We start from the raw sequence: 57,671 nt of genomic DNA on the forward strand, positions 1-57,671 counted from the left end.
CACCTCCCTTACAAGGAGGGGGTCGGCGGTTCGATCCCGTCATCACCCACCACTTCGGGTCGTTAGCTCAGTTGGTAGAGCAGTTGACTTTTAATCAATTGGTCGCAGGTTCGAATCCTGCACGACCCACCAATGTAAAAAAGCGCCCTAAAGGCGCTTTTTTGCTATCTGCCCAAGTTAAAAATTCGGACCTGCAGCAGGTTCGGGTCGAACGTAGTGAGACAAGGTCGCCGCTTGCGGCGACGGCCCGAAGGCGAGTAAAGCGAGTCATCCTGCACCACCCTCCAATGTAAAAACGGCGCTGGCGGCGCTTTTTTGCTATCTGCTATTCACCATTCTCCTGCCCTGTTCCAGCCGTCAGTTGAAATCCAGTGATTACCAACCCGCGCGATTCCAGTTATGTGACCAGTAAATCGATGAATTTTTCCCGCCGAACAATTTACCTTAAAGCAGCATACAAACAATTAAATCCACGTTAAGTTAGCTAAAAAAACCACCCTGACCACAATGTGAAAACGAATAAAATTACAGTATTTTCAATAAGTAAACACGGTAATGTATATCCATAATTTATCCTTAATATCCCGATATGATGCCCGCCGAACGGCCATTCGATGAACACAATTCAAGAAATAGATGATGTCGGCCGATAACCATGTTTTATGGCAAAAAGGAGTGTGCAATGACCACAATTTCGACACCAACAGCGTCAATTCAAACGGGTAGCGCGGGTAGTTCATCGTCTACCGGCAACGATACCGCTTCGCAAATCAGCCGCATTACTCAGAAGATCACCAAGCTGACGCAGCAGCTGAAAGAAATCGCTAACGGGAGCGGTTCTACGGAAGACAAGAAGAAACAGCAAGAGATGATTCAGACTGAAATCCAGCAACTGCAAGCGCAGCTGGCGCAACTGCAGCGCAAACAGGCTGAAGAAGCAGAGCAGAAACAAGCCCAGCAGCACCCGCAAACGAAAGCGGAAGGTGTTAACAAACCTTCCGACGATCATCAGATTGATATTTACGTCTGAGTAAATAACGGATCGTCCTCACGGGCCTGGTTTAAACACCGGGCCTGTTCTCTGACAACTTCCCACAATGCCTGCGCCGCCCCTGAGAGCGACCTGTTTTTTCGCCGCACCAGCATAATTTTGCGCTGCATATCCGGCACCAGCCGTTTTACCGCCAGCTCGCTTCCCTGCGGCAGCGGCAAGGCGAGTGCGGGCAGAATACTAATGCCTATTCCCGCTTCGACCATCGGAAACAGGGTTGCCGGGTGGCCAATCTCCTGCACGATTGTTGCGCGTACGGCGAAATGGCGCAGCGCCGCATCGATAAGCGGTCGGCTACCAGACGCGTAATCCTGCACCACTAATTGCGCCTCATCCAGCGCCGACCACGGCACCTCAGCAAGCTGTGCCCACGGATGATCGTTACGACACAGCAAAAAGAATGGCTCCTCAAGGATCTCTTCGCTTTCAAAATCGTTCACCGGGCCAGGATCGATAACAATGCCAAAATCCACCTCGCCCTGGCGAATGCTCTCCAGCACCCATTGCTGCGGCCTGTCGTGCAACACAAAATCAATTTCCGGATAACGCTGGTTGCTGCTGGCGATGCATTGCGGGATCAGGTGCGCCGAAATGGTCTGGCTCGCCGCCACGCGCACCGTGCCAGTCAGTTGCTGCCCGACACGCCCGGCTTCACGCAGCGTGCTGCTAAGCTCATCTAACAGTCGTTCGAGGCGTCCGGCCAGTTGATGCCCGGCTTCGGTCAGCACCACTTCGCGGGTGGTGCGGTCGAGTAAGCGCACGCCGGTTTGCAGTTCCAGCTCTTTCACGCTGTGGCTTACCGCCGACTGGCTGAGGCCGATTATCTCCCCAGCCCGGCTAAAACTCTTGGCTTGCGCCACCGTGACGAAGACACGTAACTGACGTAAGGAATAATTCATCTTATAAATTCATGAATGGATGCAATAAATCAATTTTATTTCTCAAAGTAGAAAAAGCACAATAGCGACACCGACTTTCAGGAGTGCACATGAAACTTTTTCGTATCCTTGATCCTTTTACGCTCACGCTGGTATGTACCGTTTTGCTGGCCTCTTTCTTCCCGGCGCGCGGCGGTTTTGTGCCATTTTTCGAGGGGCTGACCACCGCCGCCATTGCGCTGCTGTTTTTTATGCATGGGGCGAAGTTGTCGCGCGAGGCGATCATCGCTGGCGGTAGCCACTGGCGTTTACATCTTTGGGTAATGTGCAGCACGTTTGTGCTTTTCCCGGCGCTCGGGGTGCTGTTTGTCTGGTGGTCGCCGGTGAATGTCAGCCAGGAGCTGTATACCGGTTTTCTGTATTTGTGCATTCTGCCTGCGACCGTTCAATCGGCAATTGCCTTTACCTCGCTGGCGGGCGGTAATGTCGCGGCGGCGGTTTGCTCAGCATCGGCTTCCAGCTTACTCGGCATCTTCCTGTCGCCGCTGCTGGTCGGCCTGCTGATGGATCTGCACGGCGCAGAAGGCAGTCTTGAGCAAGTGGGCAAGATCATGCTGCAACTGCTGCTGCCGTTTGTGCTGGGGCATCTTTCCCGCCCGTGGACCGGCGCTTTTGTGGCAAAGCATAAGAAATGGATTTCAAAAACCGACCAGACGTCGATTCTGCTGGTGGTTTACTCCGCCTTTAGCGAAGCGGTGGTGAACGGCATCTGGCATAAAGTGGGCATCGGTTCGCTGCTGTTTATCGTGGTGGCAAGCCTGGTGTTGCTGGCGATTGTCATCGTAGTGAACGTAGTGGTGGCACGGAAATGTGGCTTTAACAAAGCCGATGAAATCACTATTGTTTTCTGCGGTTCGAAAAAGAGCCTCGCCAACGGTATTCCTATGGCCAACATCCTGTTCCCGACGTCGGTGATTGGCATGATGGTGCTGCCGCTGATGATCTTCCATCAGATCCAGTTGATGGTCTGCGCCGTGCTGGCGCGCCGTTATAAACGTCAAACAGAGCAACAGCAGGCGCAGGAAGCGGCGAAAGCTTAATTGCGTTTCAGGGGCTGTACCAGGTGGCTCAGCCCTTCCGTTTTGATCAGTAACGTTATTTGCATCAACTCGCCCAGCCGCCCGGCGGGAAACGAATCCTTCCGGGCAAACCACAGCAGATACTCTTCGGGCAGATCGATAAGCCGCCGCCCCTGATATTTACCAAACGGCATGAGCGTATTTGCAATCTCGACCAGCTGTTCCTTTTCCATTTACGCTCCCAGCAGGCGCATCATCTCAGCTTCGTCGATAACCTCTATACCCAGTTCCTGCGCTTTCGCAAGCTTAGAGCCTGCGGCTTCCCCGGCAATCACCAGATCCGTTTTCTTCGACACGCTGCCCGCCACTTTTGCCCCTAAGGCTGTTAAACGTGCTTTGGCGTCATCGCGCGAAAGCTGGCTCAGGCTACCGGTCAGCACGATGGTTTTCCCGGCAAACGGGCTGTCGATCTCTTCAGCCTTGACGACAACCGGCGCAGGCCAGTGAATGCCAACATCCTCAACTAACTGGCGGATAACCTCGCGGTTGCTCTCTTCATTGAAGAAGTTGTCCACGTGCTTCGCGACCACAACCCCGACATCAGGTACTTTTTGCAGCTCATCAACGCTTGCTGCCATCAGCGCCTCCAGCGTACCAAAGTAAGCCGCCAGACCAGCGGCTGTGGCTTCGCCAACCTCGCGGATACCGAGCGCATAGAGGAAACGGGCAAAGGTCGTCTCTTTGGCTTTCTCCAGCGCATTGACCACGTTTTGCGCCGATTTAGGCCCCATACGATCCAGCCCCGTCAGCTTACCGGCCGTCAGGCGGAACAGGTCTGCCGGCGTGTGGACGTACTCTTTTTCAACCAGTTGGTCGATTATCTTGTCGCCCATACCATCCACATCCATCGCGCGACGGGAGACAAAATGCTTCAGTGACTCTTTACGCTGAGCACCGCAAATTAAGCCACCGGTACAGCGAGCCACCGCTTCGCCTTCAACACGCTCAACATCGGAACCACACACCGGGCAGTGCGTCGGGAAAACCACTTCACGCGTCTCTTCCGGGCGTTCGGAAAGCACCACATTGACCACCTGCGGGATAACATCACCGGCGCGGCGAATCACTACTTTGTCGCCAATCCGCAAGCCAAGGCGGTCAATTTCATCGGCGTTGTGCAGCGTTGCATTGCTGACCAGCACCCCGGCAACGTGTACCGGCTCAAGCCTGGCGACAGGCGTAATTGCGCCGGTTCGCCCGACCTGGAATTCCACATCGCGAACAAAGGTCATCTGCTCCTGCGCCGGGAATTTAAAAGCGACTGCCCAGCGCGGCGCGCGGGCGACAAAGCCCAACTGTTCCTGTAAATCGAGCGAGTCGACCTTAATCACCACGCCGTCAATATCAAAACCGAGCGTTGGGCGATCGGCTTCAACCTGGTGATAGAAAGCCAGCACCTCTTCCGGCGTGTTGCAAAGGCGTATGCGGTCACTTACCGGCAGCCCCCAGGCTTTGAACTGCTGCAAACGCCCCAGATGGCTGCGCGGCAGTTCGCCGCCTTCGAGAATACCGATGCCATAGCAGAAGAAGGTCAGCGGGCGTTTGGCGGTGATACGCGGATCGAGCTGGCGCAATGAGCCTGCGGCTGCATTGCGCGGGTTGGCAAAGACTTTCGCACCGGTACGACGCGCATCTTCGTTGATTTTTTCAAAACCCGATTGCGGCAAAAACACTTCACCACGCACTTCAAGACGGGCGGGGATATTGTCGCCGTGCAGCTTGAGCGGGATGGCGCGGATAGTGCGCACGTTAGTGGTGATATCCTCTCCGGTGGTGCCATCGCCGCGCGTTGCCGCACGCATCAGCACACCGTTTTCGTAGAGAATACTGACCGCCAGGCCATCCAGCTTTAGCTCGCAGCAGTAGGTAAGCGCGTCGGTGCTTTTCAGCCTGTCCTGCACACGTTTGTTAAAAGCGAGGAAACTCTCTTCGTCAAACACGTTGTCCAGCGACAACATCGGCACTTCATGGCGTATCTGGCTAAAAGCCGTAAGCGGCGCTGCGCCAACACGCTGCGTTGGCGAATCCGGCGTGACTAAATCAGGGCGCTGCGCTTCGAGCTCACGCAGTTCACGCATCAGACGATCGTACTCGGCGTCCGGGATCTCCGGCGCGTCCATAACGTGGTACAGATATTCATGATGGCGAAGGCTGGTTCGCAGTTCTGTCAGTTGTTGTTCAATTGAGTCCATATTGCACCATCAATGATAAAAAACCCCCGACTGGCGGGGGTTCTGGAAGGAAATAATGTTCGTGGTCCCGTTACGCGTTGGCGTCTTTGACCTCGCGAATACGATCCTGGTATTCACGTAATTTCTGCGGCGTCATCATCCGACGCTGATCGTCCAGCACCACACCACCAACTTCATCGGCGATATGCTGTGCGGATTGCAGCATCAGTTTAAAGTTTTGCAACTCGTCGCCATAGGAAGGCACCTGCATAAAGATGGTGACGCCTGGCGTTGCCATCTCACTCATCGTATCGACATCAAACGTGCCGGGGTTCACCATATTCGCCAGGCTGAAGAGCGCCGGGCCACTGCCGTCCGGGCTAAGATGACGATGGAAGATGCTCATATCGCCGAATTTGAACCCGGCCTGCAAAATGCTGTTCAGCAGCACTTCGCCATTCAACGTGCTGCCATGGTGTGCAGCAACGTTCATAATAATCACGGTTTCTTTGCGCTGCGGTTTTTCCACCGGCGCTTCGACAACCGGCTCAGGTTCCGGCTGAGGCGCGGGCTGCGCAATTTCAGGTTGCGATTGATACTGCGGCGCAGGCTGCTGAGGTGCCATTGGTTGCGGCTGTGACTGTGGGGCAACAGGCTGTTGCGGTGCGTGACGCACCGGCTGCGTTTCAAAGGCAGGTGCCTGCGCAGGGCGCTCCGGCTGCTGCTGGGAATAAGGCTGCTGCGCGTGGTGCGGTGGCTCTGCGGGTTGAACCGGCGGTGCCGACGGGCGTGGCTGTGCCGACGCATAAGGCGGCTGATATTGGTGCTGACGCGGCGCGTCCTGCTCGTTACTGGCTCCCGGCGCGTGGTTCACTTTATGAACCCGCACTTCACCTACGCCTTCGTCTTCTTCGACATCCTCGTCATCCAAATCGTCGTCGTCACGTCTCGACTTCATGCGTTTTAATGGGCGATCCCGGAACATGGACGAACGTTCTTTGCGACTGGTCCAAAACCCATGAACCAGCAAAGCAATTATGGCGATCGCGCCAACAATGATTAATATCAGACGCAAATCCTGCATCATTATATTCTCTGTTGTTCTAACACCTTGCCACCACGGCAAACATTTACTCACTAAGAGTATTTGCCCATTACGTCAAGTGCAAGTGCGCGCGTGTCTTTCACAGCATAAAGATGAATGAAATTGTGCTTTTTGCTGTTTTTTCGAACATTTCCGAACGGGTTTCCCCAGTATGATGAATATTATAAGCTGCAGTTTTCGGTCGTCATGAAAGGAGTATGGCCAGATTATGGTTTCATCATCCCCGTCTGTTGCTCGCAGCGGCATGTTTTACTTTTCCCAGGGCTGGAAACTGGTCACTCTGCCAGGCATTCGCCGCTTTGTGATCTTGCCATTAATGGTGAATATTTTGCTGATGGGCGGTGCGTTCTGGTGGCTGTTTACCCGGCTCGATAGTTGGATCCCTTCGCTAATGAGCCATGTGCCGGAGTGGCTACAATGGCTTAGCTATTTACTGTGGCCAATTGCCGTTATCTCAATTTTGTTGGTGTTCGGCTACTTCTTCTCAACCCTTGCGAACTGGATTGCCGCTCCGTTTAATGGCTTGCTGGCAGAACAACTGGAAGCACGCCTTACCGGTGCGACACCGCCCGATGTCGGCGTTTTTGGGCTGCTAAAAGATGTACCGCGTATCATGAAGCGCGAATGGCAAAAACTAGCCTGGTATCTGCCCCGCGCCCTGCTGCTGCTGGTACTTTATTTTATTCCCGGTATTGGGCAAACCATTGCCCCGGTGTTGTGGTTTCTGTTCAGTGCGTGGATGCTCGCTATCCAGTATTGCGACTACCCGTTTGATAACCATAAGGTGCCGTTTAAAGCGATGCGCGTTTCCTTGCGTGAACGCAAGGTTATAAATATGCAATTCGGTGCGCTAACCAGCCTGTTTACGATGATTCCGGTGTTGAACCTGGTCGTGATGCCAGTAGCGGTGTGTGGCGCAACGGCGATGTGGGTCGATTGCTACCGGGAAAAACACGCAATTTGGCGATAAGGATTTATTCCGTTTCTTATTCCATACTGATTAGCATTATTTCACCTCAGCATATAGATATGCGATTTCCTTACTTCCCCATCAACAGTAAGTGCGTATGCTGAGGTGGTTCCCAAATTTCATACAGTTAAGGACGGGCTATGAGTAAGATTTTTGAAGACAACTCGTTGACGATTGGTCATACGCCGCTGGTTCGACTGAACCGCATCGGTAACGGCCGCATTCTGGCGAAGGTCGAATCACGTAACCCAAGCTTCAGCGTAAAATGCCGTATCGGTGCCAATATGATTTGGGATGCCGAAAAACGCGGGGTGCTGAAACCGGGCGTAGAACTGGTTGAACCGACCAGTGGTAACACCGGGATCGCACTGGCCTATGTAGCGGCTGCACGCGGCTACAAACTGACGCTGACCATGCCGGAAACCATGAGTATCGAACGCCGTAAACTGCTGAAGGCATTAGGCGCGAACCTGGTACTGACGGAAGGCGCCAAAGGCATGAAGGGCGCAATCCAGAAAGCGGAAGAAATTGTCGCCAGCGATCCGGCGAAATTCCTGCTGTTGCAGCAGTTCAGTAACCCGGCTAACCCGGAAATTCATGAAAAAACCACCGGCCCGGAAATCTGGGAAGACACCGATGGCCAGGTTGATGTATTTATCTCCGGCGTGGGCACTGGCGGTACGCTGACTGGCGTAACGCGTTATATCAAAAATACCAAAGGCAAAACTGACCTGATCACCGTCGCGGTCGAGCCAACTGACTCTCCTGTTATTTCCCAGGCGCTGGCAGGCGAAGAGCTGAAGCCAGGACCGCACAAAATTCAGGGCATCGGCGCGGGTTTTATTCCCGGCAACCTGGATTTGAAACTGATCGACAAAGTTGTCAAAATCACCAACGAAGAAGCCATCAGCACCGCGCGTCGTCTGATGGAAGAGGAAGGTATTCTGGCGGGTATCTCTTCAGGCGCTGCCGTTGCGGCGGCGCTGAAATTGCAAGAAGACGAGACCTTTACCAATAAGAATATCGTGGTGATTCTGCCATCTTCTGGTGAGCGTTATTTGAGCACAGCATTGTTTGCCGATCTGTTTACTGAAAAAGAACTGCAACAGTGATGCCAGATTGTTAAATCAGCTCAAAAAAGCACCCATCGCGGTGCTTTTTTGTGGCATATATCAAATTTTTGTCCTACCTGGCATTGCCTGAAACCTCCCGGTCTGGTATTTAACCATCACATTTATTTTGATGCGCGAAATTAATCGAAGGCAAGATTTCACCAAGCTGAATCGATTTTATGATTTGGTTCAATTCTGCCTTTCGCTGCATAATGTTTAATGACGAGCGAAACGTCAGCAGCCAGAAGCGCCAGCGTTTGGTTGCGCCAGGCAGGCTTCTGTAGTTTGTCCCGTTGCGCCGGCGCTAACAATACAGGCTAAAGTCATGCCGCCAGGCTAGACTTTAGTTCCACAACACTAAACCTATAAGTTGGGGAAATACAATGTTCCAGCAAGAAGTTACCATTACCGCTCCGAACGGTCTGCATACCCGCCCTGCTGCTCAGTTTGTTAAAGAAGCAAAAGGCTTCTCTTCTGAAATCACTGTGACTTCTAACGGCAAAAGCGCTAGCGCGAAAAGCCTGTTCAAACTGCAAACTCTGGGCCTGACTCAAGGTACTGTTGTGACGTTGACCGCTGAAGGCGAAGACGAGCAAAAAGCGGTTGAGCATCTGGTTAAACTGATGGCAGAACTTGAGTAAGTTTTACTTACGAGTTCTTTTCAAGATCAGTCACAAGTAAAGGTAGGGTTATGATTTCAGGCATTTTAGCATCCCCGGGTATCGCTTTCGGCAAAGCACTGCTGCTGAAAGAAGACGAGATCGTCATCGACCGGAAGAAAATTTCTGCCGACAAGGTTGACCAGGAAGTTGAGCGTTTCCTGAGCGGTCGTGCCAAAGCATCGGCACAGCTGGAAGCAATCAAAACGAAAGCGGGTGAAACTTTCGGTGAAGAAAAAGAAGCCATCTTCGAAGGGCATATTATGCTGCTGGAAGATGAGGAGCTGGAGCAGGAAATCATAGCCCTGATTAAAGATAAGAACATGACTGCCGATGCGGCAGCGCATGAAGTTATCGAAGGTCAGGCTACAGCCCTGGAAGAGCTGGATGATGAATACCTGAAAGAACGTGCTGCTGACGTACGTGACATCGGTAAGCGTCTGCTGCGCAACATCCTGGGTATGCCGATTATCGATCTGAGCGCGATTCAGGAAGAAGTAATTCTGGTTGCGGCCGATCTGACACCGTCAGAAACTGCTCAGCTGAACCTGAAAAAAGTGCTTGGTTTTATCACTGATATCGGTGGTCGTACTTCTCACACGTCTATTATGGCACGCTCCCTTGAGTTGCCAGCGATTGTGGGCACAGGTAGCGTCACCACTCAGGTTAAAAATGGCGATTATCTGATCCTCGATGCGGTTAACAATAAAGTTTACGTTAACCCAAGCGACGAAGAGATTGAGACACTGCGTGCGGCGCAGGCTCAGGTTGCCGAAGAAAAAGCCGAACTGGCGAAACTGAAAGATCTGCCGGCGATCACCCTTGATGGTCACCAGGTGGAAGTGTGCGCCAACATCGGTACCGTTCGCGATATCGCGGGCGCTGAGCGCAATGGCGCTGAAGGTGTTGGTCTGTACCGTACCGAATTCCTGTTCATGGATCGCGACGCCCTGCCGACTGAAGAAGAGCAGTTCGACGCCTACAAAGCGGTGGCTGAAGCCTGCGGTTCTCAGGCAGTTATCGTTCGTACCATGGACATTGGCGGCGACAAAGAGCTGCCGTACATGAATTTTCCGAAAGAAGAGAACCCGTTCCTGGGCTGGCGCGCCGTACGTATTGCGATGGATCGTAAAGAGATCCTGCGCGATCAGGTACGCGCTATTCTGCGCGCTTCCGCTTTCGGTAAACTGCGAATTATGTTCCCGATGATCATCTCTGTTGAAGAAGTGCGCGCACTGAAGAAAGAGATTGAGATCTACAAACAAGAATTGCGTAACGAAGGCAAGGCGTTTGACGAGAGCATTGAAATTGGCGTGATGGTAGAAACCCCTGCTGCCGCGACAATTGCCCGCCATCTGGCGAAAGAAGTTGATTTCTTTAGTATCGGTACCAATGATTTGACGCAGTACACCCTGGCGGTTGACCGTGGTAATGATATGATTTCACATCTTTACCAGCCGATGTCACCGTCTGTACTCACCCTGATCAAGCAAGTTATTGATGCTTCTCATGCGGAAGGCAAATGGACTGGCATGTGTGGTGAGCTTGCTGGCGACGAACGTGCTACACTTCTGTTGCTGGGGATGGGTCTGGATGAATTCAGTATGAGCGCCATTTCTATCCCGCGCATTAAGAAGATTATTCGTAACACAAACTTCGAAGATGCGAAGGTGTTAGCAGAGCAGGCTCTTGCTCAACCGACAACGGACGAGTTAATGACGCTGGTTAACAAGTTCATTGAAGAAAAAACAATCTGCTAATCCGCGAGATGCGCCCAAATTACTGCTTAGGAGAAGATCATGGGTTTTTTCGATAAACTGAAATCTTTGGTTTCTGATGATAAAAAAGACACCGGAACCATTGAGATTATTGCCCCGCTTTCTGGCGATATCGTCAACATTGAAGATGTACCGGATGTTGTGTTCGCTGAGAAAATCGTTGGCGATGGCATTGCTATCAAACCGACCGGTAACAAAATGGTAGCCCCGGTTGATGGTACTATCGGCAAAATCTTTGAAACCAACCATGCCTTCTCTATCGAATCCGATAGTGGCATTGAACTGTTTGTTCACTTCGGTATCGACACCGTTGAACTGAAAGGTGAAGGTTTCAAACGCATCGCAGAAGAAGGCCAACGCGTAAAAGTTGGCGACCCGGTAATCGAATTTGATCTGCCGCTGCTGGAAGAGAAAGCCAAGTCAACCCTGACGCCGGTGGTAATCTCCAACATGGACGAAATCAAAGAGCTTATCAAACTTTCTGGTAGCGTAACCGTGGGTGAAACCCCGGTGATCCGTATCAAAAAGTAATGCGTAATGCATAAAAGAATGGCGCCGAAAGGCGCCATTTTTGCTTTACGGCGGCGGTAAAATCAGCTCGTCATAGCCTTTTTCCAGCGTATATCCCATCACTTCTACGACCCGATCTCCTGCAGCCTGTATAGCCACATCGAGCGCTTTACCCTGAACAATACCGCTCACCAGTTCAGAACAAAACAGGTCGCCAGTACCTTTGAGATCCGTCGCCACACGCGGATAACCGCTGATATGAACCGCATCGGCGGTAACCAGTACCACGTGAATGTGCTCACCTTGCTGCTCAACCGGCGCACTGGTGATCGCCACCCAATGCAGCGACGCCGATAGCAGGCCCTTTGCCGCCTCAATCGCACTTTGCAAATCCCGGCATGGCTGACCGCTCAGCACTTCCAGCTCGAACACATTTGGCGTAATGCCCTGCGCCAGTGGCAGCAGATGTTCACAATATGCCTGCGGGATTTCTGGTTTTACGTAAATGCCGCTATCGGTATCGCCGATCACCGGATCGACCAGAATCAACAGGTGTGGATGTTTTTCCCGCAGCGCCGTGAGCCACTTCGCCAGCAGCTTAATCTGACTGGCGCTACCCATATATCCCGTCGTGACCGCTTTAACGCTACGCAGAACATCACGCTCTTCCAGCGCCTGCAAATAGCCGCTAAACCACTCGTCGGGAATGACGCCGCCGTAAAAGGTGTCATAGTGCGGCGTGTTACTGAACAGCACCGTCGGCACGGCCAGTACGTTCAAATGGTGCTGGCGAATATTCGGCACCGCTATACTGTTGCCCACGCTACCGTAGACAACCTGTGATTGTACGGCAACGATATCGGCCTGCTGCGCCCGAGTCTTATCCCTGAACAGGATCATCTCCATTCGGTCTCCTTAACGGGTTAAATCCCCGCGCCCTGCGAATAACTCTCTTCACCAAATACGCCAGTAGAAAGATAGCGATCGCCGCGATCGCAAATAATGGCGACGATCACCGCGCCCGGGTTCGCTTTCGCCACCCGCATTGCCCCGGCTACTGCGCCGCCGGAACTGACACCGCAGAAAATGCCTTCCTGTACCGCCAGCGCGCGCATGATATTTTCCGCTTCGCGCTGATGGATATCCAGTACCTCATCAACCAGAGACGCGTTAAAAATCCCCGGCATATACTCGGCAGGCCAGCGGCGAATGCCGGGAATACTGCTGCCCTCTTCCGGCTGCAAACCGACAATCGTCACTTTTTTATCCTGCTCGCGCAGAAAACGCGATACGCCTGTGATGGTGCCAGTCGTGCCCATACTGGAGACAAAATGCGTGATTCGCCCGCTGGTCTGCCGCCAGATTTCCGGGCCGGTGGTGGTGTAATGTGCGTAGGGGTTATCCGGGTTGTTAAACTGATCGAGCAGTTTGCCTTCACCGCGCGCTGACATCGCCAGTGCCAGATCGCGCGCCCCTTCCATTCCCTGCTCTTTGCTGACCAGAATCAACTCCGCGCCGTAGGCACGCATCGCGGCGCGCCGCTCCTGGCTCATGTTGTCCGGCATCAGCAATTTCATGCGGTAGCCTTTCAGCGCGGCGATCATCGCCAGCGCGATACCTGTATTACCGCTGGTCGCTTCAATCAGTACGTCGCCGGGTTTAATCTCCCCACGCTGTTCCGCCTGCACAATCATCGACAGTGCCGCTCTGTCTTTTACCGATCCCGCCGGATTGTTGCCTTCCAGTTTGACCCAGATTTCACTCCCGTTGTCCGGGCTCAGGCGTTGCAATTTGACCAGCGGCGTATTGCCAATGGTTTGTTCTAATGTGTTCACAATCGCTGTCCAATAAAAAACCCGGTCGCAGGATGCATACCGGGCTTGTAGGCCGGGCAAAGCTGTACGCTATCCGGCAGAAACCACGTCTGTTTAAGCTATCAGGCAGAATCCGCCAGAGCAAGTTCTGCGCGGGCCTCAATGCGTTCATTACCGTTATATAAACGGGCATGTTGCAGGCCGACAAACAGACGCTCACCGCGCTGGGGGGGATGTTCATCACGCATCACCACGGTCAACGGCTCCGGGTTCCAGCCCAGCGGTTGCACAACCAGTTGGGTGTAATGACCCTTCGGACTGGCTTCCAGCACCTGTACCGGCAGCGGAGAATCGAGGCTGGTGCGACGGCTGACATCCACTTCCCACGGGCGCAGGAACAGATCGACATCCCCCTGGTAAGCCGGCGTATAACCAAGCGGCCAGCGGTGCGCACCAACATGGAATTGCCCACCGCTCACGGTGCCTTTCAGGCGGTTAACCTCACCCATAAACTCCAGCACAAAGCGGGTGGCGGGCTCTCGCCAGACCTGATCCGGCGCATCCGCCTGTTCAATGTTGCCCTGGCTCATCACAACGACGCGATCGGCAACTTCCGTCGCCTCTTCCTGATCGTGCGTCACGAATACGCTGGTGAATTTCAGCTCTTCATGCAACTGGCGCAACCAGCGACGCAGCTCTTTACGCACCTGCGCATCAAGCGCGCCGAAAGGTTCATCCAGCAACAGGATTTGCGGCTCCACCGCCAGCGCACGCGCCAGCGCCACACGCTGTTTCTGCCCACCGGAAAGCTGCGCCGGGAAACGGTCTGCCAGATGTGCCAGTTGCACCATCTCCAGCAGTTGCATCACTTTCGCTTTGATCGCCGCCGCATTTGGCCGTTCGCGGCGCGGCAGCACCGTCAGGCCGAAAGCGATATTGTCGAACACCGTCATATGACGAAACAGCGCATAATGCTGGAACACAAAACCGACGCGGCGCTCGCGCGCATGCAAACGGCTGACGTCAGTACCATGAAAACGAATGCGCCCGCTGGTCTGATGCTCAAGACCAGCAATAATACGCAGCAACGTGGTTTTACCGGAACCGGACGGGCCCAGCAACGCCACCATCTGGCCGGATGGGATATCAAGAGAGATATCATTCAGCACCTGGGTGCGACCAAAAGACTTCTTAATATTGGCAATCTCAATGCTCATGATTTCCCTCCTGTTGCTGGCGTTTTTCCTGATTATTCAAACGCCACTGCAACGCACTCTTTAAAAACAACGTCAAAATAGCCATCAACGTCAGCAGAGCCGCAGCGGTAAACGAACCGACGATGTTGTAATCCTGCTGCAGTAATTCAATTTGCAGCGGCAGCGACAGGGTTTCACCGCGGATAGAACCGGAAACCACTGACACCGCGCCAAATTCGCCAATCGCCCGCGCGTTAGTGAGCACTACGCCGTACAACAGCGCCCAGCGGATATTCGGTAGCGTCACGCGCTTGAACATCTGCCAGCCGGACGCGCCAAGCAGAATCGCCGCTTCATCTTCCTGGCTGCCCTGGCTTAACATCACCGGCACCAGTTCACGCACGACAAACGGGCAAGTCACAAACACGGTAACCAGCACCATGCCCGGCCAGGCGAACATAATTTGCAGATTATGCGCATCCAGCCAGCCGCCAAGTGGGCCGTTTGAGCCATAAAACAGCAGATAGATCAGACCTGCGACCACCGGCGACACAGCAAAGGGAATATCCAGCAGCGTCAACAGTAACTGGCGGCCCGGGAAATTAAAGCGCGTCACCAGCCAGGCCAGCAACGTGCCGAATATCAGGTTCAGCGGCACCGAGATCAGCGCAACCAGCACCGTCAGCCAGATGGCATGGAGCATGTCGGCGTCCGCGAGGTTTTCCAGAACTGGCATCAGGCCTTTGCTAAACGCCTGCACGAAAATGTAAACCATCGGCACGACGAGGATAAACGCCGAGACAATCACTCCCGTGCCAATCAAAAACCATTTGCCCCAGTTCACCTGAGGCTTGTCATAGCGTTTCAATTCAGTTATTTCCGCCATTAGTGACCTACCACACGCTGACCAAAGCGACTTTGCAGGGTGTTAATGGAAAACAGCAACAGCAAAGAAGCCGCCAGGATCACCGAGGCAATCGCGCTCGCCGCCGGGTAATCAAACTCCTGCAAGCGTACAAAAATCATCAACGAGGTCACTTCGGTCTTCCAGGCGATGTTACCGGCGATGAAGATCACCGCGCCAAACTCGCCAAGGCTGCGGGTAAACGACAACGCTACGCCCGCCATCAATGCAGGAGAGAGTTCCGGCAGCACCACTTTGCGAAAACTTTGCCAGCGCGTCGCGCCCAGGGTTTCCGCCGCCTCTTCATATTCCGGCCCCAGCTCTTCCAGTACCGGCTGAATGGTGCGCACCACAAACGGAATGCTGGTAAATGCCATCGCCACCGCGATACCGAGCCAGGTATAAGTCACTTTGATATCAAACTTCGCTAGCCATTCGCCGTAAAAACCATTCACCGAAAACAGCGAGGCCAGCGTCAGACCCGCCACTGCCGTTGGCAGCGCAAAAGGTAGATCCATCAGCGCATCCAGCAGGGTGCGGCCCGGAAAGCGGTAACGAGTAAGGATCCATGCCATCAGCAAGCCAAACACGCCGTTAAAAACGGAGGCGACAAAGGCTGCAATCAGCGTGACTTTATAAGCGGCCACAACCTGCGGATTCGTGACCACCTCCCAGTATTGCGCCCAGCTCATCTGCGCCAGCTGCATCACCAGTGCGCTCAGTGGCAACAGCAATATCAGACAAACAAAAAACAGGCTGCTGCCAAGGCTTAAACCAAAGCCAGGCAGCACGCGTTTTGATCCTGCAAACATCACTTACGCCCCGCCGCCAGCAACGTGTCCAGCTCACCACCGCTGGCGAAATGGGTTTTCATCACTTCAGGCCAGGAACCAAACTTGTCCTCTACGCGGAACAGCGCCGTCTGCGGGAATTTATCGCTCAGTTTCGCCATCACTTCCGGGTTGTTCACGCGATAGTAGTAATCAGTGATGATGGTTTGCGCCTGTGGGCTGTAAAGCCAGGTGAGATAAGCTTTGGCCGCTTTTTCTGTGCCGTTGGCTTTCACGTTTTTATCCACCCACGCAACCGGGAATTCAGCCAGGATGTTGACTTTCGGTACGACAACCTCAAAACCCTGCGCTTCATACTGCTTACGGATGTTATTCACTTCCGATTCAAACGAGATCAGCACATCGCCAAGCCCGCGCTCAACAAAGGTAGTTGTTGCGCCGCGACCGCCGGTGTCGAACACTTCAACGTTTTTGAGGAACTGGGTCATAAACTGCTGAGTTTTGGCTTTGTCGCCGCCATCCGCTTGATCCGCTGCGCCCCAGGCCGCCAGATAGGTGTAGCGCGCATTGCCGGAGGTTTTCGGGTTCGGGAAAATCAGTTTTACATCACTGCGCACCAGATCGTTCCAGTCGTGAATGTTCTTCGGGTTACCTTTGCGAACCAGAAACGCCATCGTTGAGTAGAACGGCGAGCTGTTATTCGGCAAACGGCTCTGCCAGTCCGCCGGGATCAGGTTGCCTTTGTCGTGCAGGATCTGCACGTCGGTGACCTGGTTATAGGTCACGACGTCCGCTTTCAACCCTTGCAGAATCGCCAGCGCCTGCTTTGAGGAGCCAGCGTGAGATTGCTTAATGGTCAGCTTGTCACCGCCGTTATCTTTCGCCCATTGCTGTTCGAACGGCGTGTTAAGGGCCGCAAAGAGCTCGCGTGATACATCATAAGAGCTGTTAAGCAGTTCCGTCGCTTGTGCCTGAGCGGCCCACAGCGTCAGCGCTGCCAGCGTCAGATATCCTTTTTTCAGTAAGTTAACGGCCATTGCGCACCCTTATAAGCTGATGACATTTCGTCACTCAGTTTATTTATAACGGGTGTGAAACCAGTAACGGTTTTATATACCAATTGGTGATTTGGAATCAGAAAAGAATATAAGCAGAAGGGAGCAGTGACCGGGTTTCCCCGGTCTGCAGAAGTGCGTGGTTTACAGCGCCAGCAGCGTATCCAGCGACGGCGCGAAGTAGTAGCCGCCGGTCACCGGGCGGGTAAAACGCAGCATGGCGTCGCGCTTACCATCGGTATCGCCAAACATGCTCAGCAGTTGCTGCTCAATGTTGTACAAACGGGCGCAATAGGTGCAGAAATAGAGCCCATGCGTGCCGCTGGCGGTGCCATAAGGCAGGCTCTGGCGGACGATTTTCAGCCCTTTGCCGTTCTCTTTCAGATCAACACGCGTCAGGTGTGACGTGTCGGGGCGCGCATCACCGTCGATCTCTTCATTGGCCTCTTTGGTGCGGCCGATCATCATCTCCTGATCGCCCACGCTCATGCGATTAAGCTGCTTGAGGTTATGCTCCCAACGCTGCACCATCACGTAGCTGCCGCCGGCGTCCACGCCATCCTGAATAATGGCAACCTCGCGGCGTTTCTCATCGCCTGCCGGGTTTTCCGTACCATCGATAAAGCCGCTCAAATCGCGCTCTTCCACCCAGCGGAAACCGTGCGTCTCTTCTTTAACGTCAAGCGACTCACCGAACGCCGCCAGCGCAGCCTGAGCGACGGAGAAATTCACATCGTGGCGCAGAGAAAGAATATGGATCAGCACATCTCGCTGTGTGGCGGGCGCCAGGCCTTTGCCATACGCCGGAAAATCTTTTAGCTCGTCTGCGCCTTCGGCACCGTTCAGTGCGCGCCAGGTCTTGTTGCCAAAGGCAATAGTCGCGCCCAGCGCCGCATCGGGGAATTGCAATTGAAAGGTCGCCAGCTTATCGGCGAATACGCGGCTCGCCACACGCAGGGCATCGGTGTCCCCTTTCACGTTGGCTTCAATCCAAATCGCCGCACGGCAATGTTCTGGCAAAATGCCGCTTTGAACCTGGGACATGACTCCTCCTGGAAAAAAACAGGCCACGAAACCGTGGCGATAATCGCGGTATTGTACCTGTTTTTCCCCCAGCAGCAGCGAGTTGAGATCAAATTAACGGCGCCAGATGAACTTGCTCACTTTCCAGTTTTTCAGCGCATCATCGGATGGCATCAACCCTTCCGGGCCGCTCCACTGGCCGGTAAACACATAGCTGATATGCTGGCTACCCGGCGCTTTACACTCTACGCCCACGCTGTCATCGCCCGCACCTTTCACACAGTTACCGAAAGCTTTATCAAACAGCGAATTGAACGGCGCGCCGATTTTTACCCCTTTATCCGTGGCGATACTATTGTCGAGCACATCAATACGGCTGACAGTGCCGTTTTCTCCGTTCACCACCAGCGCCAGTTTGTCGTCTTTTAGCGCTTCAAAATAACGAACGATACTGCCTTTTTCCGTCTTCATGCCGCTACGCAGGTGGTAATCGCCACCCAGCGCATCCTGAATTGCCTGCTCGTTTAGTGGCGTGCTGGCGGTGATGTTACCAACGCCGTTGTCGCTCACCTCGACAGATGAACCAAACCAGTTCCACGGATAGGCCGCCGACCAGTTGACGGAAGCCAGCGTCGAGCAGCCGGATAACGCCAGCGGCAGAACGCAAATAAGTGTACGCAGGGATTTCATGCTTCATTCCTTTTATTCATTGAACGCCTGTTGGAGTCCCGGAAGAGAAAAAAGTGCCGCTTAATGTTGAGCAAGGGAAAAACAGGCCCGAAGACGCCGGTTTGTCGCAAGCCACCACAGCGCAAACAGATCGGCGATAACCAGAAACAGCCCAATCCCGGAGAGCGCCTCGCCGGTAAACCAGCGCCAGGGTTGCCATACCAGCAGCGCCAGTTGCACCAGCAATACCAGCGGGTAGAGTGCGCGCCACAGGCGGGGAAAATGATCGCGGCGGCCGCTCAGTAAAAAGGTCAATGCCGCAGGAATACCGGGCAGCAAGCCCAGCCAGAAATCATCGTGATCGGGGTAAAACAACGCTAACAGCGCATCCCCCTGCCCGCGCGATGCCCCCGCAATAACAAACAGCACCCAGGTGCGTGCCTGTAGCAGCAACACGCACCAGAACAGAAAAGGGAGTTTCAGGCGACCATGACTGTCGTAATCGGCGGGATAAATCTCAGTACTCTTCATCTTCAATCAAACGCTTGCCCAGACTGGCCGAATCCATATGTTCATAACCGAGGCGCTCATACATGCCGATAACCATCTCGTTATCTTCCCGCACCATCAGGTTGATTTTCGGGCAGCCGCGGGCAATCAGCTTTTTCTCCAGCCGGCTCAACAAGGCGTTAGCGATGCCGCGCCCGCGAAACTCAGGATGAACGCCAAGGTAATAAGCCGATCCGCGATGACCGTCATAACCGCCCATCACCGTGCCGACCACTTCCCCGCCGACTTCGGCGACCAGAAACAGACTCACATCGTGATTCACTTTGCGTTCAATATCCATTTCCGGATCGTTCCATGGTCGCAACAGCTCACAACGCTCCCACAAGGTGATCACTTCTTCGAAATCTTCCTGGCGAAAAACGCGTATCTCCATGGTATTCCCCGTCATTTTCAGCTGTGTAAACGTAGATTATGGCCCTAAGCGCCTCTGTCGCCAATATCCGGCATCTTCAGCACTGAAATTTGGCATAATGTCACTCTGTCACGTATTGAAATGAAAAGTAAAACATTAGTTCGCACGGATAGTCGTAACGGTAAACACGATACGATATAACACCAGGGACCACGAATAAGACAATTCAGGCGTATGAGCACCTTTAAACCTTTAAAAACACTTACCTCGCGTCGTCAGGTGCTGAAAGCAGGCCTGGCCGCCCTGACATTAACGGGTATGTCTCGCGCTATCGCAAAGGACGAGACACCACTTAAAACCACGCCCGGGCACAGTAAACCGAAAGCCAGGAAAGCCGGCGCGAAACGCATTGTGATGCTTGATCCGGGCCACGGCGGTATTGATACCGGCGCGATTGGTCATAACGGTTCGCAAGAAAAACACGTGGTGCTGGCGATCGCCAAAAACGTCCGCGCCCAGTTGCGTGCGCAGGGAATTGATGCGCGCCTGACGCGCACCGGCGATAAATTTATTCCGCTTTATGATCGCGTAGAGATTGCCCACCAGCACGGTGCAGATCTGTTTATGTCGATCCACGCCGACGGCTTCACCAACCCAAGCGCTGCGGGCGCGTCGGTGTTTGCGCTTTCCAATCGCGGCGCCAGTAGCGCGATGGCGAAATACCTGTCGGATAAAGAAAACGCCGCCGACGATCTGGCCGGGAAAAAAGCCAGAGACAAAGATCACCTGCTCCAGCAAGTGCTGTTCGATTTGGTGCAAACTGACACCATTAAAAACAGCCTGACGCTCGGCTCGCATATTCTCAAGCAGATCAAACCGGTACACCGCCTGCATAGCCGCAACACAGAACAGGCGGCATTTGTGGTGCTAAAATCGCCTTCGATACCGTCCGTGCTGGTGGAAACCTCGTTTATCACCAACCCGGCAGAAGAGAAGCTGCTCGGCACAGCGGCGTTTCGCCAGAAAATCGCCAGCGCCATTGCCGACGGTGTACTCAGCTATTTTAGCTGGTTTGATAATCACAAAGCCCACACGAAGAGACGCGGATGACCACGCCTGATATCCACCCGGTTAAAAACGCCCTGCTAAATTTGCAGCACAAGATCTGTGACCAGCTGAGTGCCCTTGATGGCAGCGCATTTATTGAAGATGCGTGGACGCGTGCGGCAGGTGGCGGTGGGCGCAGCCGTGTGCTGCGTGATGGCAGCGTGTTTGAACAGGCGGGCGTCAATTTTTCGCACGTTCACGGCGACGCAATGCCCGCTTCGGCCACCGCGCACCGCCCGGAACTGGCGGGTCGCAGTTTCGAAGCGATGGGCGTTTCGCTGGTGGTTCATCCGCGTAATCCGTATGTACCCACCAGCCATGCCAATGTGCGCTTTTTTATCGCCGAAAAACCCGGTGCGGAACCGGTGTGGTGGTTTGGCGGCGGCTTTGATTTAACGCCCTACTACGGTTTTGAAGAGGATGCTCGCCACTGGCACCGCACAGCGCGCGATATCTGTTTGCCGTTCGGCGAAGAGGTATATCCACGCTATAAAAAGTGGTGTGACGATTACTTCTACCTTAAACACCGTGATGAACAGCGCGGCATTGGCGGGTTGTTTTTCGACGATCTCAACACGCCGGATTTCGATCACTGCTTCGCTTTTATGCAGGCGGTGGGTAATGGCTATCTCAAGGCTTATTTGCCGATTGTTGAACGCCGCAAAGCCACGCCTTATGGCGAGCGCGAGCGCGACTTCCAGCTTTACCGTCGCGGCCGGTATGTGGAGTTCAATCTGGTGTGGGATCGCGGCACCCTGTTTGGCTTACAAACCGGCGGGCGCACTGAATCCATTCTGATGTCGATGCCGCCGCTGGTGCGCTGGGAATACAATTATCAGCCCGCCGAAGGCAGCCCGGAAGCCGCCCTCAGCGAGTTTATAAAAGTCAGAGACTGGGTGTAATTTCTTTAATTCTCAAGCCGGATAAAGTGCGCTGTTCAACGGATATGTCGCTGATGAGGTATTGTTCCGTGCACAGATGTTCAACAATTTCTGAAACATCGCTACATGTGAACGGGAAAAGGGGAGCTGCCGCGCTCCCCTTTTCAATGCCCGCATCTGCGCGATAAATCGGTGCTTTGCACTACGCTCACTTCCCGAGTGCGTGCCTGCGGTCAGCTCGATTCGCGATTACTTGCCCCTTCGGAGTCAGCGCAAGCGCTGTTCAGAATGGCTCCCGGGGCAATTTTGTCCGTGGCTCGATTCGCTTCAGGCCGCCATCCATGGCCTCCAGACCTTGTTACTCACTCTTCGGTTCGCCGATTTCAGCGGAACGCAACCCATCGCGATTGAATGTCGCCCGGACAAAAAGAGCGAGCGGCTTCCTTCAAAAACAACTCAACAAGCGACAATCCGATTATCGACGGTTCGCAGACACAAACATTACAGCGGCTGCGTTTGCGCCTCCACCACCGCCAGCGCGACCATATTGACGATACGCCGCACCGAGGCAATCGGTGTCAGCACATGGACCGGTTTCGCCACGCCCATCAGTACCGGCCCTACGGTCACCCCTTCCGAACTGGACACGCGCAGCAGGTTGTAGCTGATTCGCGCCGCTTCTACGTTTGGCATAATCAGAATATTCGCCGCCCCTTTCAGCGGGCTATCCGGCATACGTTCATGGCGGATACTCTCATCCAGCGCCGCGTCACCGTGCATTTCGCCATCAATCATTAGCTCCGGCGCGCGTTCACGCACCAGCGCTAACGTATCGCGCATTTTCACCGCCGCAGGCGCGTTCGATGAACCAAACTGCGAATGCGAAAGCAGCGCCACGCGCGGTTCAATGCCGAAACGGCGTACCGTTTCCGCCGCCAGAATGGTGATCTCCGCCAGCTCTTCCGCGCTGGGATCCTCATTGACGTAAGTATCGGCGATAAAGGTGTTGCCGCTTGGCAGCAATAAAGCGTTCATCGCGCCTGCGACATGGACATTCTCGCGGTAGCCGAAGATCGGCTGCAGTACACTGAAATGCTCGTGATAATCACCGATGGTGCCACAAATCAGCGCGTCCGCTTCGCCACGATGCACCATGATCGCGCCAATAATGGTGGTGTTACCGATCACCGCGCGTTGCGCCTGCTCCTGCGTCACGCCGCGGCGTTTCATGATGTTGAAGTACTCCATCCAGTACTCTTTAAAGCGCGGATCGGACTCGTTATTGACGATTTCAAAATCCACATCCGGGCGGATTTGCAAACCGAGTTTCTGAATACGCATCTCAATGACGCTCGGACGGCCAATCAGGATCGGTTTTGCCAGCCCTAACGTCACCAGTTCCTGCGTGGCATGCAGTACGCGCGGCTCCTCACCTTCTGCCAGCACTACGCGTTTCGGTGCGTTACGCGCCTGCGAGAAGATCGGCTTCATAAACAGATTGGTTTTGTAGACAAATTCAGTGAGCTTATCGACATAAGCATCGAAATCAGCGATAGGTCGCGTCGCCACGCCGGAATCCATGGCGGCTTTTGCCACCGCAGGCGCGATTTTGACAATCAGGCGCGGATCAAACGGTTTCGGGATCAGGTAATCCGGGCCAAAGCTGAGATCCTGGTCGCCATAGGCTGAAGCCACCACTTCGCTCTGCTCAGCATGCGCCAGTTCCGCGATAGCGTTAACTGCCGCCAGCTTCATCTCTTCGTTAATTGCCGTTGCGCCGACATCCAGCGCGCCACGGAAAATAAACGGGAAGCAAAGAACGTTGTTTACCTGGTTGGGGTAATCAGAACGGCCGGTGCAGATAATGGCGTCCGGGCGCACCGCTTTTGCCAGATCCGGCAGAATTTCCGGTTCCGGGTTCGCCAGCGCGAGGATCAGCGGCTGGCGCGCCATACCTTTAACCATTTCAGGGGTCAGCACTTTCGGCCCGGAACAACCAAGGAAGATGTCCGAACCGGCAACCACATCCGCCAGCGTGCGTTTGCCGTCATCGTCAACGGCATAAGCGGCTTTGGTTTCCGCCATATTCGGTTCGCGGCCTTTGTAGATAACGCCTTTTGAGTCGCAGACCACAATGTTGTGTTTCTGCATGCCAAGCGCCACCAGCAGGTTCATACAGGCAATCGCCGCTGCGCCCGCGCCGGAAACCACCATGCGCACATCGGAGAGGTTCTTCTCGACCACGCGCAGGCCGTTGAGAATAGCGGCGGTGCTGATAATCGCCGTACCGTGCTGATCGTCGTGGAATACCGGAATATTCATGCGTTCGCGCAGCTTCGCTTCAATGTAGAAGCACTCCGGCGCTTTGATGTCTTCCAGGTTAATGCCGCCAAAGGTCGGTTCCAGCGCGGCCACAACATCAATCAGTTTGTCCGGATCGTGTTCATCCACTTCGATATCAAACACATCGATTCCGGCGAATTTTTTGAACAGTACGCCTTTGCCTTCCATCACGGGTTTACCGGCCAGTGCGCCAATATTGCCAAGGCCGAGTACCGCAGTACCGTTGGATACCACAGCGACCAGATTGCCGCGCGCGGTGTATTTGTAGGCTGCCAGCGGGTCTTTTTCGATCTCAAGACAAGGCGCGGCGACGCCAGGAGAGTAGGCCAGTGCCAGATCGCGCTGTGTTGCCAGCGGTTTTGTCGGGGAGACCTGAATCTTCCCCGGACGGGGGAATTCGTGAAAATCGAGGGCACTTTGTTTTAGTTGGTCGTCCATTTGAGGTTCCTTTCACGTTGTTTTCAGAGTGAAACGTGCGATGTCTATCCCAATGCGCCGCATAGTATGGCCTCTGTCGCCCGCATAAACTTTGAACATAGCCAAAATCTCGCCATGACATAAACAAAATTGTTATCAATTTATCGCAACTTTGTTACGTGCCGCAAAACGCAGGGCCCGGGCGCGTCTGCTATGCTTTTTTGTTATGCACCTCTCATCCTCACAAAAGTGCGACAGAAAGCACTCCAGTAATCCATTGCTTTTAAAGGAGTTATTTTTCATGAATCACTTAGACGGCCTCAAACAATTCACTACCGTGGTGGCCGACAGCGGCGACATCGAATCCATTCGCCACTATCAGCCGGAAGATGCCACCACCAACCCTTCCCTGCTGCTGAAGGCGGCCGGGCTGGCGCACTTCTCGCATCTGATTGACGATGCCATTGCCTACGGCAAAGCGCGTGGTAAAACCCAGGAGCAACAAGTGGCAGAAGCCAGCGACAAACTGGCGGTCAATTTTGGTGCGGAAATTCTGAAAAGCATCCCGGGACGCGTCTCCACCGAGGTTGACGCCCGCCTCTCTTACGACAAAGAGAAGAGCATCGCCAAAGCGCGCCAGCTGGTGGCGTTGTACAAAGATCAGGGCATCGATAAGTCACGCATTTTGATCAAACTGGCGTCAACCTGGGAGGGGATCCGCGCGGCGGAAGAGCTGGAAAAAGAGGGGATCAACTGCAACCTGACGCTGCTGTTCTCGTTTGCCCAGGCGCGCGCCTGTGCCGAAGCGGGTGTGTTTTTGATTTCGCCTTTCGTTGGCCGTATTTACGACTGGTATAACGATCGCAAACCGCTCGACCCGTATGTGGTGGATGAAGATCCCGGCGTGAAGTCGGTGCGCAATATCTACGACTACTACAAACAACATCGCTATGAAACCATCGTGATGGGCGCAAGCTTCCGCCGCACCGAGCAGATCCTCGCGCTGGCGGGCTGCGACCGCCTGACTATCTCTCCGGCGCTGCTGAAAGAGCTACAGGCACAGGAAGGCATTGTTGAGCGCAAGCTGGTGCCATCGCGCCAAACCTTCCATCGCCCGGAACCGTTAACAGAAGCTGAATTCCGTTGGGAGCATAACCAGGATCCGATGGCCGTCGAAAAACTGGCCGACGGTATCCGTCAGTTCGCCGTTGATCAGCGCAGCCTTGAAGATCTGCTCGCCGCTAAACTTTAACCTTTGCCATGGAGTGAATTATGTCCCGTAGAGAGCTTGCAAACGCCGTTCGCGCCCTGAGTATGGACGCGGTGCAAAAAGCCAATTCTGGCCACCCTGGCGCCCCGATGGGGATGGCGGATATTGCCGAAGTGCTGTGGAATGATTTTCTGCGCCACAACCCGGCGGACCCCACCTGGTACGATCGCGACCGCTTTATCCTCTCTAACGGTCATGCCTCAATGCTGCTGTACAGCCTGCTGCACCTCAGTGGTTATGACCTGCCGCTTGAAGAGCTGAAAAACTTCCGCCAGCTCCACTCCAAAACCCCGGGCCACCCGGAGATCGGCTATACGCCGGGCGTAGAAACCACCACCGGCCCGCTCGGGCAGGGGCTGGCGAACGCCGTCGGGCTGGCGATTGCCGAACGTACGCTGGCCGCGCAATTCAACCGGCCGGGGCATGACATTGTTGACCACTACACCTATGTGTTTATGGGCGATGGCTGCCTGATGGAAGGCATTTCCCATGAAGTCTGTTCGCTGGCGGGCACGCTCGGACTCGGCAAACTGATCGGCTTTTACGATCACAACGGCATCTCCATTGATGGCGAGACTGAGGGCTGGTTTACCGATGACACCGCCAAACGCTTCGAAGCCTATAACTGGCATGTGATTGGCGATATCGACGGGCATTCACCCGAGGCGGTGAAAAAAGCTATCGAAGAAGCACAAAGCGTGACAGATAAGCCGTCACTGATTATCTGCCGCACGGTGATTGGTTTTGGCTCGCCGAACAAAGCCGGGAAAGAGGAGTCGCACGGCGCGGCGCTCGGTGAAGAAGAAGTGGCGCTCACCCGGCAAAAACTCGGCTGGAAATACCCGGCTTTTGAAATCCCGAAAGAGATTTACCAGGCGTGGGATGCCCGCGAACGCGGGGCGAAACATCAACATGACTGGAATGAAAAACTGGCGGCCTGGGCCAAAGAATACCCGGATCTGGCGGCCGAGTTTACACGCCGTATGAGCGGTGAACTGCCGGAAAGCTGGGAAAAAACCACCACCGACTGGATCAATAAGCTGCAGGCCAACCCGGCGAAAATCGCCACCCGTAAAGCCTCGCAGAACACGCTCAACAGCTATGGGCCAATCCTGCCGGAACTGCTTGGCGGTTCCGCCGACCTCGCGCCCAGCAACCTCACCATCTGGTCCGGCTCCACCTCGCTGAAAGAGGACCCCGCCGGGAATTACATTCACTACGGCGTGCGCGAGTTTGGTATGACGGCCATTGCCAACGGCATCGCGCACCACGGTGGTTTTGTGCCTTATACCGCCACCTTTTTGATGTTCGTTGAATATGCCCGCAACGCGGCGCGTATGGCGGCGTTGATGAAAGCCCGGCAGATCATGGTTTACACCCACGATTCGATTGGCTTAGGGGAAGACGGCCCAACGCACCAGGCGGTTGAACAACTCGCCAGCCTGCGCTTAACGCCGAACTTCAGCACCTGGCGTCCGTGCGACCAGGTAGAAGCGGCGGTCGGCTGGAAGCTGGCGATCGAGCGACATCATGGCCCGACAGCGTTGATCCTCTCGCGCCAGAACCTCACGCAAATGGAGCGAACCCCGGAGCAGGTGCAGGCCATCAGCCGTGGCGGTTATATCCTGAAAGATTGCGACGGCACGCCGGATGTGATCCTGATTGCGACCGGCTCGGAGATGGAGATCACCGTCAACGCGGCGGAGCAACTGACTAACGAAGGCCATAAAGTGCGCGTGGTATCGCTGCCGTCGACCGATATTTTCGACGCGCAGGATGAAGCCTGGCGTGAATCTGTACTGCCATCGGATGTGAGTGCGCGCGTGGCGGTTGAAGCCGGGATCGCCGATTACTGGTACAAATATGTCGGCCTGAAAGGGGCGATTGTCGGTATGACCGGTTACGGGGAATCGGCACCTGCCGAGAAGCTGTTCCCCTACTTCGGCTTCACGGTCGAAAACGTGGTGGCGAAAGCCAAAGCGGTACTGAAAAAATAAGCGTGAGCGCGCCAGCATAAATGGCTGGCGCGCCTTTTTTATTTCACCACCAGCAACGGCTCGCTCTCCTGCGGCGTCACGATATCTTCCTGCTTTTCATCCCACAGCGCTTTTTTCACCAGCACATTGCCGTTGTGCTGCGTATCGCGTTTCACCAGCGTTGTGGCGTCATCGTCTTCCTGAATATTGATGTTGATGGGAAATGAAGGCAGCGCTTTCGTCCATTGCCCTTGCTGGATATCAAAGACATAAACCACTCGCCAGGCGCTGGTCCACCATTGTGGGAAAACAACAACCCGATCGCGCCCGCTATCATCGAGCTGCGACAGCGTTTCCACCCCACCACCAATGCACTGCGGCACCACCGCGGGTTGTACAGCCGGGTTGCTGCTCCAGAGCTTACATTCACAGTCACCCTCTTCATCGCAGCTGCCACCGGTTTTGGGATCGCGCGCGTTCACCCACACGACATCTTTGCTGTTGCCGTCAAACTTGCCTTTGGTCAACAGCCCCTGCACCGATGCCTCTTTTTGATTCAGGCGGGTGAGCAAATCGGTTTCGCCGCTAATGCGCCAGCCCGCAGGCTGTTTGCTGAAGGTAAGCTGCGCCGGGTAGTTTTTTACCTGTTTTTCATCGAACCCGGCTTGTTTAACAAACTCGACCTGAGCCTGGCCCGCCTCATCTTCGGCGATATCAAGCGTGGTGATAATGCGCTGCGCATAGTGTGGTGAGTGAGAGGTGAACGCTTGCTGGCGGCGCAGGACCTCGTCGCGCTCAAGATGCTGGCCAAACCATTCGACCTGAGCCGCATAGAGATCGCTGCCGGTTGCCCGGGCATTGCCATTCAGATGGCTATTCCAGACGTCAACAAGCTGGGTGATGCTCTGTTTATCCGCTGAGGTCAGTTCAGCCTGTGCAGGCAGAACGGCAAAAAAGAGCACGCAGGCCGCAAGCCATTGTGGGTAAAAGCGTTTCATTATTCCCTTCCCGATAAAAATATCCGCAAGGGATTATGTCAGCGAAGGGTTAGCGCGTCACCCACAGCGTTGGCCACGCATCGGGGCCGTGCCAGCTATCGCAGGAGGGCTCCTGCGCGTAACGCACCAGGCGAAAGCGCTGGCCATCAAAACGCCAGCGGCTCGACACGCCGCAATCCGCCAGGCTGCGGCCTTTGGAGAGCGTGGTGAGTTCGCGGGTTCTCTCATCAAATGCCGCATTCATCAGCTCCATTTCATCGTTACCGTTATCCGGCGTGAAAGGCAGCATCAGGCGCACCAGCCGAGCGGCAAATGGTTTTTCCCGTGATACCAGCCAAGCGCGTTCAACCATGTTATACGCACCCGCTTCACAGTCGATCAACAGCAACGCTTTATCATCGGTTAGCGCGCTCACACGCACCTGGCGGCGCATCGGATCCAGCGAACACTGGCTGTTGTTCATTCGCCAGGTGCCGTAATCCAGCAAATCGTTCAGTTCCTGGTGCGTCAGCGGAGCTGGCGCAACGTTGGCCGTGGCTACCTTTTTCAACGCGGGTGCGGGCGGGACGCTTAACGACGGGCTATCGCCCTTTTTAATCCATGCCGTTTCGCTGCCGACACGTTTTTGCAGCGCATCAATAAACAGCAGCGCCGCTTTCAGCCCGACCAGAGAAATCTCGCCCTTGCTGCCTCGCAGGGTAAGCGCCTGGCCTTCCTGAATGTTTTTTAGAAACGAAGTGATGGCATCGGCATTATCCGTCACCAGATGCCACGGCGTGATTTGCCAGCGCTCGCCAGCCAGCACCAGCGGCTGGCCGTCAAACAGTAAGCGCCCGGCAATCGGCGGTTCTTTGGTAACAGGCGCGTCGATGCCGCCATAGTCGATACGCAGCGTCGCATCGGCACGCGCGCCGGCGCTGCGCTCCAGCGTCATTACCAGCCCCTGATGCTCACCAATATTGCGTGCCACGCAAAAGTTCTGGTTATTACAGGTGACCTGCCAGTCGGAAAAGGTTTGTTGCGCGGGCGCAGCGCACAGCCACGGTGCGGCCAGAAGGCCGAAGAGCAAAGTCAAAACGCTGCGGTAACGCATGGCTGGCACAACCCCGGAAGAATAGACGCAGAACCTGCGTATATTCTATTTCCCGGTAGGCTTGCTCAATCGGATTTGTCGGATAGCTTCATCTGAAAGCGAAGCTGATAACCTTATAAATTTCAGTCCATTAGGCCAGATGTTTGCAAATATTGCAGCAAAATCACCGCTTTGCCATCACGGATCTCACCGTTGGCGACCATCGCTAAGGCATGCCGGAAAGGTAACTCCAGCACTTCGATATCTTCATCTTCCACTCCCCCGCCGTTATTAGCGCGCTGCGCATCGTTATATTCCGCAATGAAGAAGTGGACAATTTCCGTTACCCCGCCCGGCGACATGTATAACTCAAAGACTTTGCGCACTTCGCCAACTTCGTATCCCGTCTCCTCAATCGCTTCCTTACGAATGCACACTTCCGGCTCATCGTCATCCAGTAACCCGGCACAGGCTTCAATCAGGCGACCGTCCACGTTGCCATTTACCCAGGTGGCAATCCGGAACTGGCGGATCAGCACCACACTCTGCTTTTCGCGGTTATACAGCAGGATAGTGGCGCCATTGCCGCGGTCATAAACTTCACGTTTATGACGCACCACTTCACCGTCCTGACGGGTCAAATCGTAGGTGATATTGCGCAGGACAAAATAATTTTCAGAGAGGATTTTATCTTTGATAACTTCAATTTTCAGCGACATACAGGCTCCAGAGCGCTAACAACTTTGCGTAATACTACGCCGCGAAGTGTGACGCCGTGAAGCCTGTTTTATGGCAAACGCCTTAATGCTGCCCTGGTGCTTTGACGCCCAACCAGTCCATCATGCCCTGCGCGGCGTGGCGCCCTTCCGCCATCGCGGTCACCACCAGATCGGCACCGCGTACCGCATCGCCCCCGGCAAAAATTTTCGGATTACTGGTCTGGTAGCGATACTGGCTTTCGACACTGGCGGCAATGCGCCCCCAGTCATCAACGCGCACACCGTGGCGCTCCAGCCACGGCATCGAATGCGGGTTGAAACCAAACGCCATGATCACCGCATCGGCAGGCATAACAAACTCACTGCCTTCAATCGGCACCGGACGGCGGCGGCCTTTGGCATCCGGCTCGCCGAGCTGTGTGCGCAGCAAGCGAATGCCGCAAACTTTGCCGCTCTTATCCAGCTCAAGATTGACCGGCTGGACGTTGAACTCAAATTCAGCCCCTTCATCCCGCGCATTTTTCACCTCTTTCTTCGAGCCGGGCATGTTGGCTTCGTCGCGACGGTAGGCGCAGGTCACTTTGCTCGCGCCATGGCGCAGTGCGGTACGGACACAGTCCATTGCCGTATCGCCGCCGCCAAGCACCACGACATTACACCCCCTGGTGTTGATAAACGGCTCGTCGGCGCTGTCCGGCAGCCCCATTAACTGGCGGGTGTTGGCAATCAGGAACGGCAGCGCATCATAAACGCCCGGAGCGTCCTCATTTGGCAACCCGGCTTTCATGGAACGGTAAGTGCCAACACCCACAAACACCGCGTCGTAATCGCTGAGCAGCGTATCCAGCGCGATGTCTTTGCCAATTTCGCAATTGAGTTCAAAGCGAATACCCATCGCGCTGAAAATTTCACGACGCCGCGCCAGCAGCGATTTATCCAGTTTAAAAGCGGGAATGCCAAAGGTAAGCAAGCCGCCGATTTCCGGGTGGCGATCGAACACCGTGGCACTCACGCCATGGCGAGCAAGCACATCCGCACAGGCGAGGCCCGCCGGACCAGCACCGATAATCGCGATGCGCTTATCCACCGCCGCAACCTGCTGTAAATCAGGTTTCCAGCCCTGCGCCAGCGCCTGATCGGAGATATAGCGCTCAATATTGCCGATCGTGACCGCGCCATACTCATCGCGTACCGTACATGCCCCTTCGCACAGCCGGTCTTGCGGGCAGACGCGACCGGTGATCTCCGGTAAGCAGTTGGTTTGATGCGAAAGTTCGACCGCAGCCGCAATATCGCCCTCTTTTACCCGCTCGATCCACTGCGGAATATGGTTATGCAGCGGGCAGGTCCATTCGCAAATGCTGTGGTCGCCGCACTTCAGGCAGCGCTCCGCTTCACGACTGGCCTGATCGGCGCGAAACGGCAGATAGATTTCATCAAAACCGCTTTTACGCGCCGCCAGTGGCAATTTATCTGGCTCACCGCGCGGCGGCGTTTTACGCATCTGCCGCACTTTGCGGTCGTTAAAGGCGGGAGTCAGCGCCGCAACACTGTGCCACGGCTGCGCCTCATGGCTGGCAGTTCGCAGACGACGTGATTTCGCAAGCCCCGCCAGCGCGTCACTGTTCACCAGTTGCAGTGCATCGGCCGGGCAGTTCTGCGCACAGGCCGGCCCTTCCGCTCTGCCCTGGCAGAGATCGCATTTGTGCGCGGTGGCTTTCACCAGCCCGTCACCAGTTGGTGTGACAAGCACTTGCATGGTGCCAAACGGGCAAGCCACCACGCAGGATTTGCAGCCAATACATTTTTGCTGATTGACCTGAATCGCCTCATCAACGCGGCTGATTGCGCCATTCGGACAACTACGGGCACAGGGCGCAGCTTCACAGTGGTGGCAGGTCACCGCGCTGCGGTGCTGCTGATGTTTAATCACGGTGATCCGTGGGTGAAAATGGTCGGCGCTTAACACATGTTGCTCATTATTGTGCGCCATCACACACGCGACTTCGCAGGCACGACATCCTATACATTGCTGGCTATTCGCCATAATAAAACGATTCATGGCACCCTTCTTTTCTGGTTTAATAAACCTTATTTTTTATATGAGCATTGTATTTACCGGGGCAGCACGACACAGGCAATGTTCAATTGCCCAGAAAGGTTATCTATTTGTCACGAGCTTGTAGCAGATCAATTTATTTCAGGATTCCTGAAAAATTATTTCATTCGATGGACGTTCAGGCCGATGTTTCCTGTACGTAACATCAGGATTGGGAAGCGCTGCAGTGATAGTCAAAAAACCTGTTTCAGGAAGCCTGGCCAGAGCCTTTTTCTCTCTTGTTTTACTGTCGCTGCTCTCCACCGGGGTGGCGCTCGTCACGCTTGCCAGCAGCCTTGATGACGCGCAAGCCATTAATATTGCCGGATCACTGCGTATGCAGAGTTACCGTCTTGGTTACGAACTGCAAAAACAGACCGCCGAGCTACAACCCCACCGCCAGATTTACCAGCAGACGCTGAACTCTCCCGTATTACAAACCCTGAACCACTGGTACGTTCCGCAAGAAGTACAGCAACGTTATGGGCAATTGCACGAAAACTGGCGCCAGATGGAAAAACATCTGATTCAGGGCGACCAGCAGTGGTACGAGCAAAATATCCAGGCTTATGTCGGGCAAATTGATTTATTCGTGCTGGCGCTCCAGCACTATGCCGAACGCAAGATGATGCTGGTGGTCGCTATTTCGCTGCTGGGCGCAGCAGGGATTTTCACGCTGGTGTTTTTTACGCTGCACCGTATTCGCCAGCGGGTCGTCAAACCGCTTAATAACCTGGTCGCCACCTGCCAGCGTATCCAGCAGGGACAATTTTCCTTGCTGCCCCTCGATAACAAACTGGATAACGAACTGGGGTTACTGGCTTCAACGTTCGACAGTATGTCCGGACAACTGTTTAAACTCTACCGCTCGCTGGAAACGTCGGTGGCGGAAAAAACCCGCGATCTGCATGAAGCTAACAGCCGCCTGGAGGTAATGTACCAGTGCTCACAGGCGCTCAATACCAGCCAGATAGACGCCCTCTGCCTGCACCACGTGTTGCAGATCGTCTACGATCATCAGGCCGCCTGCTTCCTGGAACTGGTTGTCGATGACAACTGGCGGATCCAGCAAGGGGAGCTTGACCCCGCTCTGCCGGTGAACAGCTTGCCGGTAAATATGCAGGAGAACGTACTGGGCGAGCTGCGCTGGCAAAGCCACCAGCAGCCGCTCTCCGCGCCGCTGATGTGCAATATCGCCACCATTCTTGGACGCGGGCTCTATATCAACCAGGCGCAGAAACATTACCAGCAATTAATGCTGATGGAAGAACGCGCCACCATCGCCCGCGAGCTGCACGATTCACTGGCGCAGATGCTCTCCTATTTGCGTATCCAACTGGCGCTGCTTAAACGCTCGGTGCCGGACGATAACGCCCCGGCACATCTGATTATCGACGACTTTTCGCGCGGTCTGAACAACGCCTGGCAGCAGTTACGTGAGCTGCTTACCACGTTCCGCCTCTCTTTACAGCAAAGCTCGCTACCCGCCGCGCTGCGTGAAGCGCTGGATGTCTTGCAAAGCCAGACCAGCGCGAAGCTGAATCTGGATTGTCGTTTACCCACCCAGGCGCTGGATGCGCAACAGCAAATGAACGTCTTACAAATTGTGCGCGAAGCGGTCATCAACGCGATTAAGCACGCGCAGGCCAGCGAAATCACCGTCAGTTGTGTGACCGATCCTGACGGGCTGCACTCGGTCTACATTCGTGATAACGGCATCGGTATGAACAGTACGCAGGAGCCCGCCGGGCATTACGGGTTGACGATCATGCGCGAGCGCGCTGAGCGCCTTGGCGGTGTGCTGGAAATCGTCTCACCGCCGGGAAGCGGCACGCAAGTGCAGTTTCGTTTTCCGTTACCGGCCAGCGCAGAGCGTCAATAAGTGTAAAGAATTTAAAGTAAATTGATTTTGTACAGGAGGAAATTTCGCTTAAGTTCCGTTATGCATAGTTATGCCTTAATCGGGCATGATAATTTACATTTTCTCCTTTTTTTCTCCACGATTGGTTTCTGCATTGCCGCTACATTGATGCAAGCAATGTCACTATAACGATGCGCAGCAATATGAGGTTTTATTTCTGATGGCGAATTTTTTTATTGATCGCCCCATTTTCGCGTGGGTGCTGGCGATCCTGATCTGTCTTACGGGGACACTTGCCATTATTTCTTTACCCGTCGAACAATATCCCGATTTAGCCCCGCCTAACGTCCGCATTACCGCTAACTACCCTGGTGCATCGGCGCAAACCCTGGAAAATACCGTTACTCAGGTTATCGAGCAGAATATGACCGGCCTCGATAATTTAATGTATATGTCCTCGCAAAGCAGCGCCACCGGGCAGGCGACGGTCACCCTCAATTTCAGCGCCGGTACCGATCCTGATGAAGCCGTACAGCAGGTACAAAACCAGCTGCAATCGGCGATGCGTAAACTTCCGCAAGCCGTGCAAAACCAGGGCGTCACGGTGCGTAAAACCGGTGATACCAACATCTTAACCATCGCGTTTGTCTCCACCGACGGGTCGATGGATAAGCAAGATATCTCCGACTATGTGGCGAGTAATATTCAGGATCCGATTAGCCGCGTAAACGGCGTTGGCGATATTGACGCCTACGGTTCGCAATATTCAATGCGTATCTGGCTCGATCCTGCGAAGCTCAACAGTTACCAGCTCACCGCCTCGGACGTCACCAGCGCCATTTCGTCGCAGAACGCGCAAATTGCCGTCGGGCAACTTGGCGGAACGCCTTCTGTTGATCGCCAGGCATTAAACGCCACTATCAACGCGCAGTCGCTTTTACAAACGCCGGAACAGTTTCGCAATATTACGCTGCGCGTGAATCAGGACGGCTCGGAAGTGCGTCTTGGTGACGTGGCGACGGTGGAACTGGGCGCAGAGAAATATGACTACCTGAGCCGTTTTAACGGCAACCCCGCTTCCGGCCTGGGGGTGAAACTGGCCTCCGGCGCTAACGAAATGGCAACGGCAGAGCGGGTGATTAACCGCTTAAACGAACTGGCCCCCTTTTTCCCGCACGGTCTGGAATATAAAGTCGCTTACGAAACCACCTCGTTTGTTAAAGCTTCGATTATCGATGTAGTGAAAACCCTGCTCGAAGCTATCGCGCTGGTGTTTCTGGTGATGTACCTGTTCCTGCAAAATTTCCGCGCCACGCTGATCCCCACTATCGCCGTGCCGGTCGTGCTGCTTGGCACATTCGCCGTGCTCTACGCATTCGGCTACAGCATCAACACCCTGACCATGTTCGCCATGGTGCTCGCCATCGGTCTGCTGGTGGATGATGCGATTGTGGTGGTGGAAAACGTCGAACGCATCATGACCGAAGAAGGGCTGTCGCCCAGGGAAGCGACACGCAAATCGATGGGGCAAATCCAGGGCGCGCTGGTGGGGATTGCGATGGTGCTGTCGGCGGTATTTGTACCGATGGCGTTCTTTGGCGGCACCACTGGCGCGATTTATCGCCAGTTTTCCATCACCATTGTTTCGGCGATGGTGCTTTCTGTGCTGGTGGCGATGATCCTCACACCGGCGTTATGCGCCACGCTGCTCAAGCCGCTGCATAAAGGGGAACTGCACGGGCAGAAAGGCTTTTTCGGCGCCTTTAACCGCATTTTCAACCGTAATGCCGATCGTTATGAAACCGCCGTCGGTAAAATCCTGCACCGCAGCCTGCGCTGGATTTTGCTCTATATGTTGCTGATTGGCGGCATGGTACTGCTGTTCCTGCGTCTGCCAACGTCGTTTCTGCCGCTGGAAGACCGGGGCATGTTTACCACATCCGTGCAGTTGCCGAGCGGGGCTACGCAACAGCAGACGCTGAAAGTGGTGCAGAAAGTCGAAGACTATTTCTTCACCCACGAGAAAGCGAATGTTGAATCGGTGTTTGCCACCGTCGGCTCTGGCCCCGGTGGTAACGGGCAGAACGTGGCGCGTTTGTTTATCCGCCTGAAAGACTGGGAAGCCCGCGACCCGAACAGCGGTAGCGCGTTTGCCATTATCGAACGCGCCACCAAAGCGTTTAGCCGTATTAGTGAAGCCCGCGTTTTCGCCAGCAGCCCGCCCGCTATCAGTGGCATGGGGAGTTCGGCTGGTTTTGATATGGAGCTGCAGGATCACGCCGGTGCAGGCCACGACGCGCTGATGGCTGCCCGCGATCGTCTGATTGAGATGGCGGCGAAAGATCCGGCGCTGACCCGCGTTCGCCACAACGGTCTTGATGACAGCGCACAGTTGCAAATCGATATCGATCAGCGCAAAGCGCAGGCGCTCGGCGTGTCGATTGATGATATTAACAACACGCTGAAAACCGCCTGGGGCTCCAGCTACGTGAATGACTTTATGGATCGCGGCCGCGTGAAAAAGGTCTATGTACAGGCTGCGGCGAAATACCGCATGCTGCCGGACGATATCAACCTGTGGTATGTGCGAAATAGCAGCGGTGGAATGGTGCCGTTCTCCGCGTTTGCCACTTCGCGCTGGGAAACCGGTTCGCCGCGCCTGGAGCGCTACAACGGTTATGCCGCAGTCGAGATTGTCGGCGAATCCGCACCCGGCGTCAGCACCGGTACGGCGATGGATGTGATGGAGAAACTGGTTAGCCAGTTGCCTACCGGTTTTGGCCTCGAGTGGACCGCGATGTCTTACCAGGAGCGTCTCTCCGGCGCGCAGGCACCAGCGTTATATGCGGTTTCCCTGTTGGTCGTGTTCCTGTGCCTCGCGGCGCTGTATGAGAGCTGGTCTGTGCCGTTCTCGGTGATGCTGGTGGTGCCGCTTGGCGTGATTGGCGCGTTGCTGGCAACCTGGATGCGCGGGCTGGAAAACGATGTCTACTTCCAGGTCGGGTTGTTGACGGTCATAGGCCTGTCGGCGAAAAACGCGATACTCATCGTCGAATTTGCCAACGACATGAATGCGAAAGGCGAAGATCTGCTGGTCTCCACGCTGCATGCTTGCCGTCAGCGTTTGCGGCCGATCCTCATGACCTCGCTGGCGTTCGTTTTCGGTGTGCTGCCAATGGCAACCAGCACCGGCGCGGGCTCCGGCAGCCAGCATGCGGTGGGTACCGGTGTGATGGGCGGGATGATTTCCGCCACCGTGCTGGCAATTTTCTTCGTGCCGCTGTTCTTCGTGCTGGTGCGCCGCCGTTTCCCGCTGAAAGCGCGCGCGCAGTAATTTCTGCATAACAAAAAGGCGACCTGCTGGTCGCCTTTTTCATGTGTCGGTGCACATTGTTATTTATTAAGCCGTCACTGCTTAATCGTTGATCAGGAAATTATTTACGAAGCATGCCTTCGATAAAGTCTTTCCAGTTCCCCAGTTCATGTTCAATCATAACTACCTCTCTTATTATTTTGGCAATTCTACTCAAACCCCTAACAACATTGAAGAGACGTTAATCAATTGCTTCAATCGCTATTAGCGGGGTACTTTTAATGCTTGCGATAACTATGAGCCGATGTCATGTCATTTACTGTGAATAACGGCAATATTCCATAAAAACTTTAGGGCCAAATGAAATGACGATCACATTGTTCGATAAATCAGCAATTGAAGAGGTGGACTGGCTGGCATTAACGGCGCTTATTGCCGCAGGCGGACTTAATCAGCGCGACCCGCTACAGGTAGAGCAAGCGTGGCGCAACAGCACCTTCTGCTGGTTCGGCTACCATAACGGGGAACTGGTCGCCACGGCACGTGCTATCAGCGATCTGACATGGGCCAGCTATGTTGCGGATATTGTGGTCGCGCCAGAAATGCAGGGCCGCGGTTATGGAAAACAGCTAATGTCTGACATTGTCAGAACATTATTACCGTTCGGTAAAACCTTTATTTATTCCGTACCGGAAAAGACCGGATTTTATCAACAATATGGTTTCCGTTTTTTAACCACTGGAATGGTATGCGCAACACCTGAAAGTTTATTCAAACTGGAACAGAGTGGTTATATCCGCTGAAATTTGCTTATCAGACTAATCACAGGCAAATTAAAATCCGTTATTCTAATTTCTTGTACAAATAACCAAAAATGAGACAAAAGGATTCACCATGCTCACCATGTACGGCATCAAAAACTGCGACACCATCAAAAAAGCGCGCCGCTGGCTCGAAGCGCAGCGGGTGGAATACCGTTTCCACGATTACCGCGCAGACGGTATTCATGCAGATTTACTGCGTACATTTGTTGATGAACTCGGCCGGGAAGCGCTGTTAAACACCCGTGGCACCACCTGGCGTAAGCTGGATGAAGCCCAGCGCGCAACCATCACCAGTGATGATGCCGCCATCGCGTTGATGCTTGAAATGCCTGCAATTATCAAACGCCCATTGCTCTGCGCGCCGGGTAAGCCTATGCTGCTGGGTTTCAATGAATCCAGTTATGAGAAGTTTATCAACGAGGTGTAGTTTATGTCGTGCCCGGTTATTGAGCTGACACAGCAGCTTATTCGTCGCCCTTCTCTGAGCCCCAATGACGCAGGATGCCAGGCGCTGATGATTGAACGTCTGCGCGCTATCGGTTTTACCATTGAGCCGATGGTTTTTGGCGACACGCAAAACTTCTGGGCATGGCGCGGGCAAGGCGAAACGCTGGCCTTCGCTGGCCATACGGATGTGGTACCGGCTGGCGATGCGGACCGCTGGATCAATCCGCCTTTTGAACCGACCATCCGTGACGGCATGCTGTTTGGCCGCGGCGCGGCAGACATGAAAGGTTCGCTGGCGGCGATGGTCGTCGCCGCCGAGCGTTTTGTCGCGCAACATCCGCAGCATAAAGGCCGTCTGGCGTTTCTCATCACCTCTGACGAAGAGGCCAGCGCCACCAACGGCACTGTCAAAGTGGTCGACGCACTGATGGCGCGTAACGAACGGCTGGATTACTGCCTGGTCGGCGAGCCTTCCAGTACGGAAGTGGTGGGCGATGTGGTAAAAAACGGTCGCCGTGGTTCAATGACCTGCAATCTGACGATTCACGGTGTTCAGGGTCACGTTGCCTATCCGCACCTGGCGGATAACCCGGTGCACCGCGCCGCGCCAATGCTCAATGAGCTGGTGGCGATCCAGTGGGATCACGGCAACGAATACTTCCCGCCGACCAGCATGCAGATTGCCAATATCAAAGCCGGAACCGGTAGCAACAACGTTATCCCGGGCGATCTGTTTGTGCAGTTCAACTTCCGCTTTAGTACCGAGCTGACCGACGAAATGATCAAAGCTCATGTGCAGGCGCTGCTGGATAAACATCAGTTGCGTTACAGCGTGGAGTGGTGGGTTTCCGGGCAGCCTTTCCTGACAGGGCGCGGCAAGCTGGTGGATGCGGTGGTCAATGCTATTGAGCACTATAATGAGATCAAACCGCAGTTGTTAACCACCGGCGGCACGTCAGATGGCCGTTTTATCGCGCGTATGGGCGCGCAAGTGGTTGAGCTCGGGCCGGTGAACGCCACCATTCACAAGATCAACGAATGTGTGAACGCGGCGGATTTGCAACTGCTTGCCCGTATGTATCAACGCATTATGGAACAACTCATCGCCTGATGGCCTGGAGGATGACATGGACTGGCTGGCAAAATATTGGTGGATTCTGGTGCTGGTGTTTTTACTTGGCGTACTGATTAATGTGATCAAAGACCTGAGCCGGGTCGATCACAAAAAATTCCTCGCTAACAAACCGGATCTGCCGCCGCATCGTGATTTCAACGACAAGTGGGACGATGACGACGACTGGCCGAAACAGGATCAGCCGAAAAAGTAAGCCTCACATTATTCACCCCCTTTCGGGGGTGAATTTTTTTACTCATAAAAATTCGACAATATTATCGTCATTCGGCTTGCCACCGCTTAATGCTTCATCGAAATAGTGCTTCGGCACGGTGTAGCGCAAATGTTTGAGCGCCAGCTCAATACTGCGATCATCAATGGCATGGCCCAAATCATCGACAATATCCAGCGTGATATCGCCGCCTAACGTTTGCACCGCTTCCTGGGCCTTCACCGCCCAGGCGAGATCGATAACCCGGTCTTCACCGCCGTGAATCAGGTGAATGGTCTGCGCCGTAGAAACCGCCTGCGGCAGCGTGGCATAACGCCCGTTGAACGCGATCACCCGCGAAGCGAGAGCCGGCTGCGCCTTCAGCCCTTCCAGCGCCATAATCGCCCCCTGCGAAAAGCCAATCAGCGCCGTGGCTAATGCGTTTACACCGCTTTGCTGCTGCCAGTAGCGCACAACGTCAATAAATTGCGGCATCACAGCATCAATGCGTTGCTGACGATTTTCTTCCGTCACGCCTGCCACGGAAAACCACTGGCGGGCGGGTGGTGCACCGCAGGCTTCGACGCCGCCAATACTGACGATCAGCGCATCGGGAAAGTGCGGTGCAAACCAGCTGCCGATTTGTCCCATGGAGACCGGGTTATCGCCAACGCCATGAAACAACAGCAGTAATTGTTTTGCCGGAGATGGCGGACTTTGTACAACGAAATGGTCATGTTTCATGGTTGTCTCCTTAAATCATTGAGTGCAGTTTACGCCCGGGAGCCATAATGACCATGCCATTTAACTGAATGAGTTAGTTAAAAAAATTGCAGTTTCTGCACCTGTGTTTTCAGATTGAGCGCACGATCAGCATCCAGGTTAAAGAGCGCCTGTTCACACTCCTGGCGCTGAGATAACAGCAGCGCTTTACGCCCGCTCAGCGATAAACGCTGACATAACGCCTGTTCGCTTTCGCCATCGCTTACCCGCCCTCGTAATGCCGGCAAAGGCAAATGCGTTTGCGCCAGCAGACGACATAACGCGCCAAAAGCCGCCGAAAATGGTCGATGTGCAAAAGCAAAACCGGCCAGCTCCAGCCAGTCCTCTTCACTAAGCGTAGTCGACTGAACAACAGGCAGAGACAACGTTTCCTCGCGCCAGTCGGCAAGCCAGGGCAGATCGCGCGCCAGCCGGGTCTGTTCCCGCACCCGCAAGGCTTCGCCAGCCGCCGTCAGCGGGAGTATCGCCATGGCGGTAAGACAACCGCTGCTCGCTTCGCGATGGCTGCCAAGGCGCACCAGTGAAAAACCGCAGCGCTGCCAGAAGCGCCATAACTCTGGCGTATAGCCAAAACTGACAGAGAGGTAATCACACGCCGTTGTTTGCGCCCGCGCATGGGCGATGAGCGCACTGCCAATCCCTGTCCGCTGGCAAAAAGGATGCACAGCAATGCGGCTGATGCGCCGCCCGTGCAGGGTTGCCGCCAGCGGACTACCGCCGTGCGCGGCCAGCGATTGCGCGACCAGGTTACCACGCGGGCGACGAAAACCCGCCCATACAGCCAGGCTAAGCCCGGCACTTAACCCACCCTCTTCCACCAGCCAGAGCGCGGCAACGGTCGTTTTTGCCCGGCAAGCCTGCCAGAAATGCTGCCCTGGCGCATCCATCATGCGTCGCAGATCGAGCGGTGACGTGCGGTAATGGGCGCTCGCCAGCAGACGATAAATCGCCGCCGGGATCGCCGGTGCCTCTCGCCAGGCCTGCGCCGGTAGCGGTTGCATGGTGATGTCACCTGTCGGCGGTTCCGCGACAGGTTCATCGTCAAATAGCAACAGGGCGCTAATCACCTGCTCCAGCGGGCAGCCCGGCGCCCAGCGCAGCGGCGTGGAGAGCGTGTAATGGCGTAACTGCGGAAACCCGGCGCAGAACTTCAGCAAAAAACCCTGCCCGGTGCCTTCATAACCCTGAACAGTGGTAGTGAGCAATACACGGGGGAAAGCAGAAACCAGCGCATGCAGCAGCGGGCCAGGCATGGCGGCGGCTTCATCCACCACCAGCCAACCGGGCTGCGCTCCCTGCGCCGTTATTTGCTGGAGTAACGCATCCGGGGCGATAAAGTTGAACCGCTCCCCGGCGTAGTGCGCCAGCACATCGGTGGCGGCGCGCGCAGGTGCGGTAACCGTGACAGGCTCGGATATGCGGGCAATATGCATCCCCGCCAGCGCTGATTTTCCTCGCCCGCGCGGTGCCGTCACCACCGCGACACCTGGCGGCATGTGCTGAAGTTGCTCGAGGATCTGCGCCTGCTCGCGCTCGGGTGCACCGGTTGCCGCGTGCCATTCAGCCCGGGGAGAAAAGTCCGGAAGAGAAAAAGGGGATGTTTGCTGCCACACCACGGTTTGTGGATCGCTACGGAGCGTACGGCAAAAGTGATCAACAAAAACCGGGGTTGGAATCGGCTCGGCGGTGTCGCTCCAGCGCAGGCTGTCTGCATCCGGCTGCTGCGGCCACAGCGCGAACGGCGGTGCGAGTAACACCAGCCAGCTACCGGCCGTGAGCGTCCCGCCAAGCGCGGCGAAAGCGGCGACATCAAATCCTTCACGCGCATCAAACACCGCATGACGGAATTCCCGTCCGAGCAGGGTGGTTAATGCACGGGGTTGAATGTGTTGTGGCCAGCCGCTGTTTTCACCCACCCACAGCCAGTCGCCGGGAAGGGAGTCGCGCAGTGTCCTCGCCTGCGCTTCACTCCACACAGGCTGACCGGCAATGACCAGCAAGCGACGGATCCCTTCCTGCGCCATGCGGGCGCTCAGTTCAATCAGTTGTTGCATCACGAGGTGATTACAGCTGCCCGCTGAATGTATTGCACTGCGCCGGATCGCCGCTGTCCATTCCGCGTTTGAACCAGGTGTAACGTTGTGTCGAGGTGCCATGCGTAAAGCTATCCGGGAATGCGACACCCTGGCTGCGCTGCTGTAAGCGGTCATCACCAATGGCTTGCGCGGCGTTTAACGCCTCTTCGACATCGCCCGGTTCCAGCACGCCCTGCTGCTCCATGCTGTGCCCCCAGACGCCTGCATAGCAATCTGCCTGCAACTCCATGCGTACCGACAAGGCATTTGCCTGCTGTTGCGTGGCGTTTTGTTGCAGGCCGCGCACTTTAGCTTCCGTTCCCAGAAGTTTTTGCACGTGATGACCGACTTCATGGGCAATCACGTAGCCCTGAGCGAAATCACCGCCCGCGCCGAGCTTGTTTTTCATCTCATCGTAAAAAGAGAGATCGATATAAATTTTGCTGTCTGCCGGGCAGTAAAACGGCCCCATGATGGATTGCCCGGTACCACAACCGGTATGGGTGCTGCCACGGTACATCACCAGCGTCGGCTGCTGATAATGTCGCCCCATTTTTTCAAACAGCTGGCCCCAGGTCTCTTCGGTAGTGGCGAAAATGACGCGGGTAAAATGCGCAGACTCATCCTCGTGCGGGTTCGCGGCGCGCTGTTGTTGCGTGGGTGGGCTAACCGGTTGCCCGGTCAGTAAACTGGTGAGATCAACACCGTAATAGCTCGCGACAATCACCACAAACAGCAGGATTATCCCACCCTTGCCACCCGGTAAACGAAACCCCGGCCCGCGCATCGACGGCCCACCTGACTCATTACGTCGGTCTTCTACGTTGTCACTCTCTCGACGGCCTTGCCAGCGCATAACTACCTCACTATCCCAATGATGGACTCAGTGTATATATGATCGTAGGCGCTGAGGGAAGGATTAGCACAGGAAAAAAGCGAGGCAATCCGGAGGATGCAGACACCCTCCGGAGGTCAGACGGGGTGAAAATCAGTCCAGTTTCACGCCAAGACGGTGCGCCACGGCTTCATAGGCTTCAATCAGGCCGCCAAGGCTCTGACGGAAACGGTCTTTGTCCATTTTATCCAGCGTCTCTTTGTCCCACAGGCGGCTGCCGTCCGGGGAGAACTCGTCGCCGAGTACCACTTCGCCTTTAAACAGGCCAAATTCCAGTTTGAAATCAACGAGGATCAAACCAGCATCATCAAACAGTTTGCTCAGCACGTCGTTGGCTTTGTAGGTCAGCTCTTTCATGCGCGCCAGATTTTCTTTATTCACCCAGCCGAAGGTTTCGCAGTAGGATTCGTTCACCATCGGATCGTGCATCGCATCGTTTTTGAGGAACATATCAAACAGCGGCGGATTCAGCTCAATGCCCTCTTCAATGCCCAGACGTTTCACCAGCGAGCCTGCCGCACGGTTACGAATCACGCACTCTACCGGCACCATATCCAGTTTTTTCACCAGACATTCGGTATCTGAAAGCAGCGCTTCCATCTGGGTCGGGATACCCGCTTCTTGCAGCTTGGTCATAATGAAATGGTTAAACTTGTTGTTCACCATGCCCTTACGATCGAACTGTTCAATGCGCGCGCCATCCCCTGCTGACGTATCGTTACGGAATTCGAGCACCAACAGGTCCGGGTTTTCCGTACTGTACACGGTCTTCGCTTTGCCGCGATACAACTCAGCTTGCTTTTGCATCTTCATTACTCCAGGTGTGATTACAAGGCTAATTTGGCTATTTTACGCTGACGCACACGTTTGCGTCACCATAATAAAAAAGGCCGGAAGATCCGGCCCTGAGGATTATCGGTTAAACGCCGCCTGGAAGGCTGCGACTAACGCGTCGTTCTGCGATTGTGTCAGCGTGTGACCTTTCGGATCGATGAACTGAAGGCTGCTGCGGTTATCGAGATCGCCGACCTGCAGTTTATAGTCGCCGGAGGCCAGACCCGGATCGCGCGCGCCCAGTTCCTGCCAGCTGCTGTCAGACAGCGGCTTGTAGGTCACGGCAATGCTGCCCGTTGAGCGGGTGCTGTCGGTCACTTTCATGCCCACTTTTTCCAGCACGGACGGCAGACGCTGCCACACCACGTTAAACGGACCACGCACCACCAGCATTGGCAGACCGGTATCATCGGCAGCGCTCTGGACGTTCAGCGTAGAGACGCTGCGGTTTTCCGCCGCGTTTTGCGCGTCAGTTGCAGTTTTATCCAGACCGGAGGAGATAACGTTCAGCATTTCGGTGCTGTAACGCTGCAGCGATGCGGCGTCCGCAACCGGTTTGCCCGCCTGTTCCAGATTCACCAGCTTGACGACAACCGCCTGCTGGTAACCCTGCGGTTTCACCGAGATTTGATAACGACCACGATACTGCTGATCTTCATCCAGACGGTTCCAGTCAACCCAACCGGTGGTCAGGGTTTGCGTAGCATCGTCACGTTTGTCGATGCTGTAGTTTTTCCCCTGAAGAATGCTGACGACCTGCGGCCACAGCGTGCTGTTGCGGCCGTTTTCGACCATCAGCGTCGCGGTGTCACCGGTAAACTGGGTGCGCGCACCGCTCACCAGCGCCAGCGGCTGAGCTGGCGGACGAATGTCCAGCGCTTTACCTACAGCGCCACTGCCGTTAGCAACAGGAATGGTGTAATCACCGTTTTGCACCGGGAGGATCATCCCTGCGGGCGCATGAAGTTCAGCAAGCGGAGCCGCATCCAGATAGGATTCGTCACCGCTAACCTGACGCTTATAACGTGAATCGGAACTACAGGCGGCGAGCAACATCACTAGTGAAACACCCGCTACCTTCGCCAGGCGCGACTTCTGTACTGAGTAAGCCATCAAATCTCCCTAAACTTTACAGCAGACCGGCATGCTTAAGCGCAGTGCGGACAACGTCACGACCGTGGTCGGTGATGGGCGTCATCGGCAGACGCAGCGTGTCGGTTGCTACAAGCCCCAACTCCATACATGCCCATTTGACTGGGATCGGATTGGGTTCGACAAATAATTTGTTGTGTAACGGCATCAAACGCTGGTTGATCACGCGTGCTTCGGCGTAATTCCCCTCGGCCGCCAGTTTGCACATGTCAGCCATATCACGCGCCGCCACGTTGCTGGTCACGGAAATCACACCGTCACCGCCGAGCTGCATAAAGTCCAGCGCGGTGGCATCGTCGCCGCTCAGCAGAATAAAGTCGTCTGAAACCAGCTCTTTGATCTGGTGAACACGACTTAAGTTCCCGGTCGCTTCCTTAATACCGATAATATTTTTAATTTTCGCCAGGCGACCCACGGTTTCCGGCAGCATATCGCAGCCGGTGCGCGACGGCACATTATACAGAATTTGCGGCAGGTCAGTATGTTCGGCGATGGCTTTAAAATGCTGGAATAGCCCTTCCTGAGTCGGGCGGTTGTAGTAAGGCGTAACGGTCAGGCAACCCACCACACCGCTGTCGTTGAAACACTGGGTCAGGCTGATGGCTTCTGCGGTAGCGTTCGCGCCCGTCCCGGCAATCACAGGGATGCGCCCGTCGGCCAGTTCAACCGTCATCTTCACCACGTCAGCATGTTCATCATGGCTCAGCGTGGCGGATTCACCGGTAGTCCCTACCGAAACGATCGCCGTGGTTCCGTTGGCGACATGGTAATCAATCAGTTTTTTCAGGCTTGACCGGCAGACTTTACCTTGCGAATCCATCGGCGTGATAAGCGCGACAATACTTCCCGTGAACATGGGCCATCCTCTGTGCGAACAAGATTCTCAATGGTACGTGCGGTGCCGTCAGAAAAGCAAGAGACCTGAGGCTCTGTGGCGGTTGTATGCCGGTTTTTTTTATGCTTTCCTTATGATTACCTCATGTTTGACAGGAAGCTCAGGTTTGACAACCTCATCACAACACTTTTTGGTTATCACTGCGCTGGGGGCCGACCGGCCTGGCATTGTGAACACGATCACACGCCACGTCAGCAGCTGCGGCTGTAATATCGAAGACAGCCGTCTGGCGATGCTGGGGGAAGAATTCACGTTTATAATGCTGCTTTCGGGTTCGTGGAACGCCATCACCCTTATCGAATCGACGTTGCCGCTGAAAGGCGCAGAGCTGGATTTGCTGATTGTGATGAAACGTACCGATGCCCGTCCGCGTCCTGATATGCCAGCCACCGTGTGGGTGCAGGTTGAAGTCCCCGATTCGCCCCACCTGATTGAGCGTTTCACTGCGCTTTTCGACGCACACGAAATGAATATTGCGGAGTTAGTCTCCCGTACACAGCCCGGTAATCTTACCGTTGCGCCAACGTTATTTATCCAGATAACCGCTCATAGCCCCGCGTCACAGGACGCGTCAAATATTGAGCAGGCGTTCAAAGCCCTATGTACAGAATTGAACGCGCAAGGCAGTATAAACATCGTCAACTATTCCCAGCATGATGAACAGGATGGAGTTAAGTAATGAATCCACTGAAAGCCGGTGATATCGCACCGAAATTTAGCTTGCCCGATCAAGACGGTGAACAAGTAAATTTGGCCGACTTCCAGGGACAGCGTGTTCTGGTCTATTTCTACCCGAAAGCCATGACACCAGGCTGTACTGTCCAGGCCTGTGGCCTGCGCGATAACATGGATGAGTTAAAGAAAGCGGGTGTGGAAGTGCTGGGTATCAGCACCGACAAACCAGAGAAACTTTCCCGCTTTGCCGAAAAAGAGCTGCTCAACTTTACGCTGCTCTCTGATGAAGACCACCAGGTCTGCGAGCAGTTTGGCGTCTGGGGTGAAAAAACCTTTATGGGTAAAACCTACGACGGCATCCACCGTATCAGCTTCCTCGTGGATGCTGACGGTAAAGTTGAACATGTGTTTGATGACTTCAAAACCAGCAATCACCACGACATCGTGGTTAACTGGCTGAAAGAGAACGCCTGACAGCAACGCACCTTTTCTCAGGGCGGCCCTATCGGGTACGCCCTTTCCTTTGCCGCCCCCCTGCAAATAGTTGACCACGATCACACTTCCCACCCTGATGTCGACACTTGTGCCGACAGGTTAATTTTCGCTCTACGCTGACCATCACTTTTGTTCGCCCCTCGATCCCCAAAAATTCACAACCATTTGAAATTTAACGATTTATAACTTTGGCACAGCTTATGCTAAAGCAGGCTCAATGTTTTTACCTCGATTCCAGGGAGCCGAAATGAACCGCTTTGTGATTGCCGATCCCGAGTGGTGTATAGGATGCAATACCTGCCTTGCCGCCTGCTCGGATGTGCATAAAAGCCAGGGACTGCAACACCATCCCCGGCTGACACTCGTGCGCACCCCCACCAAAACCGCGCCGATACTGTGCCGCCACTGTGACGACGCGCCATGCAAACAGGTGTGTCCGGTTAATGCCATTTCGTTTCGGGATGATGCCGTTTATCTCAACGAAACGCTGTGCATTGGCTGCAAACTGTGTGGGCTGGTGTGTCCGTTCGGGGCGATCACGCCCGCCGGCAGCCGCCCGCTTAATATTCCCGCCCGTTACGAGCATCACATTGCCGAAGAACAACTGCGCGATGTACCCGGCAGTGCGCCCAACGATCACCCCTTTTTACGCTGGAACGCGGGGGTGCAAACCATCGCAGTGAAATGCGATCTCTGCGACTTTCTGCCCGAAGGCCCTGCCTGTGTACGGGCTTGCCCCACGCAGGCGCTGCATCTGGAAACGGAAAACACACTGCATAAACAGCTCAAGGCCCGTCGGGAGCTGGCCGCGCTGAGTTCAACCGATGTGACCTTCCCTCCTCTTCCCTCTTCGCCGGAGCAACGCTAATGGATGCCCTGCAATTATTGATGTGGTCAATCGTGGTGTACGTCGCCGGAGGCTTCCTGTCGTTGTTGCTTGCCCGCAGTCAGGAACTGGCGATCAACGTCGCCGGGATCGCCGCCATGATTGGCGGCGTGCTGGGGATCGCCAGCGCCCTGAGCGCATTGCACGGCGGCGTGCCGCTGAGTTTTCAGGCCATCGGCCCGTTTGATTTCGCCCATTTCGTGGTGCGCATGGATAACCTGAGCGCCTTTATGGTGCTCGTTATCTCACTGCTGGTCACGCTGTGCGGGCTCTATTCACTGGCCTATGTGCGGGAATACATTGGCAAAGGTGCCGGGGCGATGGGCTTTTTTATGAACCTGTTTATCGCCTCAATGGTCGGTCTGGTGGTGATGGATAACGCGTTCTGGTTCATCGTGCTGTTTGAAATGATGTCCCTCGCCTCGTGGTTTTTGGTTATCACTGACCAGGATGAAGAGTCGATCCGCGCCGGGATGCTCTACTTCTTTATCGCCCACGCCGGGTCGGTACTGATTATGATCGCCTTCTTCCTGATGTGGCGGCAGAGCGGCAGCCTCGATTTCGCCAGTTTCCGCACGCTCACGCTTGAACCAGGCACCGCGTCAGCGGTCTTCCTGCTGGCCTTTTTCGGTTTTGGCGCCAAAGCCGGGATGTTACCGCTGCACAGTTGGTTGCCGCGCGCCCATCCGGCAGCACCGTCGCACGCGTCGGCGCTGATGTCGGGCGTGATGGTGAAAATTGGTATCTTCGGCATTATCAAAGTCGGTATCGACCTGCTCGGTCACAGCGGTATTCCGTTATGGTGGGGCGTGGTGGTGCTGGCTTTTGGCGCGGTGTCGTCGGTGCTTGGCGTGCTCTACGCGCTGGCAGAGCACGACATCAAACGCCTGCTGGCATGGCACACCGTCGAGAACATCGGCATCATTTTGCTGGGCGTCGGCGTCGGCATGGCGGGCATCGCTTTACATCAACCGATGATTGCCGCTGTCGGCCTGCTCGGCGCGCTGTTCCACCTGCTTAACCACGCGCTGTTTAAAGGCCTGTTGTTTCTGGGCGCAGGCGCGATCATCTTTCGTCTGCATACCCGCGATATGGAAAAAATGGGGGCGCTCGGTAAACGGATGCCGTGGACAGCCGGCGCATTTCTGGTGGGCTGCCTTGCGATTTCCGCGATGCCGCCGCTGAACGGCTTTATCAGCGAGTGGTACACCTATCAGTCGCTGTTCTCCCTGACCCGCATTGACGCCATCATCCCGCGCCTCGCCGGCCCCATTGCCATTGTGATGCTGGCGATCACCGGTGCGCTGGCGGCAATGTGTTTTGTGAAAGTTTACGGCGTCAGTTTTTGCGGCAATGCGCGCAGTGAAAAAGCCGATCAGGCACGCGAAGTGCCGTGGCCGATGGTTGCCGCCATGTCCGTGCTGGCGCTGCTGTGCGTCGTGCTCGGCGTGGGCGCAAGCTGGGTGGCTCCGCAATTAATGCATATCGCGCTGAGCTTAACGCCACCAGCAGCGCTTGCCGCCGCTGAAGGCGCAACGCTTATCCCCGGAGATGCGCAGCAAGCGATGCTGACGCCTTCCACCGTGTTCCTGCTGTTACTGCTTTTGCCCCTGCTGCCCGGCGTGCTGTGGTTTCTCAACCGCCAGACGCGCGGCGCGTTTCGCCGCAGCGGCGATGCCTGGGCCTGCGGTTACGCGTGGGAAAAAGGCATGGCCCCTTCCGCTGGCAGCTTTACCCAGCCGCTGCGCGTGATGTTCGGCCCGCTTTACCAGCTGCGTAAACAGCTCGATCCGGCTCAGCCCTTACAGCGCAGCCTGGGCGGTATTACGCAGGCGGCAACGCGTACGGAGCCGTTCTGGGACGAGAAAATTATTCGCCCGCTGGTCAGCGCAACGCAGCGCGTGGCTCGCGTGGTGCAGTACCTGCAAAGCGGCGATTTCCGGCTCTACTGCCTGTATGTGATTGCCGCGCTGGTGATCCTGCTGCTGACGATCGCGCTGTGAGGAGGAGACAACAATGTTAGAACAGACATCTGCGTGGTCACTCGGGCTATTTGCCCTCTGCCAGGCAGCCCTATTGCTGGCGCTGACGCCGCTGTTTACCGGGGTTTCCCGGCAAATCCGCGCCCGCATGCACTCCCGAAAAGGGCCGGGGATCTGGCAGGATTACCGCGACTTACAAAAGCTGCTGAAACGCCAGGCTGTCGCACCGGCTTCCTCCGGCCTGATGTTTCGCGCCATGCCGTGGGTGTTGCTCAGCAGCATGCTGCTGGTGGCGATGACGCTGCCGCTGTTTATCCGTACCTCGCCGTTTGCCGGAGCGGGCGACTTAATCACCCTGATTTATCTCTTTGCCCTGTTCCGTTTCTTCTTTGCCCTTTCCGGGCTGGATACCGGCAGCCCCTTCTCCGGCCTCGGCGCCAGCCGCGAGCTGACGCTGGGAATCCTGGTGGAGCCGATGCTGATCCTTTCGCTGCTGGTACTGGCGTTACTGGCGGGTTCCACCCAAATCAGCGCCATCAGCAACACGCTGGCGGCGGGCTGGATGTCACCGGTCGCCACCTTTTTAGCGCTGCTGGCTTGCGGGTTCGCCTGCTTTATTGAGATGGGCAAAATCCCGTTCGACGTCGCGGAAGCGGAGCAGGAGTTGCAGGAAGGTCCACTGACCGAATACTCCGGCGCGGGTCTGGCACTGGTGAAATGGGGCGTCGGCCTGAAACAGGTCGTAATGGCCTCGCTGTTGCTGGCGCTGTTTTTCCCCTTCGGCAATGCCGTCACGCTCAGCGTGGGCGCGATGGCGCTGTCGCTGGTGATCACGCTGCTGAAACTGCTGGTGGTGTTTGTGCTGGCCTCGGTGGTGGAAAACTCGCTGGCGCGCGGGCGCTTTTTGCTGACGCACCGCCTGACCTGGCTCGGCTTCAGTCTGGCTGCGCTGTCCTATGTCCTCTGGTTAACCGGTTTGTAAGGAGCGCGGAAAAATAATGGAAACTCTTGCTCTGACGACGCTGCTGCTGCCCTTTATCGGCGCGCTGGTCGTCTCGCTTTGCCCACGGAAAACCGCGCCGCAGCTTGCCACGCTCTTCGCGCTTCTGGCAACGCTTGCCACCGTGCTGCTGGCCTGGCGCTTTTACCAGGCAGGCAGTGAAACCGCGGATATGCCGCTGCTGGCGACGGGTCAGGTGGTGCTGTTTGGTCTGTTAGTCGACCGCATCAGCACTCTGATCCTGTTTGCGGTGGTGTTTCTTGGCCTGCTGGTGGCGCTCTATTCGACCGGTTACCTGACGCGCAGCAACCGCGAGCATCCGCACGACGGCAGCAACCGTTATTACGCGTTCCTGCTGGTGTTTATCGGCGCGATGTCCGGTTTAGTGCTCTCCTCCACGCTGCTCGGGCAACTGCTGTTTTTCGAGATCACCGGCGGCTGTTCCTGGGCGCTGATTAGTTATTACCAGAGCGAAAAATCCCAGCGCGCGGCGATGAAAGCGCTGCTTATCACGCACGTCGGTTCGCTTGGCCTTTATCTGGCGGCGGCCACGCTGTTTTTGCATACCCACACTTTTGCCCTGAGCGCCATCAGTCAGCTACAAGGCCCGGCTGCCTATCTGGTGTATGGCGGCATTCTGTTTGCCGCGTGGGGCAAATCCGCCCAGTTGCCGTTACAAGCCTGGCTGCCGGATGCGATGGAAGCACCAACCCCGGTGAGCGCTTACCTACACGCCGCGTCCATGGTGAAAGTGGGTGTCTACATTTTTGCCCGCGCAATCGCCGAAGGCGGGCACATTCCCTACACCATCAGCTGGATTGGTGTCGGCATGGCGACGCTGACGCTGGTATACGGCTTTTTGATGTACCTGCCGCAAAAAGATATGAAACGGCTGCTGGCCTGGTCGACCATCTCGCAACTGGCATGGATCTTCCTCGCCCTGTCGCTGTCGACCTTCGGTTCACCGCTGGCCTTCAAAGCGGGGATTGTTTACATCTTCAACCACGCCTTTGCCAAAAGCCTGTTTTTCCTCGTGGCGGGCGCACTCAGCTACAGCTGCGGTACGCGTCTGTTGCCGCGCTTGCGCGGGGTAATGAAGACATTGCCGCTGGCGGGCATTGGCTTTTGCGTTGCCGCGCTGGCGATCACCGGCGTGCCGCCGTTTAACGGTTTCTTCAGTAAATTCCCTCTCTTCGCCGCCGGGTTTGCCCTGTCGAATGACGCCCCGATTTTACTGGCGGTGATGATTCTGGCGCTGGTGGAATCCGTCGCCAGCTTCGGCTGGTTTATTTACTGGTTCGGGCGCGTGGTGCCAGGTGAGCCGAGCGAAGAAGTGGCTCAGGCCGCACCGCTGCCGTACACGATGAAACTGGTGCTGGTGATTCTGATTGTGATGTCGCTGTGCTCAAGCGTGATCGCTGCGGCGTGGCTTGGATAAGGGAGTCGATAATGACGGGAACACTGCTTGTTAACAACCTGGCGGGGCTGATGATGTTCACCTCGCTGCTGGTCACCTGCGCCAGACGCTACTCCGTCTCCTGCTGGTTGTATGCCCTGCAATCGCTGGTGCTGGTCTCTATCTTTTTTACCCTGTCGCAGCTGCTGGACGCCGAACAGTTGCTGATGTGGTCGTTCAGCGCGTTCTTCACCAAAGTACTGCTGGTGCCGCTGATCATGGGCTACGCCTTTCGCAAGATGGCGCAATCCGGCGTTGGAGAACGGCTGTTTGGCCCGGCCACACTGGTGCTGATGGCGGCGGCAATTGTGCTGCTGTGCTGGTTTGTGGTGCGCCCGGTGCAATTACCGATGATCGCCCAGCTCAAACCGGCGCTCGCCGTTGCGCTCGGTCACTTCCTGCTTGGGCTGCTGTGCATTATTAGCCAGCGCAATATTTTGCGGCAGATCTTCGGCTACTGCCTGATGGAGAACGGCTCACACTTGGTGCTGGCGCTGCTCGCCTGGCGCGCGCCGGAGCTGGTGGAGATTGGCATCGCCACCGACGCCATTTTCGCGGTGATTGTGATGGTGCTACTGGCACGGAAAATCTGGCGCACCCACGGCACGCTGGATGTCAACACGCTGACGGCGTTGAAGGGGTAACACCATGAGCCATACCTTGATGTTCACGTTGTTACTGCTGACGCCGCTGCTGGTTTCTGCGCTGTGCTTCGCCTGCCGCCTGAGCGGCAATGCCGCGCGCACGCTGGTTACGGTGGTGCATACGCTGGGGATTTCGCTACTGCTGGTTATCGCCCTGTGGACGGTCGCGGAAGCGGTGCGCGAAGGGGAAATTTTCGCCGCCAGCCGCTGGTTGCATATCGACAGCCTGAGCGGGCTGTTCCTGTCGCTGCTGGGCGTTATCGGTTTTATCACCGGCCTCTACTCGATTGGCTATATGCGCCATGAAGTTGATCACGGTGAGATCAGCGTGCCGACGCTCTGTTACTACTACGGTTTTTTTCACCTGTTCCTGTTCACCATGCTGCTGGTGGTCACCAGCAATAACCTGATTGTGATGTGGGCGGCGATCGAAGCCACTACGCTCAGTTCCGCTTTTCTGGTCGGTATTTACGGGCAGCGCTCGTCGCTGGAAGCGGCATGGAAATACATCATCATCTGTACCGTTGGCGTGGCGTTTGGCCTGTTCGGTACGGTGCTGGTGTACGCCAATGCCGCCAGCTTTATGGCGCAGCCTGATCACGCCATTTTCTGGACCGAAGTGCTGAAAGAGAGCGGCCAGCTCGACCCGACGCTGATGGTGCTGGCGTTTGTGTTTGTGCTGATTGGTTTTGGTACTAAAACCGGGCTGTTCCCGATGCACGCGTGGCTGCCGGACGCGCACAGCGAAGCGCCGAGCCCGGTGAGCGCCCTGCTCTCGGCGGTGCTGCTCAACTGCGCCCTGCTGGTGCTGATCCGTTACTACATCATTATTTGTCATGCCATCGGGGACAGTTTCCCCAACCGGCTACTGCTGATTTTTGGCCTGCTGTCGGTGGGCGTCGCCGCGTTCTTCATTCTGGTGCAGCAGGATATGAAACGCCTGCTGGCTTATTCCAGCGTGGAAAACATGGGGCTGGTGGCCGTTGCGCTCGGCATCGGCGGCCCGCTTGGTATTCTGGCGGCGCTGCTGCACACGCTCAATCATAGTCTGGCGAAAACGCTGCTGTTCTGCGGCTCCGGCAATGTGCTGCTGAAGTACGGCACCCGCAATATGGATGTGGTGTGCGGGATGCTGAAAGTAATGCCGTTTACCGCCGTACTGCTGGGCGGCGGCGCGCTGGCGCTGGGCGGTATGCCGCCATTCAATATTTTCCTCAGTGAGTTTATGACCGTCACCGCCGGGCTGGCGGCGGAACATCTCGCCGTCACCATCCTGCTGCTGGTGTTACTGACGCTGGTGCTTGGCGGGCTGGTGCGCATGGTGGCGAAAGTGCTGTTCGCCACGCCGCCGCAGCAGGTGGCAACCGGCGAGCTGGGCTGGCTCACTACCGCGCCGATGGTGATTTTACTGGTGATGATGCTGGTGATGGGTACGCATATTCCTCAGCCGGTCAGCCGGTTACTGGCCAGCGCTGCCACCATCGTGCAGCAAAACAATGATGATCATCCCACCCAGCTTAGCTGGCTGTGGGCCAATTTTGATACCACCGCCGCATCGGCAACGCCGTCGCATCGTCAGGGAGAGTGAAAGTGAGTTATTTAGCAAGCGTGAATCTCCAGCAACCTCGCGGCAACGCCTGTCTTGCTGCATTGAAGGCGCAGTTTCCCGGCGCGGTGCTGGACGAGGAGCGCCAGACCTTCGAACAAGTCACTATAACGGTCAAAATCAATCTGTTGCCGGACATCGTGCACTACCTCTATTACCAGCATGACGGCTGGTTACCGGTGCTGTTCGGCAATGATGAACGTACCCTGAATGGTCATTACGCGGTCTACTACGCGCTGTCGATGGAAGGTGCGGAAAAGTGCTGGATTGTGGTGAAAGCGCTGGTCGATGCCGACACGCGCGAGTTCCCGTCGGTGACGCCGCGCGTACCCGCCGCGGTATGGGGCGAACGTGAGATCCGCGATATGTACGGTCTGATCCCGGTCGGTTTGCCGGATCAGCGCCGCCTGGTACTACCGGATGACTGGCCGGACGATCTGCACCCGCTGCGCAAAGACACCATGGATTACCGTCTGCGCCCGGAACCTACCAGCGACACGGAAAACTACACCTTTATCAACGATGGCGGCAATTCGGCGCGCATTGTGCCGATAGGCCCGCTGCATATCACCTCGGATGAGCCGGGGCATTTCCGTTTGTTTGTCGATGGTGAACGGATTGTCGATGCCGATTACCGCTTGTTTTATGTCCATCGCGGCATGGAGAAGCTGGCAGAAACCCGCATGGGCTACAACGAAGTGACATTCCTGTCGGACAGGGTTTGCGGCATTTGCGGCTTTGCCCACAGCGTGGCTTACACCACCTCGGTGGAAAACGCGCTCGGCATTGTGGTGCCGCAACGGGCGCACACTATCCGTTCGGTGCTGCTGGAAGTGGAACGGCTGCACAGCCATCTGCTCAACATCGGTCTTTCCAGCCACTTTGTCGGTTTTGATACCGGTTTTATGCAGTTTTTCCGCATCCGTGAAAAATCGATGACCATGGCTGAGTTGCTCACCGGTTCGCGCAAAACTTACGGTCTGAATCTGATTGGCGGTATCCGCCGCGACATTCTCAAAGAGCAGCGCGTCAAAACCATTCAACTGGTGAAAGAGATGCGCGCGGAAGTGGCGCAACTGGTCGATATGCTGCTCTCCACGCCCAACATGGCGCAGCGCACCCAGGGGGTGGGCATTCTTGACCGCCAGGTCGCACGCGATTTCAGCCCGGTCGGGCCGTTGATCCGCGGCAGCGGTTTTGCCCGCGATTTACGTTTCGATCATCCGTACGCCGACTACGGCAGCCTGCCGAAAACGCTGTTTACCTGGCCGGATGGCGACGTCTTTTCACGCGTTATGGTGCGGGTGAAAGAGGTGTTCGATTCGCTGGCAATGATTGAGTTTGCCCTTGATAACCTGCCGGATACGCCGCTGCTGACCGAAGGGTTCAGCTATCAGCCGCATAAATTCGCCCTCGGTTATGTGGAAGCGCCACGCGGCGAAGATGTGCACTGGAGCATGCTCGGCGACAACCAGAAACTTTACCGCTGGCGCTGTCGCGCGGCGACCTACGCCAACTGGCCGGTGCTGCGCTATATGCTGCGCGGCAATACCGTTTCCGATGCGCCGCTGATTATCGGCAGCCTCGATCCCTGCTATTCGTGTACCGACCGCGTGACGCTGGTGGATGTGCGCAAGCGTAAATCGACAACCGTGCCCTACAAAGAGATCGAACGTTACGGCCTTGAACGTCGCCACTCGCCGCTGAAGTAAGGAAAGAAACGATGCTGAAATTGTTGAAAACCATTCTCAGAGCGGGCGAGCCGACGGTGAAATACCCGTTCGCACCGCTGGAGGTGTGCCCGGGGTTTCGCGGCAAACCGGAACTGGATCCGCAGCAATGCATCGCTTGCGGCGCCTGTACCACCGCCTGTCCGGCGAACGCGCTCACGCTGG

At 55.5% G+C, this 57,671-nt stretch carries 53 protein-coding genes, 1 tRNA gene and 1 other RNA gene (1 of these 55 running past the window's edge); 29 read left to right on the top strand and 26 right to left on the bottom strand.

Annotated elements, in window-relative coordinates; translation table 11 throughout:
* Positions 1-56 precede the first annotated feature (56 nt).
* The 3 genes from RT644_RS17090 (at position 57) to RT644_RS17100 (ending at position 1,030) form a co-directional block, all read left to right on the top strand.
* Positions 57-132 (top strand) — tRNA-Lys (locus RT644_RS17090).
* Positions 133-156: 24 nt separating this feature from the next.
* Positions 157-287: non-coding RNA, RtT sRNA (locus tag RT644_RS17095), on the top strand.
* A 395-nt stretch (positions 288-682) separates the two neighbouring features.
* The gene (locus RT644_RS17100; protein WP_313627355.1) at positions 683-1,030 is read left to right on the top strand and encodes a FlxA-like family protein; all 348 of its coding nucleotides are present in this window, start codon (positions 683-685) and stop codon (positions 1,028-1,030) included.
* Here RT644_RS17100 and RT644_RS17105 read toward each other — a convergent pair.
* Positions 1,021-1,950, bottom strand: coding sequence for a LysR family transcriptional regulator (locus tag RT644_RS17105; protein WP_045510263.1), 930 nt, complete (start codon positions 1,948-1,950; stop codon positions 1,021-1,023). The genes RT644_RS17100 and RT644_RS17105 overlap by 10 nt on opposite strands.
* A gap of 89 nt (positions 1,951-2,039) precedes the next feature.
* On the opposite strand from RT644_RS17105, the gene RT644_RS17110 reads away from it, so the two are divergent.
* A complete protein-coding gene (locus RT644_RS17110) occupies positions 2,040-3,029 on the top strand; it encodes a bile acid:sodium symporter family protein (protein ID WP_020454645.1) in 990 nt (329 codons plus the stop codon).
* Here the strand turns inward: RT644_RS17110 and RT644_RS17115 are convergent.
* The 3 genes from RT644_RS17115 to zipA all read right to left on the bottom strand — a co-directional run bounded on the left by RT644_RS17115 (position 3,026) and on the right by zipA (position 6,326).
* Positions 3,026-3,241 (bottom strand): DUF3820 family protein, encoded by a 216-nt coding sequence (locus RT644_RS17115; RefSeq protein WP_020454646.1) that lies wholly within the window; start codon positions 3,239-3,241, stop codon positions 3,026-3,028. The genes RT644_RS17110 and RT644_RS17115 overlap by 4 nt on opposite strands.
* Complete coding sequence (ligA, locus tag RT644_RS17120) at positions 3,242-5,260, bottom strand: NAD-dependent DNA ligase LigA (protein ID WP_045510268.1); 2,019 nt, start codon at positions 5,258-5,260, stop codon at positions 3,242-3,244.
* A gap of 70 nt (positions 5,261-5,330) precedes the next feature.
* Complete coding sequence (gene zipA / locus RT644_RS17125; protein WP_045510270.1) at positions 5,331-6,326, bottom strand: cell division protein ZipA; 996 nt, start codon at positions 6,324-6,326, stop codon at positions 5,331-5,333.
* 226 nt (positions 6,327-6,552) lie between these two features.
* On the opposite strand from zipA, the gene cysZ reads away from it, so the two are divergent.
* The 5 genes from cysZ to crr all read left to right on the top strand — a co-directional run bounded on the left by cysZ (position 6,553) and on the right by crr (position 11,394).
* A complete protein-coding gene (gene cysZ, locus RT644_RS17130; protein WP_045510272.1) occupies positions 6,553-7,314 on the top strand; it encodes a sulfate transporter CysZ in 762 nt (253 codons plus the stop codon).
* A 140-nt stretch (positions 7,315-7,454) separates the two neighbouring features.
* The gene (gene cysK / locus RT644_RS17135; RefSeq protein ID WP_017458913.1) at positions 7,455-8,426 is read left to right on the top strand and encodes a cysteine synthase A; all 972 of its coding nucleotides are present in this window, start codon (positions 7,455-7,457) and stop codon (positions 8,424-8,426) included.
* A gap of 383 nt (positions 8,427-8,809) precedes the next feature.
* Entirely contained in the window at positions 8,810-9,067 is a 258-nt protein-coding gene (gene ptsH / locus RT644_RS17140) for a phosphocarrier protein Hpr (RefSeq protein WP_007370907.1), read from the top strand.
* A 50-nt stretch (positions 9,068-9,117) separates the two neighbouring features.
* Complete coding sequence (gene ptsI / locus RT644_RS17145) at positions 9,118-10,845, top strand: phosphoenolpyruvate-protein phosphotransferase PtsI (protein ID WP_020454650.1); 1,728 nt, start codon at positions 9,118-9,120, stop codon at positions 10,843-10,845.
* Positions 10,846-10,884: 39 nt separating this feature from the next.
* On the top strand, positions 10,885-11,394 hold the full coding sequence (gene crr / locus RT644_RS17150; protein ID WP_020454651.1) for a PTS glucose transporter subunit IIA: 510 nt from the start codon (positions 10,885-10,887) through the stop codon (positions 11,392-11,394).
* A 45-nt stretch (positions 11,395-11,439) separates the two neighbouring features.
* On the opposite strand, the gene pdxK is transcribed toward crr, so the two are convergent.
* The 10 genes from pdxK to RT644_RS17200 form a co-directional block, all read right to left on the bottom strand.
* The gene (pdxK, locus tag RT644_RS17155; RefSeq protein ID WP_313627356.1) at positions 11,440-12,279 is read right to left on the bottom strand and encodes a pyridoxine/pyridoxal/pyridoxamine kinase; all 840 of its coding nucleotides are present in this window, start codon (positions 12,277-12,279) and stop codon (positions 11,440-11,442) included.
* A gap of 17 nt (positions 12,280-12,296) precedes the next feature.
* The gene (gene cysM, locus RT644_RS17160; RefSeq protein ID WP_313627357.1) at positions 12,297-13,208 is read right to left on the bottom strand and encodes a cysteine synthase CysM; all 912 of its coding nucleotides are present in this window, start codon (positions 13,206-13,208) and stop codon (positions 12,297-12,299) included.
* A gap of 101 nt (positions 13,209-13,309) precedes the next feature.
* A complete protein-coding gene (gene cysA / locus RT644_RS17165) occupies positions 13,310-14,404 on the bottom strand; it encodes a sulfate/thiosulfate ABC transporter ATP-binding protein CysA (RefSeq protein ID WP_269230601.1) in 1,095 nt (364 codons plus the stop codon).
* Positions 14,394-15,269 carry a sulfate/thiosulfate ABC transporter permease CysW gene (cysW, locus tag RT644_RS17170; RefSeq protein WP_269230600.1) on the bottom strand — a complete coding sequence of 292 codons (876 nt, stop codon included), beginning with the start codon at positions 15,267-15,269 and terminating at the stop codon, positions 14,394-14,396. The genes cysA and cysW overlap by 11 nt, the downstream gene beginning before the upstream one ends.
* Positions 15,269-16,099 carry a sulfate/thiosulfate ABC transporter permease CysT gene (gene cysT / locus RT644_RS17175; RefSeq protein ID WP_017458920.1) on the bottom strand — a complete coding sequence of 277 codons (831 nt, stop codon included), beginning with the start codon at positions 16,097-16,099 and terminating at the stop codon, positions 15,269-15,271. The genes cysW and cysT overlap by 1 nt, the downstream gene beginning before the upstream one ends.
* A complete protein-coding gene (locus RT644_RS17180) occupies positions 16,099-17,115 on the bottom strand; it encodes a sulfate ABC transporter substrate-binding protein (RefSeq protein WP_020454656.1) in 1,017 nt (338 codons plus the stop codon). The genes cysT and RT644_RS17180 overlap by 1 nt, the downstream gene beginning before the upstream one ends.
* A gap of 162 nt (positions 17,116-17,277) precedes the next feature.
* The gene (locus RT644_RS17185) at positions 17,278-18,177 is read right to left on the bottom strand and encodes a Dyp-type peroxidase (RefSeq protein ID WP_313627358.1); all 900 of its coding nucleotides are present in this window, start codon (positions 18,175-18,177) and stop codon (positions 17,278-17,280) included.
* A 93-nt stretch (positions 18,178-18,270) separates the two neighbouring features.
* Entirely contained in the window at positions 18,271-18,846 is a 576-nt protein-coding gene (locus RT644_RS17190) for an RpoE-regulated lipoprotein (protein WP_313627359.1), read from the bottom strand.
* A gap of 60 nt (positions 18,847-18,906) precedes the next feature.
* Positions 18,907-19,356, bottom strand: a complete 450-nt coding sequence (locus RT644_RS17195) for a DUF2919 domain-containing protein (protein WP_313627360.1) — start codon at positions 19,354-19,356, stop codon at positions 18,907-18,909.
* A complete protein-coding gene (locus tag RT644_RS17200; RefSeq protein ID WP_017458925.1) occupies positions 19,343-19,768 on the bottom strand; it encodes a GNAT family acetyltransferase in 426 nt (141 codons plus the stop codon). The genes RT644_RS17195 and RT644_RS17200 overlap by 14 nt, the downstream gene beginning before the upstream one ends.
* A 213-nt stretch (positions 19,769-19,981) precedes the next feature.
* Between RT644_RS17200 and amiA the strand changes: the two genes are divergently transcribed.
* Entirely contained in the window at positions 19,982-20,857 is an 876-nt protein-coding gene (amiA, locus tag RT644_RS17205) for an N-acetylmuramoyl-L-alanine amidase AmiA (protein WP_313627361.1), read from the top strand.
* Complete coding sequence (gene hemF, locus RT644_RS17210; protein ID WP_313627362.1) at positions 20,854-21,756, top strand: oxygen-dependent coproporphyrinogen oxidase; 903 nt, start codon at positions 20,854-20,856, stop codon at positions 21,754-21,756. The genes amiA and hemF overlap by 4 nt, the downstream gene beginning before the upstream one ends.
* 480 nt (positions 21,757-22,236) lie before the next feature.
* Here the strand turns inward: hemF and maeB are convergent, their stop codons facing one another.
* Positions 22,237-24,516: an NADP-dependent oxaloacetate-decarboxylating malate dehydrogenase gene (maeB, locus tag RT644_RS17215; protein WP_045510298.1), complete on the bottom strand. Its 2,280-nt coding sequence runs from the start codon at positions 24,514-24,516 to the stop codon at positions 22,237-22,239.
* Positions 24,517-24,796: 280 nt separating this feature from the next.
* Between maeB and tal the strand changes: the two genes are divergently transcribed.
* Positions 24,797-25,747 carry a transaldolase gene (gene tal, locus RT644_RS17220; protein ID WP_020454663.1) on the top strand — a complete coding sequence of 317 codons (951 nt, stop codon included), beginning with the start codon at positions 24,797-24,799 and terminating at the stop codon, positions 25,745-25,747.
* Positions 25,748-25,767: 20 nt separating this feature from the next.
* Entirely contained in the window at positions 25,768-27,762 is a 1,995-nt protein-coding gene (gene tkt, locus RT644_RS17225; RefSeq protein ID WP_313627363.1) for a transketolase, read from the top strand.
* Positions 27,763-27,800: 38 nt separating this feature from the next.
* Here tkt and RT644_RS17230 read toward each other — a convergent pair whose 3' ends face one another.
* From RT644_RS17230 to aegA, 4 genes are all read right to left on the bottom strand, one after another.
* Entirely contained in the window at positions 27,801-28,739 is a 939-nt protein-coding gene (locus RT644_RS17230; RefSeq protein ID WP_313627364.1) for a hypothetical protein, read from the bottom strand.
* Positions 28,740-28,788: 49 nt separating this feature from the next.
* Positions 28,789-29,832, bottom strand: a complete 1,044-nt coding sequence (locus tag RT644_RS17235; protein WP_313627365.1) for a DUF1176 domain-containing protein — start codon at positions 29,830-29,832, stop codon at positions 28,789-28,791.
* 122 nt (positions 29,833-29,954) lie between these two features.
* A complete protein-coding gene (gene nudK / locus RT644_RS17240) occupies positions 29,955-30,530 on the bottom strand; it encodes a GDP-mannose pyrophosphatase NudK (protein ID WP_313627366.1) in 576 nt (191 codons plus the stop codon).
* Between the two features lie 82 nt (positions 30,531-30,612).
* Positions 30,613-32,592, bottom strand: a complete 1,980-nt coding sequence (gene aegA, locus RT644_RS17245) for a formate-dependent uric acid utilization protein AegA (protein ID WP_313627367.1) — start codon at positions 32,590-32,592, stop codon at positions 30,613-30,615.
* Positions 32,593-32,815: 223 nt separating this feature from the next.
* Between aegA and narQ the strand changes: the two genes are divergently transcribed.
* Positions 32,816-34,510, top strand: coding sequence for a nitrate/nitrite two-component system sensor histidine kinase NarQ (gene narQ, locus RT644_RS17250; protein ID WP_313627368.1), 1,695 nt, complete (start codon positions 32,816-32,818; stop codon positions 34,508-34,510).
* Positions 34,511-34,709: 199 nt separating this feature from the next.
* Positions 34,710-37,823: a multidrug efflux RND transporter permease AcrD gene (acrD, locus tag RT644_RS17255; RefSeq protein WP_020454670.1), complete on the top strand. Its 3,114-nt coding sequence runs from the start codon at positions 34,710-34,712 to the stop codon at positions 37,821-37,823.
* A 100-nt stretch (positions 37,824-37,923) separates the two neighbouring features.
* Here the strand turns inward: acrD and ypfM are convergent, their stop codons facing one another.
* Positions 37,924-37,983 carry a protein YpfM gene (gene ypfM / locus RT644_RS17260; protein WP_100181659.1) on the bottom strand — a complete coding sequence of 20 codons (60 nt, stop codon included), beginning with the start codon at positions 37,981-37,983 and terminating at the stop codon, positions 37,924-37,926.
* Positions 37,984-38,167: 184 nt separating this feature from the next.
* Here ypfM and RT644_RS17265 point away from each other — a divergent pair, with 184 nt between their 5' ends.
* The 4 genes from RT644_RS17265 to RT644_RS17280 all read left to right on the top strand — a co-directional run bounded on the left by RT644_RS17265 (position 38,168) and on the right by RT644_RS17280 (position 40,401).
* Positions 38,168-38,605 carry a GNAT family N-acetyltransferase gene (locus RT644_RS17265; protein ID WP_045510320.1) on the top strand — a complete coding sequence of 146 codons (438 nt, stop codon included), beginning with the start codon at positions 38,168-38,170 and terminating at the stop codon, positions 38,603-38,605.
* Between the two features lie 91 nt (positions 38,606-38,696).
* A complete protein-coding gene (locus RT644_RS17270) occupies positions 38,697-39,053 on the top strand; it encodes an ArsC family reductase (protein WP_313627369.1) in 357 nt (118 codons plus the stop codon).
* Positions 39,054-39,056: 3 nt separating this feature from the next.
* Positions 39,057-40,184 (top strand): succinyl-diaminopimelate desuccinylase, encoded by a 1,128-nt coding sequence (dapE, locus tag RT644_RS17275; RefSeq protein WP_313627370.1) that lies wholly within the window; start codon positions 39,057-39,059, stop codon positions 40,182-40,184.
* 16 nt (positions 40,185-40,200) lie between these two features.
* Positions 40,201-40,401, top strand: a complete 201-nt coding sequence (locus RT644_RS17280; RefSeq protein ID WP_017458940.1) for a YpfN family protein — start codon at positions 40,201-40,203, stop codon at positions 40,399-40,401.
* Between the two features lie 42 nt (positions 40,402-40,443).
* On the opposite strand, the gene ypfH is transcribed toward RT644_RS17280, so the two are convergent.
* The 6 genes from ypfH to dapA form a co-directional block, all read right to left on the bottom strand.
* Complete coding sequence (gene ypfH, locus RT644_RS17285; protein ID WP_313627371.1) at positions 40,444-41,142, bottom strand: esterase; 699 nt, start codon at positions 41,140-41,142, stop codon at positions 40,444-40,446.
* A gap of 77 nt (positions 41,143-41,219) precedes the next feature.
* Positions 41,220-43,235: a tRNA(Met) cytidine acetyltransferase TmcA gene (locus tag RT644_RS17290; RefSeq protein ID WP_313627400.1), complete on the bottom strand. Its 2,016-nt coding sequence runs from the start codon at positions 43,233-43,235 to the stop codon at positions 41,220-41,222.
* Between the two features lie 10 nt (positions 43,236-43,245).
* Complete coding sequence (locus RT644_RS17295) at positions 43,246-44,112, bottom strand: neutral zinc metallopeptidase (protein ID WP_044489442.1); 867 nt, start codon at positions 44,110-44,112, stop codon at positions 43,246-43,248.
* Between the two features lie 132 nt (positions 44,113-44,244).
* Positions 44,245-44,958, bottom strand: coding sequence for a phosphoribosylaminoimidazolesuccinocarboxamide synthase (gene purC, locus RT644_RS17300; RefSeq protein ID WP_017458944.1), 714 nt, complete (start codon positions 44,956-44,958; stop codon positions 44,245-44,247).
* A 105-nt stretch (positions 44,959-45,063) separates the two neighbouring features.
* Positions 45,064-46,098, bottom strand: a complete 1,035-nt coding sequence (gene bamC, locus RT644_RS17305) for an outer membrane protein assembly factor BamC (RefSeq protein WP_020454676.1) — start codon at positions 46,096-46,098, stop codon at positions 45,064-45,066.
* A gap of 16 nt (positions 46,099-46,114) precedes the next feature.
* Entirely contained in the window at positions 46,115-46,993 is an 879-nt protein-coding gene (dapA, locus tag RT644_RS17310; RefSeq protein WP_045510336.1) for a 4-hydroxy-tetrahydrodipicolinate synthase, read from the bottom strand.
* 145 nt (positions 46,994-47,138) lie between these two features.
* Here dapA and RT644_RS17315 point away from each other — a divergent pair, with 145 nt between their 5' ends.
* From RT644_RS17315 to hyfH, 10 genes are all read left to right on the top strand, one after another.
* Complete coding sequence (locus tag RT644_RS17315) at positions 47,139-47,711, top strand: glycine cleavage system transcriptional repressor (RefSeq protein WP_017458947.1); 573 nt, start codon at positions 47,139-47,141, stop codon at positions 47,709-47,711.
* Entirely contained in the window at positions 47,711-48,181 is a 471-nt protein-coding gene (gene bcp, locus RT644_RS17320) for a thioredoxin-dependent thiol peroxidase (RefSeq protein ID WP_020454679.1), read from the top strand. The genes RT644_RS17315 and bcp overlap by 1 nt, the downstream gene beginning before the upstream one ends.
* 268 nt (positions 48,182-48,449) lie before the next feature.
* Complete coding sequence (locus tag RT644_RS17325) at positions 48,450-49,070, top strand: 4Fe-4S dicluster domain-containing protein (RefSeq protein ID WP_045510338.1); 621 nt, start codon at positions 48,450-48,452, stop codon at positions 49,068-49,070.
* A complete protein-coding gene (gene hyfB, locus RT644_RS17330) occupies positions 49,070-51,091 on the top strand; it encodes a hydrogenase 4 subunit B (RefSeq protein ID WP_313627372.1) in 2,022 nt (673 codons plus the stop codon). Before RT644_RS17325 ends, hyfB begins: the two co-directional genes overlap by 1 nt.
* Positions 51,092-51,104: 13 nt before the next feature.
* Positions 51,105-52,052, top strand: a complete 948-nt coding sequence (locus RT644_RS17335) for a respiratory chain complex I subunit 1 family protein (protein ID WP_313627373.1) — start codon at positions 51,105-51,107, stop codon at positions 52,050-52,052.
* Positions 52,053-52,068: 16 nt separating this feature from the next.
* Entirely contained in the window at positions 52,069-53,508 is a 1,440-nt protein-coding gene (locus RT644_RS17340; protein ID WP_313627374.1) for a hydrogenase 4 subunit D, read from the top strand.
* Between the two features lie 11 nt (positions 53,509-53,519).
* Entirely contained in the window at positions 53,520-54,170 is a 651-nt protein-coding gene (gene hyfE / locus RT644_RS17345) for a hydrogenase 4 membrane subunit (RefSeq protein WP_017458953.1), read from the top strand.
* 4 nt (positions 54,171-54,174) lie between these two features.
* Entirely contained in the window at positions 54,175-55,758 is a 1,584-nt protein-coding gene (gene hyfF, locus RT644_RS17350; RefSeq protein WP_175273315.1) for a hydrogenase 4 subunit F, read from the top strand.
* Positions 55,759-55,778: 20 nt separating this feature from the next.
* A complete protein-coding gene (locus tag RT644_RS17355) occupies positions 55,779-57,488 on the top strand; it encodes an NADH-quinone oxidoreductase subunit C (RefSeq protein WP_114413887.1) in 1,710 nt (569 codons plus the stop codon).
* Between the two features lie 11 nt (positions 57,489-57,499).
* Positions 57,500-57,671: the start of a hydrogenase 4 subunit H gene (hyfH, locus tag RT644_RS17360; protein WP_020454686.1), read on the top strand. Its footprint extends 377 nt past the window's final position; only the first 172 of its 549 coding nucleotides appear in the window; the start codon lies at positions 57,500-57,502; its stop codon lies beyond the right edge, outside the window.

Origin of the sequence: Kosakonia sp. (assembly GCF_032104925.1) — a bacterium.
Taxonomy (GTDB): Bacteria; Pseudomonadota; Gammaproteobacteria; order Enterobacterales; family Enterobacteriaceae; genus Kosakonia.

Coding starts and splice junctions, on each gene's coding strand:
- RT644_RS17100 (WP_313627355.1), top strand. CDS start 683: ATGACCACAATTTCGACACCAACAGCGTCAATTCAAACGGGTAGCGCG.
- RT644_RS17105 (WP_045510263.1), bottom strand. CDS start 1,950: ATGAATTATTCCTTACGTCAGTTACGTGTCTTCGTCACGGTGGCGCAA.
- RT644_RS17110 (WP_020454645.1), top strand. CDS start 2,040: ATGAAACTTTTTCGTATCCTTGATCCTTTTACGCTCACGCTGGTATGT.
- RT644_RS17115 (WP_020454646.1), bottom strand. CDS start 3,241: ATGGAAAAGGAACAGCTGGTCGAGATTGCAAATACGCTCATGCCGTTT.
- ligA (WP_045510268.1), bottom strand. CDS start 5,260: ATGGACTCAATTGAACAACAACTGACAGAACTGCGAACCAGCCTTCGC.
- zipA (WP_045510270.1), bottom strand. CDS start 6,326: ATGATGCAGGATTTGCGTCTGATATTAATCATTGTTGGCGCGATCGCC.
- cysZ (WP_045510272.1), top strand. CDS start 6,553: ATGGTTTCATCATCCCCGTCTGTTGCTCGCAGCGGCATGTTTTACTTT.
- cysK (WP_017458913.1), top strand. CDS start 7,455: ATGAGTAAGATTTTTGAAGACAACTCGTTGACGATTGGTCATACGCCG.
- ptsH (WP_007370907.1), top strand. CDS start 8,810: ATGTTCCAGCAAGAAGTTACCATTACCGCTCCGAACGGTCTGCATACC.
- ptsI (WP_020454650.1), top strand. CDS start 9,118: ATGATTTCAGGCATTTTAGCATCCCCGGGTATCGCTTTCGGCAAAGCA.
- crr (WP_020454651.1), top strand. CDS start 10,885: ATGGGTTTTTTCGATAAACTGAAATCTTTGGTTTCTGATGATAAAAAA.
- pdxK (WP_313627356.1), bottom strand. CDS start 12,279: ATGGAGATGATCCTGTTCAGGGATAAGACTCGGGCGCAGCAGGCCGAT.
- cysA (WP_269230601.1), bottom strand. CDS start 14,404: ATGAGCATTGAGATTGCCAATATTAAGAAGTCTTTTGGTCGCACCCAG.
- cysW (WP_269230600.1), bottom strand. CDS start 15,269: ATGGCGGAAATAACTGAATTGAAACGCTATGACAAGCCTCAGGTGAAC.
- cysT (WP_017458920.1), bottom strand. CDS start 16,099: ATGTTTGCAGGATCAAAACGCGTGCTGCCTGGCTTTGGTTTAAGCCTT.
- RT644_RS17180 (WP_020454656.1), bottom strand. CDS start 17,115: ATGGCCGTTAACTTACTGAAAAAAGGATATCTGACGCTGGCAGCGCTG.
- RT644_RS17185 (WP_313627358.1), bottom strand. CDS start 18,177: ATGTCCCAGGTTCAAAGCGGCATTTTGCCAGAACATTGCCGTGCGGCG.
- RT644_RS17190 (WP_313627359.1), bottom strand. CDS start 18,846: ATGAAATCCCTGCGTACACTTATTTGCGTTCTGCCGCTGGCGTTATCC.
- RT644_RS17195 (WP_313627360.1), bottom strand. CDS start 19,356: ATGAAGAGTACTGAGATTTATCCCGCCGATTACGACAGTCATGGTCGC.
- RT644_RS17200 (WP_017458925.1), bottom strand. CDS start 19,768: ATGGAGATACGCGTTTTTCGCCAGGAAGATTTCGAAGAAGTGATCACC.
- amiA (WP_313627361.1), top strand. CDS start 19,982: ATGAGCACCTTTAAACCTTTAAAAACACTTACCTCGCGTCGTCAGGTG.
- hemF (WP_313627362.1), top strand. CDS start 20,854: ATGACCACGCCTGATATCCACCCGGTTAAAAACGCCCTGCTAAATTTG.
- maeB (WP_045510298.1), bottom strand. CDS start 24,516: ATGGACGACCAACTAAAACAAAGTGCCCTCGATTTTCACGAATTCCCC.
- tal (WP_020454663.1), top strand. CDS start 24,797: ATGAATCACTTAGACGGCCTCAAACAATTCACTACCGTGGTGGCCGAC.
- tkt (WP_313627363.1), top strand. CDS start 25,768: ATGTCCCGTAGAGAGCTTGCAAACGCCGTTCGCGCCCTGAGTATGGAC.
- RT644_RS17230 (WP_313627364.1), bottom strand. CDS start 28,739: ATGAAACGCTTTTACCCACAATGGCTTGCGGCCTGCGTGCTCTTTTTT.
- RT644_RS17235 (WP_313627365.1), bottom strand. CDS start 29,832: ATGCGTTACCGCAGCGTTTTGACTTTGCTCTTCGGCCTTCTGGCCGCA.
- nudK (WP_313627366.1), bottom strand. CDS start 30,530: ATGTCGCTGAAAATTGAAGTTATCAAAGATAAAATCCTCTCTGAAAAT.
- aegA (WP_313627367.1), bottom strand. CDS start 32,592: ATGAATCGTTTTATTATGGCGAATAGCCAGCAATGTATAGGATGTCGT.
- acrD (WP_020454670.1), top strand. CDS start 34,710: ATGGCGAATTTTTTTATTGATCGCCCCATTTTCGCGTGGGTGCTGGCG.
- RT644_RS17265 (WP_045510320.1), top strand. CDS start 38,168: ATGACGATCACATTGTTCGATAAATCAGCAATTGAAGAGGTGGACTGG.
- RT644_RS17270 (WP_313627369.1), top strand. CDS start 38,697: ATGCTCACCATGTACGGCATCAAAAACTGCGACACCATCAAAAAAGCG.
- dapE (WP_313627370.1), top strand. CDS start 39,057: ATGTCGTGCCCGGTTATTGAGCTGACACAGCAGCTTATTCGTCGCCCT.
- RT644_RS17280 (WP_017458940.1), top strand. CDS start 40,201: ATGGACTGGCTGGCAAAATATTGGTGGATTCTGGTGCTGGTGTTTTTA.
- ypfH (WP_313627371.1), bottom strand. CDS start 41,142: ATGAAACATGACCATTTCGTTGTACAAAGTCCGCCATCTCCGGCAAAA.
- RT644_RS17290 (WP_313627400.1), bottom strand. CDS start 43,235: ATGCAACAACTGATTGAACTGAGCGCCCGCATGGCGCAGGAAGGGATC.
- RT644_RS17295 (WP_044489442.1), bottom strand. CDS start 44,112: ATGCGCTGGCAAGGCCGTCGAGAGAGTGACAACGTAGAAGACCGACGT.
- purC (WP_017458944.1), bottom strand. CDS start 44,958: ATGCAAAAGCAAGCTGAGTTGTATCGCGGCAAAGCGAAGACCGTGTAC.
- bamC (WP_020454676.1), bottom strand. CDS start 46,098: ATGGCTTACTCAGTACAGAAGTCGCGCCTGGCGAAGGTAGCGGGTGTT.
- dapA (WP_045510336.1), bottom strand. CDS start 46,993: ATGTTCACGGGAAGTATTGTCGCGCTTATCACGCCGATGGATTCGCAA.
- bcp (WP_020454679.1), top strand. CDS start 47,711: ATGAATCCACTGAAAGCCGGTGATATCGCACCGAAATTTAGCTTGCCC.
- RT644_RS17325 (WP_045510338.1), top strand. CDS start 48,450: ATGAACCGCTTTGTGATTGCCGATCCCGAGTGGTGTATAGGATGCAAT.
- hyfB (WP_313627372.1), top strand. CDS start 49,070: ATGGATGCCCTGCAATTATTGATGTGGTCAATCGTGGTGTACGTCGCC.
- RT644_RS17335 (WP_313627373.1), top strand. CDS start 51,105: ATGTTAGAACAGACATCTGCGTGGTCACTCGGGCTATTTGCCCTCTGC.
- RT644_RS17340 (WP_313627374.1), top strand. CDS start 52,069: ATGGAAACTCTTGCTCTGACGACGCTGCTGCTGCCCTTTATCGGCGCG.
- hyfE (WP_017458953.1), top strand. CDS start 53,520: ATGACGGGAACACTGCTTGTTAACAACCTGGCGGGGCTGATGATGTTC.
- hyfF (WP_175273315.1), top strand. CDS start 54,175: ATGAGCCATACCTTGATGTTCACGTTGTTACTGCTGACGCCGCTGCTG.